Here is a 57,671-nt window from a genome sequence, read left to right as displayed (position 1 = left end):
CCGTACCCGAAATGACCGTGTACACTTGATTTTCGACCGCTCTCGCCTGGGCACAGTAACGAACCCGCAGGTAACCCTGGCGGTCTTCGGTACAAAACGGTGTGAAAATGATTTTGGCTCCCATATCAGTGGCGATCCTCGCAAGTTCAGGGAATTCGATATCATAACAAATTTGAATCGCAATCTTGCCGCAGTCTGTATCGAACACCTTTAATTCATCGCCGCGGCTGATGCCCCACCATCTACGCTCATTTGGCGTGATATGCAGCTTGTATTGCTTATCGATTGTTCCATCTCTGCGGAACAAGTAAGAAATATTGTAAATCTCATCGTCTTCTTCTTTTACCAAATGCGAGCCTCCGATGATGTTGACATTGTAGCGGACAGCCAGGTCGGTGAACAGCTCGATGTACTGCTCGGTATATTCAGTCACCCTGCGTACCGCGAGCGAGGGTGATTTTTCATCCATGAATGACATAAGCTGTGTCGTGAAAATTTCCGGGAACACGGCAAAATCAGAACCGGCATCTGATGCAACATCCGTAAAGTATTCAACCTGGTGAGCCAAATCTTCAAATGACTTGATTTGTCTCATCATATACTGGACAACGCATATCCGGACAGGATTGCTGGTCTTATAGAATCTTTTCGATTTTGGCTGATAGTCTACATTGTTCCATTCCATCAATGTCGCGTATTTATTCGACTGGAGATCATCCGGCAAATAGTTCGGGTTGATCCTCATCAGAGTGAAGTCGTTCCTCAGCTGGAATGAGAGAACCGGATCATAGATTTTATGGGAAGCGACCTGCCGGACATATTCTCTTGGTGACATTTCTTCCGCGTGCAAATGGTAATTTGGGATCCTCCCGCCGATAATGATACTTTTCAGATTCATTTGCCTTGCGAGATCCTTCCTTGCTTCATACAAACGGTAGCCAACTTTCATCCTCCTGAATTCAGGATGGGTCATGACTTCTATTCCATATAGGTTATATCCATCTGGGTTATGGTTCGTAATATAGCCTTCATCTGTGACATCATCCCAGCTGTGGCGGTCATCATATTCATCAAAGTTTATAATCAGACTCGAACAGGAGCCAACTACTTTCCCATCATATTCTGCAACGAATTGGCCTTCTGGAAATACGTCAAGATGGCTCTCAAGCTGGTCCCGCTTCCACGGATCCATTCCAGGAAAGCAGCTGTTCTGCATCTTGATGATCTCATCAATATCCTCTTGCTTCGTGTTGCGGATGATCATTCTTTTTTCAAATTTGGACAAATCCAATTCACTCATATAAATCTGCATCCTTTCTGTCATAAAAAAAATCGCTATTATTAGCATTTACTTACTATGTATGTAAAAAAACAAACTAGCCTCTAAATCATCATCATATTCCTATACCCTAAATCGATTGGTTATAACTCTTTATTTAGCTTCTCCCTTTGTATTGGGAAAAATTATTTCACATAATGTTAATTGAAATATTTTATTACATTCCTTAAGATGTAATGAGAGGTAAGTGTTTCTTTTATATAAAGTGTTTAAATAGAGATTATCTGGCTTAGGGGAGATTAGCTTGAAAGAGACGAAAAAAGATTCAAGGGAGTCATATTTATTTACGGCCTGGGCTGCGTCGATCATTGCCATGTTCGGCAGTCTGTATTTCTCAGAAATCCGGCAGTATGAGCCTTGTCTGCTGTGCTGGTATCAGCGAATCCTGATGTATCCTTTTGCCTTGATACTAGGAATAGCAGTTGTTAAAAAAGATTATAAGATTACCTTTTATACGATGATTATGGCAGCTGTCGGCGGGTTGATATCGCTGTACCATTATTCATTGCAAAAGGTGCCGTTCATGGCTGACAATGCTGTTACTTGCGGAAGGGTTCCTTGTACAGGCCAATATATCAACTGGCTTGGTTTTATTACCATCCCATTCCTGGCACTTACTGCATTCATCATTATTTTTTCATTAAGCCTGCTGGTCTGGAAGAAAACGAAGGAGGAAGCGTAACTTGAAAAAGGTCATTGTTTTTCTATTAATTATCATTGCATTATTCGCAGCATTATTTTTTCTGAATAAGGCGCAAAATGAGGAAAAGGCTGAGGGGAATCCTTACGGGAAAGACACACTTCATCCTGAAACCGTCAAACAGCTGGATGATCCGAACTATCAAAATATCATCCTGCCTGAAGAACTGGAGAAAAAAATTGAAAACGGCGAGGATGTTACCGTCTATTTCCACAGTCCGACATGCCCTCACTGCGTTCGCACCACTCCGATTGTTGCACCTTTGGCAAAGGATATGGATGTAGATCTGGTTCAATACAACCTTTTGGAGTTTGAACAAGGCTGGAATGATTACGGAATCGAATCGACTCCAACCATTGTACAGTACAAGGATGGAAAAGAAGTAAACAGGATCGTCGGCTATCAGGAAGAAGCGACTTTCGAAAATTGGTTCAATGAGAATACATTAGAATAATGAAAAAACGCCTGCAATTCGCAGGCGTTTTCATATGGATTTAGTTTTAATGCTCCCCAGTCAGCTTACAGTAGCAGTCTATTGGCAGCTTTCGTATAAGTACTGATATAATCTAGATGAACATGCTTGGAATCAGAAAATTGACTGTAATTAAACGGGAAACAAATTCCGTAGTCTGTCAATGTCTGGACATTTTTACGGAACATCGACTGATATTTTTCAGGAATATGGCCAGACTCCAAAATAGAGATCAATGTCTGCATGCTTGTGATAACATGGAAAGCTGCTCCAAGTGTACTGAATCTCTCGAACTGTTCGGGTCTCGTATGTAAAACTTCAAGCCTTTCGAATTCATGAATGTCTTCATCCGTAAAGTACAATGGAAAAATATCAGTGTAAAAATATCTTGCCAGTTCTACCACTTTCTCTTCTTGTCCGGGTGTAGACGCAAATACAATTTTCAATGATCGACCCACCTTTATACCCTTTGTAATCTATTCGTAATATATATACCTAGAATAACATATTCATTCCAATTAACTGGGTGGTAATTATGCCCATGCATGCGGTAAAAGTTGACAGACTCTTCTTCAATGCAAACAAGTTTTTTACCGTCAACTCAATAAAATTTAATAAAGTCAGGAGATCAATATGATACATACAAATAAAAAAGGCGAATGGTGTGAACTTGTCATTCCCGATGAATGGGAAAAGCATACTCTGGAAACACTTTTCAAGGATTTTTGGAAAGCTCCAAAAAAATCTGTTCATCTTTTGAGAATGGAAAAGAACGTCCTGATTAACGGAAATGTTCCCGATTGGACAATTCCCCTTAAAAAAAATGACCGCTTAAGCTTGAAGCTTTTTACTGTAGAAGAGCAGACTGTCCATCCTGAATACTTGGACGTTGATGTCCTTTATGAAGATGACCATCTGATTGTATTCAATAAACCGTCAGGAATGGATACCCATCCAAACGAGAGCGGCCAGGGTGGTACTCTGGCGAATGGTGCTGCGTTTCATTTGCAGTCAAATGGTGAAGTTACCCGGCCGCGTCATATACACAGGCTTGACCGTGAGACAACCGGTGCTGTACTTTTTGCGAAAAACCCGCTCATTACAGCCATTCTCGATAAAATGCTGGAAGAACGCGCAATCCAAAGAACATATTTAGCTTTGGCTGACGGAATCATCAGTCAGAAAAAAGGAACAATCAATAAACCAATCGGCCGGGACCGGCATCACCCAACGAAAAGAAGAGTCTCGGAGACAGGCCAGCACGCCATCACTCACTTCAAAGTATTAGATAAAATCAAACATAAAAACCTTACCTTGGTTCAATGCTCTCTTGACACCGGCAGGACCCACCAGATCCGGGTGCATTTCAGCGCGATTGGGCATCCGCTTGCTGGAGACTCCCTGTACGGCGGAAGCGATACATTTCACAGACAAGCTCTGCATGCAGTAAAAATGGAATTCACCCACCCGTTCACAAAGGAAAAAATAATATGCCACGCACCTTTTATCGACCAACCGCCGATATTTTTTAACATTGATCCTTATGAGATTTAAATTTTATTATGAAGTGCATAAATTTCCAGAACAAAAAGCGCAAGCGCCTCGTTCAGCCCCGACAAGCGCTGCCCGCCTATGACGCCACGTCCTGTCGCTGGCAGATCTAGCACATCGTGTGCCTCGGAGGGCCTGACATTGAAGTCGTTCTTTAACTTCATTTGCAGGACCGAACTCGAAAAGTATAGCCGACTGCTTAGAAACGCAGAAACTGGAGACTCCGACAAAGAAGCGCTTTTTGCTTCTGCCGGCGGAGTTGAAGTTTCGGAGTTTCTAGGAGGCGACACTAGACAATTCGAAAAGAGGAGGCGACTGCCCATCTCCGACAAGCGCTGGAGGGCCTGACAGTGAAGTCGTTCTTTGACTTCATTGGCAGGAACGAAGCGTCTCGAGGGGCTAGGCGCTGGAGCTGGATTAAGACAAACCCACATGTAGTTATCCAGACAAAAATGCTTTTATAATTTCCTATACAACAAAAAAAATCCTTCCGGATTCGGAAGGATTTCTTTATATTAGTCAGCTTTACGCATGCTCTTCAGTACAAGGCTGACGATGAATACCAATGCAATCGCACCAATCAATGCCGGGATAATCGCAAAGTCAGCAACTACAGGTCCCCAGTCTCCTAAGATTGCTTGTCCAATCCAAGCACCCACGAAACCAGCGATGATGTTACCGATGATGCCGCCAGGAATATCTCTTCCCAAGATCAATCCTGCTAACCACCCAATAATACCACCGATAATTAATGCCCAAAGAAAACTCATCATAATGTAATTCCTCCTTAAAAAGTAGATGTATTTTACAAGTAGTAATAGTGCTAAGGGGTTTTACACCCTTTTAAAGAGTTCAAACTGCAGCGAAGTAAAAACTAGCCTTTGCTGATTTTAGTTGCTTCCCGGGAGCTAACCAGCTTGCTCTAACATTATCTTACCTCAAATATCATGGTGTTAAACCAGGCTGTTCTGCAGTTGAACAAGCAGCAGTCTAAGATGTTGAATCGTGTTGCTTTCTGCTTGTACACCTACATTACCACCCAATGATTATTTTAAAACCTACCGGGATTTAATTATCCCTCTAACACCTGTCAGAACGCAGTTTTCTCTTTCCTTTTAATGTATCCATTTTCACAAATAAAAAAACGGACTGATTGGAATTCAGCCCATTATCTCCAAAAATATACATTGTATAGATTCGCTTGTACCAGCATCATCCTGCATTTAGCTCCTTTAAAAATCAATATGGTCTGGATCGGCACCAAAACGCTGGTCCTTATTGAGACCATTGATCTCCTCCAGTTCTTTTTGATCCAGCTTGAAATCAAATATATCTGCGTTTTCTTTTAACCTTGACGGTTTGACTGATTTAGGAATCGGGATAATATGATTTTGCATGTGCCATTTTAAAATAACCTGAGCCGGAGTCTTGGCGTGCTGTTCCGCAATCTTCCCCAGCACAGGATCATCAAGGAACCTTCCTCTGGACAATGGGGACCATGCCTCTACTTTGATGTCATTTTCCTGACAGAAATTCCGCAGGTCGGCTTGCGACAGCAAAGGATGGAGTTCGACTTGATTGATTACTGGCCTTTCATTGCAATGGCTTAGAAGATCCTCCAAATGGTGTATTTTAAAATTGCTGACACCAATTGCCTTCACCCTGCCTTCCCGATACAGTTGCTCGAGAGCACGCCATGTGTCCAGGTATTTGCCTTTAACAGGCCAGTGGACGAGATATAAATCTAGATAATCCAGCCCTAACCGATCCATGCTTTCATTAAAGGCTTTAAGCGTATTGTCATAACCCTGTTCAGAATTCCAGACCTTCGTTGTGATAAATAAATCTTCCCTCGGTATACTGCTGTTGCGGATAGCTCTTCCTACACCTTCTTCATTCTGGTAAAAAGAAGCTGTATCTATCAGCCGATATCCGAGATCCAGCGCTGTCTGGATTGTTTCCTCGATTTGTTCTCCTCCCTCGACCTTATAAACACCGAGGCCAAAAGCCGGTATTTTCACACCATTATGTAATGTATGAGTATCAAAAATGCTCACAATAATCCGCCTCCTTTTAGTCCATTTTATCCCTCGGCAAAGTTTAAGACAAATCAAAACGGCTGCCAAGCTGACAGCCGCCAAATCTATATAAACGGCTCAACAGCCGAAATTTTTTTGAATTAGTGTTTAAGTTCCCGGCAAAAATTTGTCCTAAACAGCCGGACAATACTTTTTTTAAAATGGGCTTATCTCCTTTTTCAGGACGCATAAAAAGCCCGGGAAAGACTCCCGGACTTCAGTAGTTTGAAATTATTGAACTCAATAGCAACAAAGTTTGAGAAAAGTGCCTTACTTAATATTATCAATTGCTCCGATCAACCTTTTTTCAATGTCTGCAGCAATAGCTTGCAGGTCATCATTTTCCACAAATTTAATCAATTCAGTTGGTTTTGGCAGGCCGACCTTGGTCGTATCGTTCTCTTTATATACTACAATTTTACAAGGGAGAAAATAGCTTACGATAGGATTCTTTTCAAGTACCCTTTTTGCTTCATGCGGATTGCATACTTCAAGGATGATATAGTCACCGTCAAGTTCCACACCTTTACCCGCGAGTGTCTCCTTCATATTCAGGGACCAAAGGACACCAAATTTCTCTTCTTTCAAGCTTGTCTCAAGGGCAGATACTGCTTCATTCATTGACTTGTCCACTTCAATTGTATGATGGAACATTTTCATCTCTCCTTTCGATTTTAAAAAATACCTCTCTTTTATAGCAGATAAACCACTATAGGTATTATAAGTATTGTGCCATAGAGAAAAACCGCCGTACACTATTTTGCATTCCGGCGGTCTGCGTCCATATAGTCTTTATAGAGGGACGGTGCTTAAGATCTCTCGTGAAGCTCGGTAATTTCGACAGTTGTCCTTTCTTCCAGCGGCCCGCGCAGGTGGACAGTCGCGGTGCGTCCATCTTCATTTAAATGATCAATCCACACAGATGCACCGTTATAAGTGACATCTATTTCCGCTGATGATGAGAGTATTTGTTTTACACGATTCAAATCCATGTTTGTTACCTCCGCAATCATTTTTTTCTCCCCTATTTTAGCTTGAAGTATTTCTTTTTATTCGCACATGAGAATTAAATGGGCTATCTGTCCCGGAAATGATAAAGTACGATAGAATAAAGATAAAGCCATAAAATCTGGAGGTCATTATGCCTGATTGGTCCTATCACCCATTATTTAAACCATGGCTGCCTATTTTGCCAGGGAACACAGGACGGGAATTCATTCATCGCGGGATGTCCCTCCTTTCACAGCTACCCGGTGGCAGGCCATTCATCGAATTTCTTGGGCATATGTCTCCCTCGCAAAAATTGTCGCGAAATCTTTTTGGACTTCATTTCGATAGCCCGGTTGGGTTAAGCGGGAAGATAGACCCGAGATTGTCAGGGATCAAAGCTTTCCCAAATCTTGGCTTTGGTTCAATTGAAGTTGGTCCGATTACCGAATTTATGAGAGAGCGAAACTCAGCAGCATATCTTTCAAAAACACAAGATGCCTTGATCCTGCCTGAACATGCCGAAACGATAGGTCTTAATGCAGCGAAAGAAAAATTAACAAATGCACGGACAGTGCCTATCCTGATTCGGCTCGAGCAATCGTTAATCATTGCTGAGCATTTAAAAGATGTTGGCGATGTCTTCATAATTGAGTTTGATTCAATTGAAAGCTTCGATGCTCTCACACATATAAAAATGGTTCTTGGAAACAAACCTGTCCTTTTAGCGATCAGGCATTCGATGGTAGCTGACAATATTTTGCAGCTTAAATCAGCAAGCCAATTTACGGACGGATTTATGATTGAAGAAGACCGTATTCTAAGGGACGGCAAACAGGTCTTGCCACTTCAGCAAACAGCTGGAATAAAACATGCTCTGAACCTTATAAAAAATGAAATTGATTTACCTGTTATCACTTCCGGAGGAGTTGCACAGCCTGCCGATGCGCTCGCCCTGTTTGAAGCCGGAGCAGAGCTAGTCTTCCTAACCGGAGGCTATGTCGCCTCAGGACCCGGTTTGCCAAAAAGAATCAACGAGGCGCTCATGGACGAACTGGGAAGCGGGCAAAAAGTCCTTCCAGGCTGGATTTGGTATTGGCTGTTTGGACTATTCATCCTGATAGGAGGAGCGGCGGTCTTATTCTTCAGTTTCACAAAGGTGATCCTCTTCTATGATGAAGCATTCATGCAAATGACCAGGCTTGAATTGATGGCCTATAACCCAAATCTTTATAAATTCATGTCACATGACCGGATGACCCTGGCCGGAACGATGATTTCAGGCGGTTACATCTATATGCAGCTGGCCAGGCATGGCGTCAAATACGGCATCCACTGGACACGAAAAGCTTTCAATATCGGGGCCATTACCGGATTCCTTGGAATCTTGCTGTTCCTGGGATTTGGTTATTTTGACTGGCTGCACGGATTCTTCTGGCTCATCCTGCTCCCTTTTTATATCGCAGGCTTTATAAAGACACGCTCAGCCAATCAGTCTCCTGCTTCAAAAAATCGCACTAACAATTCTTCCTGGAAAAAAGCAGTGTATGGCCAGCTTCTGCTTGTCATCCTTGGTTTCTCTTTTGTGCTCGGCGGAATTGTGATATCTACAATTGGAGCGACATCTGTCTTTGTCGATACCGACCTGAAATATATTTGCATGACACCAGACCAAATGAATGAATTGAACAAGAAACTGATCCCTGTCATCGCCCATGACCGTGCAGGCTTTGGCAGCGCACTATTCAGTGTTGGCCTTCTGGTTTTAACGCTCTCGCTGTGGGGTTTCCATGAAGGTTCTGCCTGGGTATGGAGGACATTCCTGTTTGGAGGAATTCCAGCGTTTGCAGCCGGGCTTTTCACACATTTCTATATTGGTTATATTAATTTTATCCACCTGCTGCCTGCTTACTTCGCACTAGCACTTTACATTGGAGGCTTGTTGCTGACGAGAGATTATTTTAAAAAAAGGTGACTTTAGAGACTGCAGACAAAACCTTTAATTGGTTCCTTGTCGGCAGTCTTTTTTCATCCACTGTAAGCTGATTCTTCGGGTAAGAACGGTACCCTTATAGGGAAGCATTCCATTGCATAAGGGTATCTTTCAGCTTGATCGGTACCCTCATAGTGAAGCATTCCATTGCATAAGGGTATCTTTCAGCTTAATAGGTACCCTTTGTAATAAACCCTCTCGCATAAGGGTACAATAAGCTCATGATCGTCACCCTATGAAAATAACTCCTCTAACCTTAATTATTTGATTTTCTTTAAATTCCCCCTTGTAAAACTCCTTAAAAACGAATATTATATTTATTGTGTTTAAAAATCGTTCGTATTTTGGAGGAACTCATGTTTAAATTAAAAGAGAACAACACGAATATAAAAACAGAAATGATGGCCGGCTTAACGACTTTTTTCACTATGGTTTATATCGTCGTGGTCAATCCTATTATTCTCGCTGATGCCGGTGTTCCCTTTGAACAAGTTTTCACAGCAACAATCATCGCTGCGGTGATTGGTACGCTTTGGATGGCCTTATTTGCTAATTATCCAATCGCAATCGCTCCGGGTATGGGGCTGAATGCTTACTTTGCCTATTCTGTTGTCGGCAATAACCAGAACATTTCATATGAGACTGCGTTCGCTGCTGTTTTCATCGCGGGTTTAATATTTGTTATCTTGTCTTTGACTCCTTTCCGCGAAAAATTAATTGAAGCCATCCCGGCCAACTTAAAGCATGGTATCACAGCAGGCATTGGCCTGTTCATTGCTTTTATCGGCTTGCGCCTGACAGGGATCATCACCGACCACCCGTCAAATCTTGTTGGACTAGGTGACCTGCATTCACCATCTGCGCTGCTTGCTTTAATGGGCCTGGCCATCACGCTTGTCTTAATGGTACTAAAGGTTAACGGCGCTCTTTTCCTGGGAATGGTCGTTACTGCATTGATCGCCTTCCTCACAGGCCAATTGGATTTCAAGGAAGGTTTTATGTCGATGCCATCCCTTCCTGAAGGCATGATTGTCTTGAATCCGTGGACAGCATTGATGGATGTTATACAGAACAGCTTATACGCTGTCGTCTTCTCTTTTATCCTGGTGACAATCTTTGATACTACCGGAACAATGATCGGTGTAGCCCACCAGGCTGGATTGATGAAAGGAAATACGATGCCGCGCGCAAGAGAAGCCCTGCTTTCTGACTCGATCGCCACTGCTGCGGGTGCCATGTTCGGAACAAGCCCGACGACGGCTTACATTGAATCATCTTCAGGGGTTGCTGCAGGAGGACGTACTGGTCTTACCTCGCTAACGGTGGCAGGACTGTTCATCGCCGCTGCTTTCTTCGGGCCGCTGGTAAGCGCGGTTTCCGGATTGTCAGCAATTACTGCTCCGGCATTGATCATTGTCGGAAGCCTGATGATGGGAAGCATCTCTCAAATAAGCTGGGATGAACTTGATGAAGCCTTCCCTGCTTTCCTGATCATCCTGAGCATGCCGCTTACATCAAGCATCGCAACCGGAATCGCCCTTGGATTCATTTCCTATCCTTTACTGAAAGTTGTAAAAGGACAATGGCGTGATGTTCACCCGCTGCTTTACGTTTTTGCAGTGCTGTTCTTTTACCAGCTCGCATTCCTGCCTCACTAACATATTGAAACCAGACAGAACTTGCCTATGGCAGGTTCTGTTTATTTTTTCTGCAAAAATAATACTTGTAGATCAGTTCCATTTAATGTGAATATTACGTTTTGCTCTGAGTTCTAATGCTTGTCTTTTTACATAGAAATAATGGGAGAAGGACAAGGCTGGTGATTTAGGATGACAGGAAAAGTTCTTGCTGTACTTGTCGGAAGCATATTGCTTGGAGTTGGGGTGAATGGTTTTCTCGTCCCACACCATCTCCTGGACGGCGGCATGATTGGCATTGGGTTGATCATTCACTATTTTTATGGGTTTCCCACGGGCCTTACGATGATCCTCCTGAGTATCCCTCTATACGTATTGGCTTGGATATTGGAACGGAAATACTTTTTTCATAGCTTGAATGGTTTATTGGTATCAAGCTTTTTCATCGATCTATTCGCTCCTGTTGAAAAAGGTATTCACATGGGCATCTTCTCAAGCGCAATCCTGGGAGGAGTATTGGTCGGATGCGGAATCGGCTTGATGCTCCGCTACGAAACGAGCACTGGCGGGACGGATTTATTAGCGCAATTGCTGCATAAATTTTTTCCGGTTAATGTCGGAATCTTGATTTTCCTAATAGATGGCATTGTAGTTTTATCAGGGTTGAAGATAATTGGAATGGAAAAATTCATTTTTTCGTTGCTTACGATTACCTGTGTGGGAGTAATGACCTCATTGTGTGTGATTAAAAGGGGTATTGTTCATTAATTATTTTTCGAGTCAAAATTAATGCAGAAAGCCAGCCAAGGTTTCCTTGGCTGGCTTTCTTAATAATCACCTTTTGTACTTTGCTTACTTTCTAGCTCTAGCGCTTGTCGAGGCTGACCAAGGCGCTGACTTTTTCTCCTCAAGCTTCTGCTTCAATTTTTTGATTCATATCTGTATAGGTAGATGAATCAATTTCTTTAGTGATTCTGCTTGTGAGGATACCCGAAGTCATCGAGCCGCTCACATTTACAGCGGTACGCCCCATATCAATCAATGGTTCGATGGAAATCAGCAACCCAGCAAGAGCAACCGGCAGGTTCAACGCTGAAAGAACTAGTAGCGCCGCAAATGTCGCGCCACCACCGACTCCGGCAACTCCGAATGAGCTGATGGCTACGATCGCGATCACGGTTGCGATGAATGAAGGCGTCAATGGGTCAACACCAACCGACGGTGCAATCATGACTGCCAGCATCGCAGGATAAATCCCGGCGCATCCGTTTTGCCCGATCGATAAGCCGAAGGAACCGGCAAAGTTCGCAATCCCTTCAGGTACTCCTAGAGAGCGCTGAGTTTTGATATTTAACGGCAATGCCCCGGCACTCGTTCTTGAAGTGAAAGCAAACGCGAGAACAGGAAATGCTTTTTTAACATACGTGACTGGATTTAAACCAGCAATCGTCAGTAATAACAAATGGATGATGAACATGATTGCAAGCGCAACATAAGAAGCTGCTACGAATTTACCTAGTTTTAAAATTGCGTCAAAATCACTTAAGGCAACCGTCTTTGTCATGATGGCAAGAACTCCATATGGAGTCAGGCGCAGGATCAGCGTGACCACCCTCATGATGACCGCGTAGAAAGCATCAACGATCTTCGCAAAAAGCTCTGCCTGATCCGGGGACTTTCTCCTGACACCAAGGTAAGCGATTCCTAGGAACGCAGCGAAAATTACAACTGAAATCGTCGAAGTTGGTCTTGCTCCTGTGAAGTCCAGGAATGGGTTAGCTGGCAGGAGGTCCAGAATTTGCTGCGGCATCGTACGCCCCTCGATTCCTCCATATGTTTCCTCGAGCTTTTCTGCACGTGCCTGTTCTGCCTCACCCTGCGTGATTTGTACCGCTTCAAGGTCGAAACCGACGGCAGTGGCAATCCCTACAGCAGCCGCTACAGCCGTTGTGCCAACCAGCAGGCCCAGAATCAATGTACTGATTTTACCGATGTTATTCGTCAGCTTCAGCTTTGTGAAAGCTGCCAAAATGGATATGAATACTAGCGGCATAACAATCATTTGCAGGAACTTTACATAACCGCTTCCGATAATCGAGAACCAGTCAGTACTTTTTGTAATAATTTCGGAACCCGCTCCGTAAATGAATTGCAGTGCGAAACCGAAGATGATCCCGATTCCGAGCGCAATAAATACTCTTTTAGAAAAAGAGACATGTTTCTTTTGCATGTAAAATAGAAAAGCAATAATGCCTAGCATAACTGCAATATTTAAAATAACAAGTCCAGTGGTCACTGTCTTTCCCCCCTAATTTATCTTTCTCGAATAATATAATTCATGTATTCTTATAAGTCAACTCGGATTTAAATTGTGATCCTCCTTCTCATAGGTTTATATATTATAATTTATGTTGGTCTGAATAGTTCCATGTCAGAGAAATTTTGTCTCGATAGAAAAAGAGGGTTCCGATGCATCATCGGAACCCTCCCCTGTCTTTCTACTGCTTCAAATTTTCAACCAGTTTTTCTATTTCGCTCCTGTTATTTTCAAATCCGATCAAAACCTTTTTATCCTTCATAAAAAAGAGCTTCGTGCTTGTAAAAATAAAAGCTGGTACAATCGCAGTACCCGTCTGCTCTTTAAGTTTTTTCTCCTGTTCAGGGTCACCCTGGACATTGATTTCTTCATAAGGTATATGATTCTGCGAAAGAAACTCCTTCGCGTCCCGGCAGTCTGTTCACATTGGCCGAGTGAATACAGTTAATGAGCTTTTGGTCATTTTTTACCTCCTTAAGTATTTTGTAAAATTAGTATAACGCCAAGCCATGAGGCGTAGCCAATTATCCGCTTTTAGCTGTCTGGTTTTAGCCGAAGAATGTATTAATGCCTTGACACTATTTTGTACATAAACCTTGAATTTTCATGGGAAAACTTTAGATTATACCGCCCAACACTTGAAAAATAGTATGGCAACAGTGAACTCTTTCAGTTGCCACTAGACATCCACTTTAAGGTAAAAAAAAAGCAACTATAATTCATTTTGTGTTAAAGTAAAAGTAATATATTTGAATAATTTATCTTTTTCGTTAAATTATCATTTGATTGGAGCAGGTGGCTCCTTGTCGACTGGAGATTTAGACTATGGATCAATTAACAGTTCTTGTATTGAATCTGATCTTCATCCTGTTTACTACATTTGTGTTCCAATACATTATCGTCAACAAATTCCCTAATTTATATAGGAAATACGCCAAGATCCTCATCGTAATACTGGGTGGAATTCAAATCCTGTTTTGTATGTATTTTACGGTGATTGGCAGTACTGATTTCATCTTCGACCTCCGATTGATCCCTGTCGTCATCGGGGGCTTGTATGGCGGTCCGGCCGTAAGCGTCATGCTTTTCATAACCGTTGTACTGGCAAGGATCCCTTTTGGAGGCAACGGGGTATGGATCAATTTTTTCAACATGCTCACAATCACCATTTTAACCGTATATCTATCCAGCAAGTTCAGGGCTTTCCCGCTTACCAGGAAATTATATACTGTTGTGACGGTCGCTCTAACCTATACGGTCCTCATTTTCCTGATGAAGGCGACAGTGTTTAAACATCCGTCCGATCTTCAATTCATGTTCTTTTACGGCCTGACCCTATCCGGAGGGATATTTACCGTCACTTATTTTATTGAAATCATGATGCAAAACCAGCTTTTACATAAAGCAGTAATCAAATCTGATAAGATAGAAGTCGTGTCACAATTAGCTGCCAGTGTCAGTCATGAGGTCCGTAATCCGCTTACAGTCACACGTGGTTTTTTACAAATGTTGAAAGATCCAAGCATAGATGAGAAAAAGAGGCTTTATTACTTGAATACAGCAATTGATGAACTCGACCGTGCAGAAACAATTATCAAGGATTACCTGAATTTCGCAAAACCACAATCGAATATGGCATCATCCATCTGTGTGAAAGAAGAAATCGAAAAAGCTCTTGAATTAATCCTGCCTTATGCCAATCACTTTTCTGTAAATATAAAAAAGGATTTGATGGCAGGAATGGATGTCTCAGGTGAAGCTGCCAAATTCCATCAATGTATCCTCAATATAATCAAGAATGGCATTGAAGCTATGCCAAATGGCGGCGACCTTGTGATCAGCTGCCGTGAAATGGCAAATAACCATGTATCCATAACCATCGAAGATACGGGATGCGGCATGTCTCCACAGCAATTAGCAAAAATCGGCGAGCCTTATTTTTCAACCAAGGCTGAAAAAGGCACAGGTCTCGGGATGATGGTCGTCAATAAAATCATTCAGGAAATGGGCGGCACAGTGGGGGTAAAAAGCAAACTGAACAAGGGCACTAAATTTAAGATCACCTTGCCGCTTTATGATATAGAAAAACGGGAGACGTAAAATTCTCCCGTTTTTTCATTCCTCTATTAAATTCAAAACTGGTACGTCCCTTTCAACTTCCGGTTCTGATTTAGAATAAATCCTCGCCATTTTGCTTTTCTCATCAACATGCTGGATAATGACTGGCGTCCCATCATACGTCACATGGATCATATCTGCTGACTCAACGATTTCTTTTGCTCGGCCTACATTCATTCCTGAGTTCCTCCTTCTTGGTAACAAACATAATTTATGCTTAATCATGTTCTGCTATCCAAAAAAGTGGCCTAAATATTAAATCTTGAAATTGAGCCGGATAACATTTGCTTTTCTTAAAGTATCATAGATAATCACGAAGATTGGACCGATAAAAATCCCGGCAAGCCCGAGCAGCTTAAGTCCGATATACATGCTGACCAGGGAGGCAAGCGGCGATATGCCAAGGTTTGTTGAGTAAATCTTTGGCTCGATCACCCTGCGGACAACAGTGATGACCAGGAACAGTATGATTAATCCGATTCCCAAAAAATGATTATCCTGCAAAATGGCAATGACAGCCCAGGGCACAAGAACAGACCCTGTTCCAAGGATCGGCAGGATATCGACGATGACAATCAATAATGACAGCAGTCCTGTATATTTAACCCCAAGAATGCTAAGCCCAGCCATGGCCATGATAAAGGTGACGGCACTTAGGATCACCTGGGCTTTTAAAAAGCCAATACCCGCCTTGTTTAACTGGCTTCCTACAAGGAAAACCTTCTGCCGGGTCTCTTCCCTCAAATGAGACTCCAGCTTCATTTTAAGATTAGGAAGTTCAAGACTGAACAAGAATAACGCAATTAGATAAACCAGAAATTCAATCATGAAGCCTGGTATGGCCGTCAGCAAATTGATTGTTCCGGCAATGAATTGCTGCAAAAAAGAATCAAGTGTATTAATATTTGTTTCAATCGTCGTCTCGATCTGGCCAGTGACTTCATCCGGGAAGTTTTTCGAATAAAATTCCCACTTGCCCATCATTGGAAGTATTGCCGTTCTGTAAATATCCCTGACGAATGTAGGAGTTCGCTCAGATAAGGATACCGCCTGATGGGCAATCATCGAGACGAGGTTATAACCTATCACTCCGAGGAAGACCACATAACCGATAAATACACCAATCACAGCCTGAAGACGCTTAAATGTAAATCTTTTGATAATCCATTGAACCATTCCTTCGAGCATGACTGCTGTTAACATAGCAAAAATGAGCGGAAGGCTATAAGGTACAAGGAAAAAAATAATTACAGCAATCACTGCAATCGATAGCCATTTTTTCCACATAATATTGATACTCCCTCTAAGGAAATTAAAACAACAGAGCTTTAAAAATACTATATACCATCTTTAGGCTCTCCGCTATTTTTTTCATTAGGTCTTTTGGGCAAAGCTCTATTCTCAAACTTTGTTACTATTGATTACAAATAGGATTGATTACCTATTTTCTTCGCCAAGTTGACTCTTTTGTGAGAAAAGAGCATGCAAACTCAATACCGACCAGCAAAGTGATGTTCTATTACGTTAAAATCGGTTTTAAAATTTTAACAACAATTTTTACGAAAACAGCCTTGGGCAAAAATAATGGATGACTTTTTCATCTGCAGGGTATAGAGGTTAAAAACAGTTAATAGGAGGTTCTATGACAGATCATATGGTGAAATTCCAGGCACTTGACAATGAATTTTTTCAACAGCCCACCCTTGAATTGGCTGTTTCGCTGCTTGGATGCACTTTAGTGAAAGAATCTGAAGAAGGAACAGCTGCAGGAATAATAGTGGAGACGGAAGCCTATATTGGACCGATGGATCAGGCGGCACACAGCTACAATAACCGCAGGACAAAAAGGACGGAGGTCATGTTCCACCAGGCAGGTCTTGCTTATACTTATGTCATGCATACCCATACACTTTTCAATGTTGTCAGTGGAGAAGAAGGGAATCCAGAAGCTGTGCTGATTCGGGCAGTGGAACCCCTGGAAGGCCTGGATCTAATGGTCAGGCGGCGAGGCATGCCGGAATCCACCAATCTTACCAATGGTCCCGGGAAGCTGACAAAAGCGTTGGGCATAAAGATGTCGGATTATGGGCATCCCTTAACGAAGAAACCACTTTTCCTCACACAAGGAATTGTGCCAGACAGCATTTCATCAGGCAAAAGAATCGGCATCGATAATTCCGGGGAAGCGAAAGACTACCCATGGCGTTTCTGGATCACCGGCAACCGCTATGTTTCCCGGCATCAGAATGCTGAAAAAATCATCGTGAACAAAGGGGGATCGAAATGAAGAAAAAAGCCATATTTCTGGACAGGGACGGGGTTCTTAATGAAGTACTGTCCCACCGGGTAAAGTTCGTCAACCGGCCGGAAGACCTTTACTTGCTTGAAGGGGCAGCTGAAGCTGTCGCAGAATTAAGCAAAGCCGGCTATGAGATTTTTGTTGTCACCAATCAAGGCGGCGTAGGCCTTGGTTTCCTGAAGGAAAAGCGCCTCCAAGAAATCCATGACCATATGGTAAAGATGATCAAGGAACATGGCGGGCACATCAAGGAGGTGGCCTACTGCCCGCATAAACCAAAGTCAGGCTGCGAATGCCGCAAACCAAATGCCGGAATGCTTATTGACCTTGCAAACAGGCATGATATCGAATTGACAGGAAGTGTAATGGTCGGGGATCACGAGCGCGATATTGAAGCCGGCAAAAAGGCAGGATGCAAAACGGTCTTCATTGGGACCGAAGAAACAGCTGCAGATGAGAAGGCACCTTCGCTACAGGCAGCCGTTCCGTTAATTTTAGATCTTTTGGAATAGGGCTTACAATTGTTAAAACGAAAACGCTGCGTATGAACTGCAGCGTTTTCGGACCTTGAAGGCAGACATTAACATTGTGTGACCCAAATCTTCCGTTCTCCTCCATTTCGGGCAGAAGTTGCTCCAGCTTGTTACCGAAATCTTCCGTTCTCCTCCATTTCGGGCAGAAGTTGCTCCAGCTTGTTACCGAAATTCTCCGTTTCCCTCCATTTCGGGCAGATGTTGCCCCAGCTTGTTACCGAAATTCTCCGTTCCCCCCCATTTCGGGCAGATGTTGCTCCTTCTTGGGATCACGGCAAGTGGCGATGTGCTTTTCTACGTAACCATACTGTTAGTCAATGATCGCCCCAGCTGTAATGCCCGGCGATTGATATCCAATAGAGAATGTTTTTCCGGGGAAAGCACCTTTTTCAAAGCACCCAATATGGAGTCATCGGACAGTATACCCGTTTCCGCAATGAAAACTCCAAGCAGGATCATGTTGGCGACCTTTGGATTGCCGAGCTCGTTCCCCTTGTCGGTTGCATTGATATTTAAAACTCTTATATCGGTCCTGGCTGATAGTTTTGAAATCAATGATGAATTCACAACTAATAATCCCCCGGCCCTGACCATAGGTTCAAATTTTTCATATGAAGGGTTATTCAGCACAATCGCTGTTGTCGGTCTTGAAACTAGTGGTGAGCCTACCTGTTCCTCGCTGACCACCACAGCACAGTTGGCTGTGCCGCCCCGCTGCTCAGGACCGTAAGAAGGCAGCCATGATACAAACTTTCCTTCATTCATCCCGGCATAGGCAATCAACTGGCCCATTGACATGACTCCCTGGCCGCCAAAGCCGGCTATCAAAATTTCTTCCATCATCTGTCAGCTCCCTTCGGTACATCCTTATACACACCTAGAGGATAGGCAGGCACCATGTTCTCCTTGATCCAATTTAGCGATTCATTTGGATCCAGGCCCCAGTTCGTCGGACAGCTGGAGAGGACCTCGACCATAGAAAAACCCATTCCCTGTTTCTGTGTTTCAAATGCTTTGCGAATCGCTTTCTTTGCTTTGATGATATTTGGCACATCATGCGTAGATACCCGTTCAATATAGGCTGTTCCATCCAGTGTTGACAGCATTTCGCTCACTCGGATCGGCAATCCCTGGATGCTTCCATCGCGCCCGAATGGAGTCGTCGCCGTTTTCTGGCCAACCAATGTAGTAGGTGCCATTTGCCCGCCTGTCATGCCATAAATCGCATTATTAACAAAAATGACGGTAATGTTTTCACCTCTTGCTGCGGCATGGACAGCCTCGGCAATCCCAATCGAAGCAAGGTCTCCATCTCCCTGGTAGGTAAAAACAAATCGGTCAGGAAGTACTCGCTTGATTCCTGTTGCGACAGCCGGGGCCCGCCCATGGGCTGCCTGGGTCATATCACAATTGAAATATTCATAGGACAGCACAGAGCATCCGACCGAAGCGACTCCTACTGTATCCTCCAGAATCCCCATTTCTTCAAGCACTTCGCCTACCATCCTGTGGATGATTCCGTGCGTACAGCCGGGACAATAATGGGTCTGGTTACCAGTCAATCCAGTTGTTTTCTCGAACACGGTTTTCATTGTCATACCTCGACACCCCCTGCCAGCTGTATGATTTGATCGTAAATTTCTTCCTGCGTAGGGACTACCCCGCCAGTACGGCCAAAAAATGAAACCGGAGCCCGGCCCTCGATGGCAAGTCTGACGTCCTCAATCATCTGCCCTGCGCTCATTTCTACAGATAGATAACCCTTCACCCTGTCACGGGTTTCAATGAATGGCTGCTCTGGGAATGGCCAGAGCGTAATCGGCCGAATCATCCCGATTTTCAAGCCGTCTTTCCGCGCTTTATTAATTGCATTCATGGCAATCCTTGCTGCTGTTCCGTAAGCAGTTACGATATAATCGGCATCTTCAATCTCAAACGTTTCGTATCTGACTTCATTTTTTTTAATCATGGCAAACTTTTTCTGTAAAAGTTCATTCCGCTTTTCAAGCGCATCGGCATTCAATTCAAGCGAGGAAATAATTCTAGGTTTGCCATCTCCGCGGGTACCGGTCGTAGCCCATTCCTTTTGTTCCGGCTCCCTTGCATTCAGCTCCTTGAACTCAACCGGTTCCATCATCTGTCCGAGCATGCCGTCCCCAAGCAGGATGACTGGCGTCCGATAGCGGTCGGCAATATCAAATGCCGCTTCTGTAAGGTCAATGATTTCCTGCAGCGTTGACGGAGCAAGGACAGGTGTATGGTAATCACCATGTCCTCCCCCTTTTGTCACCTGGAAATAGTCCGACTGCGCCGGCTGGATATTGCCAAGTCCCGGCCCTCCGCGTACGACATTCACAATCAGTGCCGGCAGTTCTGCCCCAACCAGGTATGAGATTCCTTCCTGCTTCAAACTGAATCCGGGACTTGATGACGATGTCATTACACGCACACCGGTTCCGGCCGCTCCATACACCATATTGATTGCTGCTACTTCACTTTCCGCCTGTAAAAATAACCCGCCAACCTCGGGCAGCCTTCTGGCCATATAGGCAACGAGCTCACTCTGCGGCGTGATCGGATAGCCGAAAAAATACTTGCAGCCCGCATGGACAGCAGCTTCCGCGATAACCTCGTTACCCTTCATAAGTACTTTCCCCATTGTCAAATCTCCTTTGCTATACAGATTTCCTTACCTTTTCTGGCTTATAGACAGTGATTACCGAATCCGGACACATTTGCGCGCACTTGCCGCAGCTGATGCAATTTTCCTGGTCTGTCACAACCGCTGGCCGGTAGCCTTTTTCATTCAAGTAATCAGCAAGATAAATCACATTTGTCGGACAAGCATCCACGCAAAGCTTGCATGATTTACAAGTCTCTTCATTAAAAACAACTCTCTGCTCCACCGCTTTTGCCTCCTTTACATTTCCCATGGCAATTTTAAATACCTCGATATCACTTTTACTTGGGACTCCGTTTCAATTCCAGCACTTTCAGCTGTTAAATGCTGCGGTAATATCGTGTACAGCAAAGGAATTCCCAGTGTATCGGATAGCTTCTTACTTAATGTCAATCCTCTTTCCACATCCTGAAGTGTCGTCTCAGATCCTACATTTGAGTTATTGATGATTCCTGTGATCTTTAGCCGGGAGGCACTTTCGATTTTACGCAAGGTCTCAACCGCCCCCTCAAGAGTACTGACATATGGACGGTTTGCATTTAAAATAAACAGCACTTCAGGCTCCATTTCATTCCAATCGTTGTAAAATTGCCCTAATGCCGTCGCCCCATCTTTGTCTCCCCCAGCATCGACGATCAGCTTATATGCAGTGTCGTATATCACCCTGCCCATATCGCCAGGAACAATCGGCAAATCAGCAGCTGCAAGCCTTTCAGCTGGGGCGATAAGTTCAATTCCATGTTGGTCAAAAATAGCTCGAGCGTCCCTCGCACGGTAATATGGATTAACAATGTCCAGATCAGCAACTGCCGTCCTGGCCATTGTTTTCCTTGCCTCCAGAGCAAGGTTAATTGATATCTCTGTTTTACCGCTGCCAAAATGGCCGGTAATGATGGTGATAGTCCGCACCTTTCTTCACCGGTCCCCACCTCCCTTATTGAAAGCGTTTTCATTTTATGCCATCTTCATTATATAAATTTCCGCTAAGCTTCTCTTTGATAAAAGTCACGTTTTTAGTAAAAAAGTGTTTGAAATCAACTTAAAAAAGGAGTTCCAAGAAAGAACTCCTTTTCAAGTATTATATAGCGAAGCTAAGGATCACTTTCTGCGGCATGTCCTGTTCTTCATAAACATCTTTTCTCAATCTCTCGCAAGAAGGCATTTCATACGAAAAATCTTCCACTGCTTCAGGGATCAGTCCATCTGCTTTCAGCGCATTAAAAACTTTTTGCATTGCGTCATCTGTGTCCAGACAATCTTCAGAACCTTCATATTTAAAACAATCAACGCATGTTTCCACGATATTCGCATCAATCTGTTCCTGTATAAAAACTAATTTTGCGCCAGCCATCTTCTCAACTTCACGATTTTCCAATTCAATAATCGTTGTTACGTTCATTATTGGCACCTCCATTTGGATTACACTATCATTATAGTAAGTTAACATCCAAACAGGGGTGTTTTGCCATTTAGTTCATTTATTATTCACATATTCTCGTCAAAAATTTGTCAAAAACTCCTTAACAAAGGGATTCTCTATACCCATACACGGATTTATCCATTTCAGGATTTTTTTAGTTTAACGCGGCGATTTCAGCCAAATCCTAAGGTGTGATGATCCTACTGGCCGATCGCAGTCTTTGCCATTGCCAGTTAACATTACTGCTTCCAGTTTCCTGTGTATTCTAGCGTGGTGAATTCCGCAAATTTCCGCCATAATTCCGCGACTTGGAAAATCGCAAACATATATACCAACTAACTTCCAGTACCCTAATAATCAGAAAAAAACAAATAGATAAACTTTAGGAATTGCAATTGACCTTGCCATGAATCGCATGATACTATCTCTAGTATTATTTAAATCTATAATCTTTCCTTGTATATGTTCGAGAATATGGCTCGGACGTTTCTACCATGCTACCGTAAAAGGCGTGACTACAAGGGGCTTTGATATTTGCTATTTTTTCTAGCAACTATTTGTCCTTTGTGGTACTCCGGCAGCATGAACTGCCGGAGTTTTTTTGTTTTCTAGGCTCTGTTTTACAAGGCTGTTGATTTTCGTTCCAGGCGCTTCGCTTTCCGCGGGGCTGGCGCTGAGCCTCCTCGTCGCTTTGCTCCTGCGGGGTCTCACCTGACCAGCTAAGCCCGCAGGAGTCTTCGCGCCTTCCACTGCAATCAACAGGAGTAAAAAACAATATTGGGCTTTAACAGAGCCATTTTCTTAACTAAACAATCAGGAGGACAGCATAAATGAAAAACTTTTTCCAGTTCGCAGAACGAAATACAAATTATAGGCAAGAAACACTGGCCGGAATTACGACGTTCTTGTCGATGGCCTACATTCTTGTGGTCAATCCTTTAATCCTTAGCCAGGCAGGCATGGATAAAGGAGCTGTTTTTACAGCTACAGCACTCTCAGCGATTATCGGCTCACTGCTGATCGGCCTGCTGGCTAATTTCCCGATTGGAATCGCGCCAAGCATGGGCTTGAATTCATTTTTCACTTTCACCGTCAGCATTGGCATGGGCGTCCAATGGGAAGTCGCGCTTACTGGTGTCTTCATCGCAGGTGTCCTGTTCGTCATCCTCAGCCTTTTAAAGATTCGCGAAAAGATCATCAATGTTATCCCCCAGGATCTCAAGCATGCAATCGCTGCGGGCATCGGCTTCTTCGTCGCCTTCATCGGTTTGAAAAATGCGGGGATCGTCGTTGGCAGCGAAGCGACCTTTGTCTCAATCGGCGACCTGACATCTGGGCCTGTCCTGCTTGCCCTGTTCGGCTTCATCGTCAGCGTGATCATGATGGTGCGAGGCATCAGCGGCGGCATCTTTTACGGAATGGTGATTGCTACGATCATTGGCATATTCACTGGCTTGATTGAGAAGCCAGAAGCAATCGTCGGGTCGGTACCTGACATTTCACCCACCTTTGGTGTCGTCTTCAACCATCTGGGAGATATTTTCTCTCCTGATGTTCTTGCCGTCATTTTCACGTTCTTGTTTGTTGCTTTCTTTGATACTGCTGGAGCACTTATTGCGGTCGCCAGCCAGGCTGGTCTGATGAAGGATAATAAAATTCCCAATGCAGGTCGTGCACTTCTTGCAGACGCAGGTTCTGCAGTTGCCGGTGCAGTACTGGGGACATCCACAACAGCGTCGTTCGTTGAGTCATCGGCAGGCATCGCAGTCGGCGGACGGACAGGTTTCACTTCCGTGATCATTGCGGCGTGCTTCGGCGTGGCAATGCTCTTCTCTCCGATCCTGTCTGTTATCACACCGGAAGTTACGGCTCCGGCACTCATCATCGTCGGTGCATTGATGGCAACTGAAATCAGTAAAATCAACTGGAATAACCTTGCTGTGATTATCCCGTCTTTCGTGACTATCATCATGATGCCGCTCACCTCCAGCGTTGCAACAGGGATTGCCCTCGGCTTCATTCTTTACCCATTGATGATGGCTGGCATGGGTAAGCTGAGAGAAGTCCATCCGATTATGTATGTACTTGGTTTCTTGTTTATAGGGTATTTTATTTATATTTAAAAAGCTTCTAGTCCGCAGTTTCTGTTGCGGACTTTTTTTATTTCTTTGTAATATCCTCCACGCAAAATTCACGATTGTGTTTTAAGTGTGAAATGTGCAAAAAATTCAAAATAATCATAGGTGATTCCCCTCACTTCTTCTTTCATTCTCGTAAATAGTAACTGAATTTCCACAGCAATAGACTTACCCCAGATGGTAAAAATACTTAAGCACTTAATTTTTTTTTGCAACACTAAAAACCCATAGGAGTATTGGCACTAACATGGATGGAGGTGTACATTCTTTCAGTTTTTTTCTATTCCAAATCAATATTTTGGCGGTATATCCGCCAGCAGAGAGGTGAGAGCTTTGAAGCTATTTGGAAAAAAAGCATTAATCATGTTTGCCGGCGCAGTGCTGGCTTTCACTGGTGGCTGCGGTATTCAGGAAGGTTCAACTGCACCCCAGCCAAAAGTAAATGGGCAAAGTGAGCAGTTGAATGTTTTTTCAGTCGTACAGCAAGCTGCTGATGCTTATCTGAAAAAACCTGCAGAGTCTATGGCTGCAGATGAAATTTTCGAAAAAATGATTTTGAATTACGACCCGTCTTACTTCATTGTCGATGTCCGCGATACCGCTGCATTTGCTGCCGGACATATCGAAGGTTCTGTTAATATTCCTTATAATATGACAGCTAATCCAAACCAAATCGCTAATCTGCCAAAGGACAAAAAGATCCTTGTCATTTGTTACAGCGGCCATACTGCAAGCCAGACAGCAGCACTATGGAATATGCTTGGCTATGATGCAATCTCAATGGTAAATGGCATGGGAGGCTGGACTAGCGACGTGAATTTAGGGACACCGCTTCCGCAGAAACCATTTGATTTCCCAGTGGAAACAACAGAAACAATAGCTGGAAACTATGATCTCCCAGCTCAGGACAGCAAACAATACACTGAAGAAACCGCAGCTCTTTTAGGAAGAGCTGATGACTATCTGAAAGCAGGAATTCCACCGATCATGAAACCCTCGGATATCCAGGAATCCATTAAGAATACGTCGACTGGATTCATGCTGGTTGACCTGAGGCCAGCCAAGGAGTATGCAGCAGGCCATTTACCTGGGGCCATCAATATAGCCTTTGAATCACTGGCAGAACTTGAACAGTTAAAGAAATTGTCTACAGAAAATAAGATCGTCCTCATTGACCATGATGGCACTATGTCCAGTAAAGCAGCAAGGATTCTCAACATGCTTGGATATGAAGCCTATGCCATGAAAGATGGCATGAGAGTATGGACATCCAATGCAGAGATCAATGGTATTATGCCGATTTCCAACAATAAGGCTAAGAATTATCCAGTAAAACAGCTGAATACAAAACTCGAGACAGAAACTGGTGCCGCCAGCTGCGGTTAACAGCTTGTGAGAGAAAGGAGTATGAAGAGATGACAAATTTATCGCGCCGTACCTTTTTAAAAGCTTCTGCAACCGTAGTCGCTGCAGGATCCTTACCTGCTTATTTCAGCTTCAGCGAGTTCAAGAAAGCTGCAACCGAAGAAAGCGTGAAGAAGATCCCAACCTTCTGCCATGGCTGCACAAGTTACTGCGGAATCATTGCCCATGTTAAGAACGAACGGGTCTGGAAGGTCGAAGGACACCCTATCCACTTGAAGTCAAGCGGCAGGATCTGCGCCCGCGGACATGGAATGGCAGCTTATCTTTACTCTAAGGACAGGGTGACTGGCCCAATGAAGCGGGTTGGTGAAGGAAAATTCGAACCAATCAGCTGGAACCAGGCATTCAAGGAAATCGGCGAAAAGCTCGACAGCATCGTTAAACAGTATACCGGTAACTCTGTGTTATGGCTTGAGCACGGCACCCATCGGAAATCATATGTCGACCGCTTATTTGACACCATCGGCTCGCCTAACTTCACGACACAGTATTCCACTTGCTTCAACGCTAAAACAAATGCATGGCTGCAAATGACCGGTACCTCCCTTAACGGTGACCATAAAAATGCTAAATACATGATATTTGAAGGAAGAAACTTCGCCGGCGGAATCATCCCGAATGGCATGAACCACATCACCCATGCAAAGGAAAAGGGTGCCAAATTGATCGTCATCGATCCAAGGTATTCAGAGATTGCGAAAATCGCAGATGAATGGATTCCGATCCGGCCTGGAACGGATCTTGCTTTCAGGCTGGCAATGGCCAATATATTAATCTCAGAAAATCTATACAATAAGAGCTTTGTCCAAAAATTCGTGGATGGCTTCAGCGAATTCAAACGGATGAACAAGGAATATACACCGGAATGGGCTGAACCGATTACGGGGATCAGAGCCGATAAAATAAGGGAAATTGCCAGAGACTTTGCTAAAAATGCACCGCAGGCCTTTATTGAACCAGGCTGGCACGGGCTTCATTCCCATTATGTAAACAGCACACAAACGGCTCAAATGGGGATCATCCTCAATGCACTTGTCGGCAACCTCTACGAAAAAGGCGGTTTAATGCCATCTGCCAGCCTTCAGCTTGGGCATCTCTACTTGCCAGCAATCGAAAATATGCCTGAAAAAGGCCCTCGTATCGACGGAGCTGGAGTGACCGGAAAGTACCGAACAGTGGAACCAACCAGGGGAATCGCTCATATTACGCCACAGCTTGTACAACAAGGGCTTGCAAAAGCCGTATTCATTTGTAACTATAACCCTCTCAGGACTGCACCGGACCCAGAGGAGCAAAAAAAAATCAAGGATGCAGAGCTGGTGGTTTCCATTAACATCGACTGGAATGAAACAAGCTACTATGCGGCTGATTACATCCTGCCTGAGCATTATTATCTGGAAAGATTGGAGCATCCTCAGGCTGTATCCGGCCATATTTCGCACGACAGTCCCCAGCTTGCCCTTCGCCAGCCTGTTGTCAAGCCGATGTATGACACGAGAAACACGCTTGATATGCTGAAGGGGATTGCCGATGCAATGGGACATAAGGATTTGTATCCTTTTACAATTGAAGAAGAAGTAGAAGCAGCAATTGCTCCGCTCGGCATCACATTCGACCAGCTGAAAAAAGCAGGGACATTGGAATTCCCGGCAACCGTCAAGCCTGGATTTCCGATAAAAAAAGGCAAACCAGCACTGCCTACGCTAACCGGTAAGATCCAATTTTCTGCGGACCTGTTCAAGATTGACGGAAAACTTGGAATTCCCGTCTGGGTCCCTCCGCTTGTTGAGCCGGATCCAAACAAAGACCATGAATTCCGCTTGATTCACGGAAAGCAGCCATGGCATTCCCATGCCATGACAAAAATATCGAGCAGCTGATGAAGCTTACCGAGAAGTATCAGGGAACCTATATGTGGCTCAACGCTTCAAGAGCCAGGAAGCTTGGCATCAAGACCGGAGATACTGTGACACTCCAATCCAAAATCGCCAAGAAAAAGGTGCAGGTAAAAGTAACGGAGCTTCTTCACCCGGAAGCAGCCTGGCTCCCTTCCACTTATGGCGGATTCTCACCTAAGAACAGGACGGCGAACGGAGTCGGCGTGAACTTTAATGATTTTATCCCAATCATGGTAGACCCTCTATCAGGCTCGACAATGGCCCAAGAGGTTGTTGTGACCGTGTCAAAGGAGGGCAACTAGGATGGCAAAATACGGCCTTTTGGTATTTCCGGAACGCTGTACGGGCTGCAACGCGTGCAACATTGCCTGTGCATCGCATAATCAGCTCAGTATGGATGTTTCCTATAACCGACTTGAATTTTTGGAGACTGGAACTTACCCGAATGTAAAAATGGAAATTATACCAGTACAGTGCCAGCATTGCGACAACGCTCCATGTGTTTCTGTCTGCCCAACCCAGGCAACTTACAAACGAGAGGATGGAATCGTCGAAATTGACGCTGACAAATGTATCGGCTGCAAATATTGCATGGCTGCCTGCCCTTATGAAGCAAGACAGCTGAATGAAAATCGCGTGCCTGAAAAATGCAGATGGTGTCCTGAGATGCTTGAAAAAGGCGAACAGCCTGCCTGCTCGGCGACCTGCATGAACGAGGTCAGGCTGTTCGGAGACCTGGAGGATCCAAACAGCCAGCTGAATCAGGAGCTGGCAAAACATGATGTCTATCAATTGCTTGAAGCTAAAGGCACGAAGCCAAGTATCTTCTATGTAAAAAATAACCGGAGGTGAATCTCGTGAAAATCAATAAATGGAGTATTCTGTCAGCATCCTTCATTCTCTTCGGCCTGGCAGGAGGAGCCAATATTTTTATCCATGGTGAACATGCCATGGGAACCACAAATAAGATTCCATGGGGAATTCTGATAGCCGGGTATGAATACTTTGTCGGGATCAGTACGGGACTGCTGCTGGTTGCAGCATTAGGCTATGTATTTCACATGAAAGCTATTATCCCAATCGGCAAATCATTGCTGATGTTTGCCATTTTTTCCCTGGTCAGCGGTTTTGCGATTTTATTGGTGGAGTTAGGCAATCCGCTTAACTTCATCCATTATTTCCTGACACCGAACTTTACATCGCCAATCTGGTGGATGGCACCCTTATACGGAATTTATTTAATGCTGCTGGTTTCCTTGACAGTGTTTGTCGTTCGCGGCAATCGGTCTTTGATCAGGCCTTTTGCCATCATGACCGCTGCTTCTGCCTTAGTCGCTCTGGTTTGTATCGGGTTTCTGTTTGGTTTCATCATTGCACGTCCGTACTGGAACGGCCCGATATCACCGCTTTATTTCATTTTGACTTCCGTTTTTTCAGGAATCGCTATGGCTTCAATCATCGCCTATCTCCATGAAAGACAGAAAAAGAGTGAGAACCTTGAAACAGTTAAGTTCCTCAGGACACTTAGCTTGTCAATGATGGGAGTCATGGTCATCATCTACATCGGCAAGACCTTCGTCGGGCTCTACGGACACGTGCCGGGAAAATATGAATCACTGCTCGCTTTGCTGACAGGACCTTTAAGTTTTAACTATTGGGTACTGGAAATATCGCTGGCCATTGTCATACCTTTTGTGCTGATCGTGTCAGCCCAAAAGGTTTCATCCATAAAACTCGGGCTTGCCGGTCTGCTGTCCCTGACAGGAATTTTCTTCATGCGTTTCAATATGGTAATAGCCGGCCAGATTACTCCATTGAAAGTCGTCAAAAATCCAGCTGAAGGAACCGCCTTCAATCTTTTCAGTATAACTTGGTCTGAATGGTCCCTGATAGTGGGCGGAGTCGGCATCATGGCATTGCTGTATCTGCAGCGTGAATTATTGGAGCGGATCATCAACCACAAACCAGCAACAGAGCTGAAAAGGCATGGGGATATAACCTCGTAGAAAAGAAAAGCTCCAGCGCTGGAGCTGGACAAACGGAAAGGGGCTGATCACTTGTTCACCATGACAGAAGAAAAGCGGCGACTGTCCAATGCGCTTTTGCTGCTGGCTGAATTTTATAAGCCGCCGACCATTGAACTCTATCAGGCTTTGAAAAGTGGAATAGCTTTTGAAGAGCTGAGACCATTTGTAAAAATGGAAGAAACCTATGAAAATGCTTTTTCTTCCTTTGAAAATATGAAGCAGACCTATATTCATTGTTTTCTCGGTCCTTCCGAGCCTTTCGCACCGCCGATTGAATCACTCTACAAACAATGGACCGATGATCCCACTGCAGCTGTTTCATTTGCAAGACAGACAGGATTTTTCTACGGAGACCCTGCACTGCATATCCAATACCTGTTCCGGCAATTCAAGCTTGAGTTTCCTGAAGAATATCGGGCAATGCCGGACCATTTGACCCTGCTGCTTGAGTTTCTCGCTTTCTTGCTCGAACATGGGACATCGGACCAGATTCAATCATTTATCTCTGACCATTTCGATTGGCTTGACGATTTCATCCTTGAATTGAAAAAGTCGGATACAAGCTTGTTCTATATATCTATTACACAAATAGTGAACCAGCTTGTCCATTCCTCTGCACTTGGCTACAGGAGTGAACAGCTTGGTAAAGAAAGGAGTGAATAGTTTCATGGTTAAGAAAACTATGCTGGCAGGTTTGGTATTTACCGTCGGAATAGCCATGGCCGGTTGCGGTACTGGCGGAGATTCAGCCAAAACGTTCTCGAATGCAGCTGCAGATTTTAACCAGAAGGCAGACCTTTCAATCTATAAGGCTGGCGATGAAGCTGAACCCGAGAAAAAAGCCGTGCCACTGAAAGAGAACCTATCTTACGTTGGAACTGAATATATGATGAGATTAAAAGCTTCCGCTGGAGAGGTAAGTCCCACGAGGAAAGCTTACGAGCAATATCCATCGGAATGGGACTTTGTCATCGTCGATTCCCGTCCTGAAGCCGTTTTCCATGAAGGACATATCAATGGAGCAATCAATATCCCCGATTCACAGTTCGACCAGTTCGCTTCCCTGCTTCCAGAGGATAAAAACAAGCTTCTTATATTTTACTGCGGTGGAGTCACCTGTGAATTGAGCAGCAGTTCAGCTGAAAAAGCAATGAAGCTAGGCTATAAAAATATTAAAGTTTACCAGGAAGGACTGCCAGAATGGAAAAAAGCAGGCAATTACCTGGCTGTTACCGCTCCGTATATTAAGGGGCTGATCATGGATGCCAATGTATCAAGGGATGATAAGCCGCCTTTCGTCATCCTTGACGCCAGACCGTATAAGGTGTATTTTGAGTCACATATCCCCAATGCGGTCTTTGCAGATGATACACTATTCGCGCAAAAGTACCAGGGAACAGCACCTGCAGATAAAACAACTGAAGTGATCGTCTATTGCGGCGGATTCGGCTGCCATAAAAGCCATGCTGTCGCGGAAGAACTTCTGAAAAATGGCTATTCGAATGTCAAAGTCTATTCTGGTGGACTTCCTGACTGGTCTGCCCAATCCTTGCCAACATTCGGCACTGCCAATTCTGGCGGAAGCTTCGATGTAGCCGAAGGCCAGGTTAACCGAGGAATCAACCCAGAGGAATTCATGAACAAAATCAGTGCCGGGGCCTTCATCCTTGACGTCCGTTCGAAGGATGAAACCAGGGCCGGTGTTCTCAAGGGATCTCTGAATATCCCTGACAGTGTGATTCTGGCCGACCCGGCCGCTATCGTAAGAAAGCTTCCAAAAGATAAGAATGCTGTCATCGTCGTTCACTGTGCATCTGGCGCCAGGGCAGCTGGTGTTGTAAATAAAATTGCTGATCTGGGATATGCCAATACCTTCTATTTGAATAACGCCATACAGATTTCTGCAGACGGTAAAGCGTCCTTTTAAAAAGGCAAGACCCCGGTGAAATTCATACCCCGGGGTCTTTAGCGTTAAATTGCCTCTAATTCTTTCACAATTTCTTCGCAGATCCGATGCGTTTCCAGGGAATCCTTCGATGAAATTAAAGGTAATGCATTTCCGCCGACTGCCTGCAGGAAATCAAAAACAATCTGCTCGAAGCCGCGCTTGTGTAGCGTCGGGTCCCAGTCACTACCCCCAAGCTTTGTTTCAGTCCTGGTTTCCTGAACGTATAAATCAGACACATTCAAGGCTGTCCGTTTCTCATTTGATTGAAATATCTCCACTTTTTCCTCAACAACTCCGCTGTCCCGATTCATGATCCCGATTGCGATTCCCTCTTCCGCATGCAGCTGAATAACAACAAGATGCAAAAACGCACCATTTTTCTTTCCAGTCACGTTGACTTGCTTGATAGGGTATGGGAATAAGGATCTCAGTGTATCAACAACATGGATGAAGTCATCCAGAATGAAATGGCGGATTTCTCCAGGCAGACCCTTTCTGTTTTTCTGCATGATCACCATATTCGGTTCCTTCAACTCTGCCAGCTGTTTATATACCGGAGCATATCTTCTGTTAAAGCCAGTCATCAATATCAAACCTTTTTCCTCAGCTAGCTCTGTTAATTCCCTGGCTTTTTCATATTCATAGGAAATTGGCTTGTCCACATACACATGGATACCGGCCTGGAGCAGTTGTTTTACAATGTCATAATGTGATTCGGTTGCACTATGTACAAAAGCACCTTTAATCCCACCTTCTATCAGCTCATTCAGACTAAAATGAATATGGGGAAATCTGAACTTTGCAGCGAGGCTATTCAGTTTGTCACGATCACGCGTGAATAGATGGAACTCAATATCTCCCTTCTCCGCAAAAACAGGCAGATAGGCTTTTTGCGCGATATCCCCTAAACCAATGACGCCAACCTTCAACATATGTATTCCCCCTGTAGGTTTGTTATTTCCAGTGTACACAGGAACCTGGCCATAAAAAAGAAATCAGCCTTCGCGCAGGCTGATTCCTTTTTACTTACTATTCATTAATCCAGGCAAGCCCGATTGTTCCCTGCCCTGTATGGGTACCAGCCACTGGACTGAAAGTGGTTGTTGTAAATGATATTTCCGGGAAACGTTGTTGAAGTTCTGCACGCCAAGTCTCAGCCAAGTCCTTCACATTCCCATGAATGACACTGGCTTCCTTAATGTTGCCTGAAGCTTCTTCAAGAATTTGAAACAGTCGTTCTTTAACCTTTTTTTCCGTCCTGATTTTATCAAAAAGGACTACCTTGCCATCATCGAACCTGACAATCAGCTTTAATTTTATCAAACTGCCGATAATCACCTGTGTCGTAGATAGACGGCCACCTTTGTGAAGCTGCTCAAGGCTTCCTGGTGCCATATATAAATTGGCCTTGTCAGGAAGCGTTCTTAAATAGGAAACAATCTCCGAATACGACTTTCCTTGCTTTTGAAGTTCAACGCCTTTTTCAACCATGCGCCCTAATGGGTAGGAACCTATTTTAGAGTCAATGACATCGACTTTGAAATCTACCATGCTTGAAGCTGCGACAGACGATTGGAAAGTTCCTGTCAGAGCACTCGAAGCGTGAATCGCAATCGCATGCTTATACTGCTCCTTTAGCTTCTGGTACAGTTCCACAAATTCCCCGATCGCAGGCTGCGATGTTTTCGGGAGGACCTTTGAGGCCGCCAGCTTTGGATAGAAATCCTCGGCAGTGATATCTACCCCTTCCAAATAAGATTCCTCACCAAAAATAATACTTAAAGGCACAACGTATATATGGTTATTTTTTATGAATTCTTCAGTAAGTCCTGATGTACTGTCGGTTACCCATGCAATGTCATTTAATGTAGTCATGATTTCTCCTGTTCTTGTCAAAAATATCGATGAATATGCTTACATTTCCCATGATATATGAAGAAGCCTTATAAGACTATTAGTAATTTTTAAGAATACGATTTATTTGTTAAAAACAATGAAAAAGTTAATAACATGGACACATGTTTTTCATCCAGATTTGAGGGAACAATGATAACAAACCTGACGGGAGGAAAGTGACTCATGGACCCTTATATCTACGGTTTATATTCCCTCGTATACTTGTTTTTATTCCTATGGGGATTAAAATTGTCCATAAAGTATGGATTTTTTTCACTGATGAATGTTCTTTTGCTCGTAACATTCGGCCTGGTGTATGACAACCTCGTGCTTGCAATGGGGAGCATAATTGGAAAAGGCCCCTTTTTAGAAGGCTTGAATGTTATGCGCTATTGGTTTCACGCATTCTTTACCCCATTGTTGATTTTATTTTCCTGGGAAGCTATCAGGGAGACAGGGATCCGCTGGCTTAAGGGACGCACAGGACTTATCCTGGCAGGTATCTTTACTCTGGCCATGATTATTGCAGAGCTTGTCCAAAATACCATCGGACTTAATCTTGAGCCCGCCAGGAATTATGGAGTACTAAGCTATGAATCCACCGGAGCACATGGCCCCCCAATTATGATTATTGGTGTTACCATTGCGTTACTGTTTGCAGGGATTGCCCTTTGGAAAAAGCAGAAGTGGAAATGGATGGCTCCCGGTGTCATTTTGATGGGTATAGGCAGTGCTGTGAAGATTCCAATTGAGAGTGATGCGGCCACGAACGGATTCGAACTAATTTTATTGATATCATTATGGGCAACTAAAGCTTTTCTTGAAAAAAATTCAGACCAGGCCATAAGATAAGGCCTGATCTGTATTAAAATGGCTGTTTTCGTAAAGATTGTTGTTAAAATCCTAAAGCCGATTTTAACGTAATATAAGCCATTTTGCAGGCCGGTATTAAGTTTGCATGAACTTTTCTCACAAAAGAGCCTACTTTTAGAATAAAAATAGGTCATTCAATCCTATTTTAGAGCCAATAGCAACAAAGTTTGGGAAAAGAGCCTTTAAAATAAACCCTTCACTTCCTGTGCTGATAACTGCTTTCCCGCAGAAACAACTTTTTCATCAATGACCAAAGCCGGAATACCTTTCACCTTATACTTTTCGATTTCCTTATTGTCTTCCACCCTTTCAACTACCGCAGCAACCCCAGCTTCATTCACAGCAACATTGATACTATCCACAAGACTTTTGCACTTATCGCATCCAGGACCTAACACTTTGATGATCATTTCCTCATTCTCCTTTCACATTTTGCACCCTTATATCTTGAATGTACCCCCATTTTGAAAATAAAAGTCATTTTTCGTATGGCTTTTTTACTCACAACTGATTAGGACTACCGACATAGCTGGAATTCCTGCTTACTTTAGACAAGTTTGAAGGTAGTGGACTCAAAGCTGTCATGATTCCTTTGTTTTTAAGACAACACATTAAATGCATGACCACAGCTGTCTTTTAAAAAACTATTTCCTCGGGAAGCCAATAACTTTTTACCAATAAAAAAATATGAGAAAATAACAATGCAATTGAATTAAAAAGGAGGCGCATGATATGCCACAAAATCTCCAAGATACAACAACGTTACATAATGGTGTGAAGATGCCATGGTTTGGCCTTGGTGTGTTCAAGGTCCAGGAAGGATCTGAAGTTGTAGAGTCTGTTAAAGCGGCGCTTAGAAATGGTTACAAGAGCATCGACACTGCAGCAGTATACAGGAATGAGGAAGGCGTTGGACAGGCTGTCAAGGAAGCTGGTGTTCCACGTGAGGAACTGTTTATCACGACGAAGGTCTGGAATTCTGACCAGGGTTATGAATCCACGCTCCAGGCATTTGAGACAAGCATGGAAAAGCTTGGGCTCGATTACCTCGACCTTTATCTGATCCACTGGCCAGTTGCCGGCAAATACAAAGAAACATGGAAGGCACTCGAAAAGCTTTATAAAGATGGAAAAGTCCGAGCAATCGGCGTGAGCAATTTCCACGTTCACCACCTAAAAGATTTGATGGCTGATTCTGAAATCAAACCAATGGTCAACCAGGTTGAATACCATCCACACTTAGCGCAGACGGAGCTGCATGAGTTCTGTAAAGCCGAGGGCATCCAGATGGAAGCTTGGTCTCCTTTGAAGCACGGAGAGCTTTTATCAGAACCAACAATTGTTGAAATCGCCGAAAAGCATAAGAAATCACCAGCCCAATTGATCCTGCGCTGGGATTTACAAAACGAAGTGGTCACAATACCGAAATCGGTCAAGGAACATCGTATTATCGAAAATGCAGATATCTTTGATTTTGAGCTTTCAGCCGAAGATATGGACCGCCTGAATAGCTTAAATAAGAATGAGCGTGTCGGCCCGGATCCGGATAATTTCAATTTTTAATCAGGCTGTTTTCGTAAAGATTGTTGTTAAAATCCTTAAGCCGAGTTGAACGTAATATAAAGCCATTTTTAGGATCGGTATTAAGTTTGCGTGCTCTTTTCTCACAAAAGAGTCTACTTTACGAAAAAAAAATAGGTCAATCACTCCTATTTTGGGATCAATAGCAACAAAGTTTGAGAAAAGGTCCTTTAATTAAGATAACTCATTAGGCGCAGATGATTCTGCGTCTTTTTTTGCTCAAAAAACTAACACCAAATATTTATACCTAAATATAGTATCAGGTGCTAAAAATCACATCTTTTTATAATTGTCCATGTTAAACTGCAAAAGAATAAATTCAGAAAGGGGTTTTTAGCATGGATTTCCCAAAGCTTAAAATTGGCCATATGGCTCCAAGTGTTCCGATTATGCAGGGTGGAATGGGGGTAGGTATCTCGCTAAGCGGATTGGCCTCGGCGGTTGCAAACGCTGGAGGTATTGGCATCATATCTGGAACAGGGATTCCGGTAGAAGAAATGGTACAGCATATCAGAAAAGCCAGGGAGCTGACTCAGGGCAATGGGTACATTGGTGTAAACGTTTTGTTTGCCATGAACGATTTTGCTGAGAAAATGAAAGCCGCGTTGGATGAAAAAGTTGATTTCATTATTTCTGGAGCAGGAATATCAAGAGATATGTATTCTTGGGGCAAGCAAGCGGGCATTCCGGTCATTTCAATTGTATCCTCTGCAAAGTTAGCTAAAATCTCGGAACGACTGGGTGCTGCTGCTGTGGTAGTTGAAGGATATGAGGCAGGAGGACATCTTGGAACTGACAAGCCTCTTTTTGAGATACTTCCTGATATTGTTGAGTCTGTGTCCATCCCGGTAATCGCTGCTGGAGGAATCCTGACTGGTGCTGATATCGCGAAGGCTTTTTCCCTTGGAGCTTCTGGCGTCCAAATAGGCACAAGGTTTGTGGCCAGTGATGAATGTGACGCTCCGCAAAGTTTCAAGGAAAAATACGTTTCAGCCACCGAAAAAGACACACTGCTTGTGAAAACAACAGTTGGACTGCACGGGCGCGCCATTGCCAATCATTTCACCAAGCTCATCACCACCTCAGATAAACTCAGGATCAAAAAATGCCGTGATTGCCTGAAAAATTGCTCCTACCGTTTTTGCACACTGGACTCCCTGCTCACCTCCGTTTCCGGCGATGTAGAAAATGGCCTGGTATTCGCTGGCGCCAGGGTAAGTGAAATTAAAGACATATTACCAGTCCGGACAATCATTGAAAACTTAAGAATGGAATACAACGCAGCAGCTCAAAACTTGGCTTAAATAAAAACCAGACAACCTAACCCACGGTTGTCTGGTTTTCTTCACAGCCTTATTAAAAACTCCTGGTCCGACCGCTGATCTTTTGTATGCACCCGTTCATAAAACTGGATTTCTTTTTCATTCATTAAAATGACAGTCGAACTTCTCGTCCCGTACCCTTCACTTTTAATGAAGATGGGTGATAACAAGCGCTCCCACTCCAGGGAAACCCCGGTAGATGGCAACAGATGGTCCGGAGCGGGATCGGCATTTTCCAAATGGGCAAATAACCGGTCAACCAAGTCAGGATGCCCTTCTGAAATAATGCTGGCAAGTCCCGCCTTCCCCCATTTCACCTTTGGCCAGTCCGTATTAAGCAAGTGGTTGCTGACCCCATGGACGCCAGCTTCCACTTTTTGCAGCGGGCCTCCACGATTGGAAAAGTAATAGAGCTCATCCAAATCCCCTGCCAGAAAATTATAACCAGGATATTCTTGACGGCGATTGGCCAACTCCTGTAAATAAGATTGGGTATTGATTGTCCCTTTCAGAAAATCAGCAACAAGTTCACCTCTTGTTCTTTTCCCGACGGTGGTTTCACTTGGGTCTCGATAATTAGTGAGAGCTGCAAACCTGCCTGATGTCGTAACCCCCATCCAGGTTCCCATTTTTTCAAGATCCCGGCCGGCGAGCACTTCGGTCGCATCATCCCAAAAATAAGCCGGCGCAGTTTCCCGGGCATATGCTTCATCTCTATTGGCAGCAACAATCAGCTTATACTCTGGATGTGCTTTATAGGCAAATAAAACCAAACACATTCATCATCACAGCTTTCCTTTCAATTTACTCTATTATAACCTAAAGCAAAAAAAGAGAAGGACCATGTCCCCCTCTTTTCCTCATTTTTATAAAAGCATACCTGCCATTGCGGCACTCAATAATGATGCAAGCATACCTGCTATAACAGCTCGTACACCCATGCGAGCGATGTCTCCGCGACGATTTGGAGCAAGGCTTCCAAGACCGCCAAGCAAGATTCCCATTGAAGATACGTTTGCGAATCCACATAGAGCAAAGCTGATGATTGCAACTGTTTTTGCAGATAATTGATCAATTTGCGGTGCAAATGAAGAGTAAGCTACAAATTCATTCAAGATTAACTTTTGGCCAATGAACCCGCCGGCTTTGACAGCCTCATCCCAAGGTACGCCGATTGCGAAAGCAAGTGGTGCGAATACAAAGCCTAGAATTGCTTCAAGCGTTAAGTTTTCTGCTCCGAAGAATCCTCCGAAGAATCCTAGTATTCCATTGATCAAGGCAATCAATGCGATGAAAGCAAGCAACATTGCACCGATATTCAAGGCTAATTGTAGACCCGTGCTTGCTCCCTTAGCAGCAGCATCAATCACGTTAACTGAATCTGTATCTTTTTCCATCTTCAGTTCATCAGATGTCTCAGATTTTTCTGTTTCCGGAATCATGATTTTAGCCATGATCAAACCCGCCGGAGCAGCCATGAAGCTTGCTGCAAGCAAGTATTCTAACGGAACACCCAATAAGGAATAACCAATCAATACGGAACCTGCAACAGAAGCCAGGCCCCCAACCATGATAGCAAAAAGCTCTGACTGAGTCATTTTCGCGATGTAAGGCTTAACAACAAGTGGTGCTTCTGTCTGGCCTACGAAAATGTTAGCTGCAGCTGATAGTGATTCAGCCTTGCTCGTTCCCAGCAATTTAGAAAGCGCTCCACCCAGGATCTTGATGATTACTTGCATGACTCCCAGGTAGTAAAGAACTGAAATCAATGATGAGAAGAAAATAACAACTGTTAATACTTGAAATGCGAATACGAAGCCAATATTTTCGGCCTGGAACAATCCTCCGAACAGGAATTGCACACCAGCGTCCGTATAGTTGACGATTTCATTGACACCAAGTGAAAGCTTTTTCAATAAGAGTTTACCTGTTTCCCATTTCAATACTAAGAACGCGAAAATGAATTGGATTGCCAACCCGCCAAGGATTGTCCTAAAATTGATTGATTTTTTGTTATTCGAGAAAATAAATGCTATTCCCAAAACGACTGCAATCCCCATCAAACCCCATAAGATATTCATTGTTGACCCACCTCTTGTTGTGATATTTGCGGAAATGTTGTTAACGTTTACAAATGCTATGAAAAAAATTTCAATAAAACGTTTACATTTGTTTATTCATTACTTTCTATAGCAAATATATCAGAAGTTAAGAACTTTTGTAAATAAGTTTTTGAACAAATGTAAAATGAAATTTATCCCTTTTCATCTTTTCGACAAAAATACCCGCAAGGCGCCGAACCTACCGGGTATTTGTTTTTACCTTATGGCTTCCCTATTCCCTTAACTCTTACTTATCCAATAAAAATTTGGCAGTAAATTGGTCCGTTACAAGCACATTTGTATACTTCCCTTTTAAAGCCCCATAAATACCCTCGATTTTATGAGCTCCGCCTGCAACTAATATTGAATACTTCTTCTTCTTTAACTCTTCAAGTTCAATGCCTAAAGTTCTCGCATCAAGGTTCTCGTTGCAAACCTTTCCATCTTTATCAAAAAATCGTGAACAAATATCCCCGACAGCTTTTGAATAAATGACTTGCAAATCTTCTTCGGTAAAGTATCCTAACTGGAACAATAAAGATTCAGACTTGATCGGACCAATTGTATAGACCGCTATGTTCGATTGTTTCCCCATTTCCAGGATCTTTTTTATATGCCTGTCAGCCTCCATTGCCTGTTTGACCACGACATGGTCTACGATGGCCGGAAGCGGGAGATGATGCGGTGCGCTGTTGAAGGCCTTGCCGAATAAATACAATATTTCATTCGCATACGTATTTGTTTCGGAGTGACTGACTCCTCCCTTCAACTGGACGACCTTTACATTCTTGCACGGTTTCTGCTTCAATTCCAAGGCAACATGATAAAGCGTCGTTCCCCAGGTGACACCGATAATATCATCATGATCAACCACTTCATTCAAAAAAGCTGCAGCTTTCTCCCCGAGATATGTTTTGATCACACTGTCTTCATATTGTGGAATATGAGTGACGATTGCCTTTTTTAACCCAAACTTTTGTTCAAGCTGTGCTGACAAATTTTCTACATCCTCAGTAGGGTCCATGATTCTGATATCGACGATACCCTCCTGCTTTGCGATCTGCAGGAACCTTGATACTGTAGGCCTAGAAACTCCCAACTCCCTGGCAATATCATTCTGGTTATAATCAAGTAAATAATAAAGCTTTGCTGCCTCAATTATTTTTAATAATTTTTCTTTTTCCATTCGTGATCACCCTTGGAAATGACTTAAACTCAATACCCTTATTCTAGCAAAAAAACCGAATGAAAACATTTACATTTTAAAAAAGAACAAAATGTTCATAAATAACCAAAGGTTTACATATGTTCATCTTCGTTAGAACACTTAGAAGCTCATTTAGAACGGAGAAAGAGGAAAAGGATTGGCGCTAACCCAATCCTTCCAGAAAGATTATTTAATAATTGCTATCACTGATTGAGCGTACTTCCTAGCCAGTGAAATCTTTTCTTCTTCGTTTAATAAATGAAAAGGACGATCATTCTTGAAGACAACCTGGCTGACGAAAATTCCCCCAAGGTGCCTTGCAACAAGACCTGCATCAACTACTTGGCCCTTATTCTCGAAATGCAGTGCCAGACCCTTCTCAAGACTCGAAAAAATCATATTAGGCAAATCGACTTCTTCATCCAAATTCCCCATCAAGCTTTCTGATATAAGCATTTTGACCAGAGGTGCATTTCTGGACAAAGTACCTAATCTATTTTCAATAATTTTTATCAAAAAAGCTTCAGTATCCTCAGTTTGTGCCATTCTGTTAATATGCGAATCAAATTGTCTTTCCAGAATATTCTTGATGACTGTTACAAACAGGTTTTGCTTATTGGTGAATTTCCGGAACAATGTTACTTCAGCCACTTCTGCTTCCTTTGCAATCTCTTGTGTTGTAGCCTGCAGTCCTTTTTTCACAAAAACCTTCATTGCTGCATTCAAGATTTGTTCCGTTTTGTCCCTCATACTGCCACCCCTAGTTTTCTGGTAATTCATTCTCCCCTACATGTCTTATTTTCACAAAACGATCTAGAATAATCAAGATGGCAGGCATAACTACAATTGTACTGAACAGTGCCAGGGATATATTTATTAATGTCATCATGCCGAAGTTGCTCAAGATGACAAAATCGGAAATCAGCAGCGCGCTGAACCCGCCGATTGTGGTAAAGGCAGATGCGAGGATGGCCTTCCCTGTTTTCCGATTCGTGACCATGATGGCTTCCATGCTGTTTCTGCCTTTTTTCCGTTCTTCATAAAAACGCTCCATGATCAGGATGGTGAACTCTGTGCCAATTCCGATGATCAATGCTCCCAGTGTGGCAGTCAACGGGGTATATTTGATATCAAGTAAATACATGGCTCCGCCTGACCATCCGACTATCAGGGCGATTGGCAGCAATGGTATAAATGCTTTGACAGGATGGCGGTATACTAACAGCAAGCCAAAGAATACAAGCCCCATCCCGAGCAATGTCATTTTATACCTGCCAGTAGTCAATGCGATAACCATCTCAACATCCAGCACTGCTTTTCCGGTAACCGTTGTATCAACTCCTTTTGATTCTTCCGCCTTAAAATAATCGTTTAAGTCATCAATGAACCCCTTAAGCTCCTCTGCCTCTAGGTGCTCTATACTCAGGGTGATGACACCTTTTGTTCTCTCTTCATTAATTAACAGCTTTTTCTGGGCTTCTGGCATCTCAGCCAAATATTTCTCTATCTCTTGATTCCCAGGAAATTTCCCTTCATTCATCTGTCGAAGTGCAGTTGTGACTGAACGTGTATCAATAACGGTTTCTGGAAATTCACTTTTAACTGTTCCGGTGATCCCATCTACCCACTCCAATATCTCAGCGGATGACACATCGTCAGCTTCATAAACAACCGAAATTTGATCGGTACTGCCGAGAATCTCTCTTAACTTATGAATATCCTTTAACTCCTGTGTATCCTGCGGCATGAACTTTTCAACATCCGTTTCGACCCCAGCTTGCAAATCAGCCCAAATACCAAAACCAGCTGTTATGAAGGCAATTAAAACAATGAACCACTTCAGTGAAATCAGTTTATTTGTAAACCCATTAAAGAGCCTGTCTCCCTTCGTATTTTTTAATTTTACTTGTTTCTTTTTATTCCTTTCTTTTTTGAAGGAATGATCTCTGGAGAATAAAATCGGAATCAATATAAAAACTCCTGCTATAAAACTGATGATCATTCCTACTGTCAGCATCTTGCCAAAGTCCTGGATCATTGGTACAGGAGATGTGTATAAAGCAATAAAGCCTAGCCCTGTAGCAATTAAGGCTGTCAAAACTGCAGGCACCATTTTCATTAATGTTTGATGTAGGGCCTTCTTTGGTTGGTTATTCATGGTCATTCTCCCCTTCTGCCATTTCCTCTGAATACCTGTTTTGGAACTGAATCGCATAATCAATGCCAAGACCTATGAGAATCGGGAACACAGCCATAGAGACCATTGTAATTGGAATCTGAATCCACCCCATCAAGCCTACCGTACCAATGACTGCTATTAAAATGATGCCTAAGGGAAGTAAGCGCCAACTTACATTAAAGGTGAAAAATAAGATGATGACCATGAACAAAATAGATAGCATCATCATTTTCTGCATACTTTCCTTCATCGATGAGCGGATTGCATCATCCAAAACTGGTTTGCCCGAAACCATAGTGGCTGTTGATTCTATTTTATTTTCATTTAGATATGATTTTACCGTTTTTGAGACTTCACTTTTTGCATCGTCGGAAACATGTCCATTAAATTTCACGATCATGATCATAGTATGGTCATCTATGACGACTTCATTAAAAATATCTCGCCTTTTGCCTTGATCATCATAAATCATGTATTCAAGTGTTTCCTGCTTACCTGGCAATCCAGGATGCAATGTATCAGAGTAATCATTCATACTGGTTAAATTCCCGCTGATTTCAACCAGGTTTGTGCCTATTTCAATCAGACCTTTGCTGAGCTCCCCCAATTCCTCAGATTGCTCTGTCTTTTCTTTTTGCAAGCTTTCTAACTGTCCTTGCTTTTTTAATAATCCACTTTCCATCCCTTTTAGCCCCTTGATTGCCTGATCTGAAACATTCGGCAAAACTGCTGATTTCTCGGCTCCCTGCAGCATTTTTTCAGAAAGCTGGATCAGCTGGGTGCTCATTTCATTTATCTGTTCTGCCTGCTGTTTCTCATGGGGATCGTTTGTATCGTATTTTGAGGCTAATGCTCCTAGTTTCAATCCAGCTTCCTTTGTATAAGTTCCAAACTGGGAATAACCATCAACGAGGTTGGTTGTTCCTTCCTTTAGCTTCTTCTGGCCATCAATCATTTTGCTTACTCCCTGACTAAGTTCCGCCATTTGCCCTTCAATATTTGGCAGCTGACTATCTCCGGAAGTATTGGCTTGCATCTGTTCCCCAACCTCTACTAATTTCCCTCCCATTTCATTCAGTCCATCTGATATTCCCGCTATACCCTCTTTATATTTAATAGCTTGCTTGGACGACATTTCTTCCACCAATACAACAGGACTCATGACACTATAAACTTCTTCATGTGTATTAAGGAGCGTCTCAAGCCTTTTCAAATGCTCCAGCCTTTCGACAGTAAGCACGTTATGATCATCTGTTGCTTCATATACGATGATGATGGATTCTCCTCCGAACTCTTCCTCAAGCTGTTGGTTACTTTTATAAACCACTGATTCAGTGCTTACCAGTGTCTCATTCCCAGTAGCCATTTGAACGTTACTTGCCCCTGCAGCTAAAAGCACAGCAGACATTATCGTTAATAACATTATTTTAACTGGGTGTTTTGACATCAATGAACCAAGTATATTCAGCATAGTCCTTCCTCCCTGAAATAATGATTGTAAGTAATTACTAACATAAAGTATAATCTGCCTCCCCCATTATGTAAAGAATAAATTTAAAAAGGAGCCATCCCATATTGGAATGACCCCCCACATAATTATTAAAGCTTGCGTTTAGGAATTTTTCCAATTCCCAGTTCTTTCGCTTCTTGATTCAAGGCTTTAATTAGACTTAATCCCATTAATGCCATAATGATGGAGAATGGCAATGCGGCTACGATCATTGTATTTTGCAATGCCTGCAGCCCGCCAGAGTACAGCAATACTAAAGAAATTGCCGCCAACATGATTCCCCATGTGAATTTAATCCTGTTTCCTGGTGTCAGCGATCCATTGGTGGTCATCATCCCTAAAACAAATGTGCCAGAGTCTGCTGAAGTGATAAAGAATGTACCGATAAGAATCATTGCCAGGATGGACAATAATGAACTTAATGGATAATTGGCAAACACGCCAAAGAGCGCTTCTTCGGTCGCGAGTTCAGAAATATTCGCAACCCCTTCGTGCTCAAGCATGATTGCTGAACCTCCAAAAGCAGAAAACCATAGGAAGCCAATTAAAGAAGGTACTAGCAGTACACCAAATACAAACTCTCTGATCGTACGGCCTTTAGAAACTCGAGCTATAAAAATCCCTACAAATGGTGCCCAGGCAATCCACCATGCCCAATAGAAAATGGTCCAGCCGTTGATCCACGAACGGACTTCTTCATTTAAAGGAGCAATCCTGAAACTCATTGCCGGCAAACTTTGAAGGTATGTACCAATTGTGTTGGTAAAAAGGTTCAGGATAAATTGGGTAGGTCCCAAAAACAGCATAGCCGCGAGCAATACCGCAGCAAGTATCATGTTTACATTACTTAAAATCTTGATACCTTTTCCAAGTCCTGTCCAGGCAGAGATCATGAACAATACTGTTACGATCAGAACAATAAACAATTGAGTTACGAAACCAGTAGGGATTCCAAATAGGTAAGAAAGCCCACCGTTAATTTGTACAGCTCCAAATCCCAAAGTTGTTGCCACACCGACTACAGTCGCGACAACCGAAATCACGTCAATTACTTTTCCTGCTGCTCCATTCGTCTTGTCGCCTAAAATCGGGCTGAGAGTAGCACTAATCAACCCTGGCTTTCCATGCCGGAAATTGAAATAAGCAAGAACTAATGCAACAATTCCATAAATGGCCCAGGCATGGATACCCCAGTGGAAAAACGTGAACCTCATTGAATCACGGATAGCCTGGTCAGATCCAGCCTCCACTCCGGTTGGTGTTGAGACCATATAATGGCTTATTGGTTCAGCAGTGCCCCAGAATACCAGCCCAATCCCCATACCGGCGCTAAAAAGCATCGCATACCAAGTCAGGGTAGTAAACTCTGGACGGTCATCCTGCCGGCCAAGCCTGATCTTTCCCAGAGGACTGATCAAGAAATACAGACAAACAATTACAATTGCAGATACAAGAATTAAATAATACCAGCCAAAAGAATCAGTAATGAATCCCTGGATATTGGCTGTAACTGATTCAAGTTTATCTGGAACAAACACACCGAAAAGAACCATTAGTAACAAAATTCCTGTCGATATGAAAAAAACAGATGAATCCTTTTTCATCAAAAAACTCCCTTCGTTAAACTTTGCACCTTAATACCCTAACACAAATTAGTGTTTTTTTAAAAGATTGTACTCATAACAGAGATAGTATTACCGAATTTGTCAAAAAAAATGAATGTCTAAAATCCTTTTTTTACTGGAACTCACTTTCATGTTCAACTACTAAATTCCTCAATATTCTTCCCAAAGACTCAAGTTTTTCGACTGTAATATCAACACTGCATAATCGTTACCTTATTACCAGTCGATTTCCAATATTATTCTATTAGTCTATTGAATCATTGTCGAACTTTGGTTAAAATTGTAAGAGATGCCCAGCCTGAAGGAGAAATGTTAGGAGACGATATTTTGAATAAAAAGTTGCTTATTAGAACACTATCCATTGGAGGCATTTTCCTGGCGACCTACCTGGGAGCGGAAAATTTACGATCGATTAAAAATCCAACGGCAGAAACACAAGCTGCAGTTGCACCAAAAATCACCCGAACTGAAGCTCATTCCATAACAAAGACCATTGAAGATAAAAAAATTTTTGGGGATTTCTTCAGTACAGAGGAGAAAGAAATGATTGAAGGGGTTCCGCACATCAGTCAGCTCCCCGAATTACAACGAGGCTGTGAAGTAACCAGCTTAACGATGCTTTTGCAGTATGAAGGAATCGCAGCCGATAAAATGAACCTGGCTGAACAGATACATAAAATACCTTTCCGCGACACAAGTTATGTTCGCAGCAATCCTTATGATGGCTTCGTAGGCGATATCTATACCTTCAGCAAGTCGGGATATGGCGTTTACCACCGTCCTGTAGCAAAACTTGCAGAGAATTACCTGCCTGGAAAAGTCAAGGACATTACTGGCCAATCCGTAAATTCAGTTTATGAACTGATTGACACTGGATCGCCAGTGTGGGTCATTACGAATTCAAGCTTTGCGCCGCTTCCCGAATCGGAATTTACTGTTTGGGAGACAAATACCGGAAATGTGAAGATTACTTACAAAGAACACAGTGTTTTGATTGTCGGCTATGACGAGGAGTACATTTACATAAACGACCCCCTTGCCAGCGAGGGTTATAAGGCCGTCCCACGGACACCATTCGAGAATGCCTGGGTCCAGATGGGCAGCCAGGCGATCGGAATTGAAAAATAATAGATTGTTAATATAGGAGTTTCTATCCAGCGTGAGACGATGAAAAAATAGAAAAATCGGCAGGAGCTCTATCCTGCCGACTTTTTATTAAGCATACATCTTGTTTTCTTCCTGTTTGAAAAAACTTTTCATCGCGTGGAATACATCAGCTTTCTGCTTGAGGATATAGTAACGGAAGTTATCGTCTTTAATGTTTTTATACGCGGACATTAGGGTCGAGTGGCGATTATACTGATTGACTTCTCCATAACCAAACATATTGGAGACCTTCATCAGCTCTTCTACTAATTTTACACAGCGGGCATTGTCGGAGGTCAGGTTATCACCATCTGAAAAATGGAATGGGTAGATGTTAAACTTGCTTGGATTGTATTTCAGATCAATAAGTTCCAGTGCTTTCCGGTAAGCGGATGAACAAATGGTACCTCCGCTTTCTCCTTTTGAGAAAAAATCTTCCTCGGAGACTACCTTTGCTTCTGTATGATGAGCAATAAATTCGATTTCGACTGTTTCATACTTGGAGCGAAGGAAGCGCGTCATCCAGAAGAAGAAGCTCCTCGCCATATATTTTTCCCACAGTCCCATACTGCCGCTCGTATCCATCATGGCAAGAACAACAGCCTTTGAATCGGGCTTCATGACCTCATTCCACGTCTTGAATTTAAGATCTTCCTTGTAGATTGGGTGGAAGGATGGTTTGCCTGTCATGGCATTCCGTTTGTAAGCTGACATCATGGTCCGCTTTTTGTCAATGTTACCCATCAATCCAGTCTTCCTGATATCGTTGAATTCAATATTTTCAACAAGATGCTCCTGTTCTTCCTTCTTTTTGAGGTTCGGAAGCTCCAGCTCTTTAAATAACGCTTCTTCTATTTCCATCATTGATACTTCTGCTTCGTAATAGTCTTCACCGGCCTGGTCTCCTGCGCCTTGCCCTTTCCCCGGACCTTGCTGCTGCCCGGAGCCATCACGCGCGACGACATCACCTACTTTACTGTCTCCATCCCCCTGGCCGACATGCTTATTTTTATCATAGTTATAACGGATTTTGTACTCATCCAGTGACCTTATAGGAATCTTTACGACATCCCTGCCGTTGGACATGATAATATTCTCTTCAGTAATCAAATCAGGCAAATTGCTCTTAATTGCTTCCTGCACCTTTTCCTGATGGCGCTGTTGGTCATCATGTCCTTTGCGGTGGAGGGACCAATCTTCCTGGGAAATCACAAACTGGTGACTGCTTTCATCGGTCATTTTCAACCCCTCCTTTGAAATTTTCATTTTGACAGTAACACAATTCAGCATACCTTCATACAATATCCCGATGGACTTTTCCCTTATGAGAATTGTAATTACTCTATCTTATGCAAGAAGACAAAATAATTTACAAATAATTTTGACAATTAACCTTTTCTCCTACGGGTGGACAAGCCCATTTTAAAGAAGCAACGGCTTAACTTCAGGATTTAAGATGCCGAATCACGCATTGCCATAAGGGATATAACCCTTAAAAGAAGTGCACAAAAAAATAACCTCTGCATGGTCAGCAAAGGTTATTCCTTTTCATTCTCTTTATCAAATTGGATTGGATCCGGTACTTTATCATACTCTTCTTTCAATACTTCGCCTGTACGGCGGTGTTCCATTTGCTTTCCAAGATTTTCGATTTCTTCCTCATTTCGAGCCATGGAACTATTTTTAGGGACATAGTCTTTTGGCAATTCTTTTTTACTCATGTTGATCACCTCTTGCCTGTACTATTCCCGCTATCAGGATTTTATAAACTAAAAGGACCCGCAATCTGCAGGCCCTCACAATCTATCTATTCAACAGGCTTCCGACATACCGCAGCAATTCATTCGCTGAGGTAGAGTTGTATCCATGCTCATCGATCAATCTTGCGACGACATTATTGATTTTCTTCAGCTGCGTCTCATCAGGAGTCTTTGTTGAAGTCGTAATCTTGACGACATCCTTCAAATCAGCAAACAGCTTTTTCTGGATTGCTTCACGCAAGCGGTCATGCGAATTGTAATCAAACCTCTTGCCTTTTCTCGCGTAGGCAGAAATCCTGATTAAAATCTCTTCGCGGAAGGCTTTCTTGGCGTTTTCGGAAATGCCGATCTGTTCTTCGATAGAGCGCATCAGCTTCTCATCAGGATTGATTTCCTCACCAGTCAGCTGATCACGCATCTTCGCCTTATTACAATAAGCTTCAACATTATCAAGGTAATTATCCATAAGGGTTTTAGCTGACTCTTCATAAGAGTAAACGAATGCCTTTTGTACTTCTTTCTTGGCGATATCGTCATACTCCTTCCGGGCAAGAGATATATAGTTCAGGTAGCGCTCCCTTGTTTCAGCCGTAATCGATGGATGCTGGTCAAGACCTTCCTTAAGTGATCTCAGGACGTCTAAAGCATTAATTGTTTTGACTTCTTTCCTGATGATTGTAGAAGAAATACGGTTGATGACATAACGAGGGTCAATTCCGCTCATTCCCTCATCCTGATGCTCTTTTTTCAATTCCTCAACATCAGCTCTGTTGTACCCTTCGACACTTTCTCCATCATAAAGCCTCATCTTCTTGATCAGGTCGATGTCGCCCTTTTTTGGATCCTTAAGGCGCGTAAGAATCGTGAACATCGCAGCCACCCTCAGAGTATGTGGCGCGATATGGACATCATTTACATCACTTTCTCTGATCATCTTGTCATAGATCTTCTCTTCTTCGGTCACTTTTAAGTTATATGGAATCGGCATCACAATGATACGTGAATGCAAGGCTTCATTCTTCTTGTTGGAAATGAAAGAACGGTATTCCGTTTCATTCGTATGCGCGACAATCAATTCATCCGCGCTAATCAATGCGAATCTTCCCGCTTTAAAATTGCCTTCCTGCGTCAGGCTCAGCAAGTGCCAGAGGAATTTCTCATCACACTTAAGCATTTCCTGGAACTCCATCATCCCGCGGTTCGCCTTATTTAATTCCCCATCAAAACGGTAGGCTCGCGGATCGGACTCAGATCCATATTCCGCGATGGTCGAGAAGTCAATGCTACCGGTCAAATCCGCAATATCCTGGGATTTGGGATCAGATGGACTGAATGTGCCGATTCCCGTCCGCTTATCCTCGGAGAAGAAGATTCGCTCTACGATGACATCTTCAATCCTGCCGCCATACTCTTGTTCAAGCCTCATCATATTAAGCGGTGAGAGATTGCCTTCAATTCTGATGCCATACTCATCATAAAAATCCTTGCGCAAATGATGCGGAATCATATGCAGCGGGTCTTCATGCATAGGGCAGCCTTTGATTGCATATATTGCTCCCCTGTCTGTATGCGAATACGCCTCAAGCCCCCTTTTCAGCATGGTGACGAGTGTTGATTTACCTCCACTTACAGGTCCCATCAACAGTAAAATCCTCTTTCTGACATCAAGCCTTTTCGCAGCCGGATGAAAATACTCCTCGACAAGCCTTTCCAGCGCCTCTTCAAGGCCGAATAACTGTGAATTGAAGAAGGAATAGCGCTTCTTGCCTTTCTCTTTTTCAATTCCTGCATCCTTGATCATATTATATACACGCGAATGTGCCGATTGAGCTACCCACGGCTGTTCCTTAACAATTTCAAGATACTCCCTGAACGTCCCTTCCCATTTAAGCTTCTCTTCACCCTGGCGATACATCTCAATCTTTTTTAAAATATCCATATGGACCTCCCCATCTAGCGTTATCAAGAGACGATTAATAAATTCTATGCAGCAAACAATTTGAACATGCGTAAACGTTCTGCAAGGAGGATTGTCCTTTTTTACCTCCTAAAGGAAAAAATAAGCCCATCCTTCACAGTTGCAGCATAATAGGATATAATGATTTCTATATGAACAAAACGATAAAAAGGGAGGCTTACATACATGAAACTAATCCTAATTATAGGCGTAAGTATTGCATTTCTAGCTGCTATTTTCACAGGCGGTTACGATGATAAGCCGGGAGTCAACAAAAAATAAAAAGCTGCCGATTGGCAGCTTTTTTACTTTTCTATGATTATTTTTTATTCAAATTCTGTTTTTCCACAAACTCCTTCATGTACATCCTTGATTTTCGCCCAAGCATTTTTGCCATCTGTTCCGTCCAGGTGTCCTCACGTTTTCCTGCGGTTCTTTCCCGGTAGTATTCTGAAGTAGTGGTATTATAGTCGCGGAGCTGCTTTTCAAACACACCCCTGTCCTGTTGGTACTCATTTTCCATATACACATGCTCGAGAGGCAGACGCGGCTTTACGTCCGTGTCCTGGTCAGGATATCCTACTGCCATGCCAAACAGCGGGATAACATGTTCTGGTGTCTTCAGAACCTCCTTTACTGCCTCGAGATCGTTCCGTATTCCTCCTATATAGCAAATCCCCAGTCCCATGGATTCGGCCGCAATGGCGGCATTCTGGGCTGCCAGAGCCGCATCGATCAAGGCAACCATGAATTTCTCTGTACTCTCAATCGAATCATCAAGATCTGACTCTTCCATCTCTGATATGACCTTATGTCGATGAAGATCTGCACAAAATACAAAAAAATGGCCACTATTCGCCACATAAGCCTGATTACCAGCCAACTCTGCAAGCTTGGTCTTTTTATCCTGATCTGTTATACCGATTATTGAATACGCCTGTATAAAGCTCGAAGTTGATGCTGCCTGAGCACTTTTCACGATTGCTTCAATTTGTTCTCGATCCAGCGGTGTATCCGTAAAACGCCTGATCGAACGATGCTGTAAGAGAGTCTCGATTACCTGGTTCATTTAAATAACAACTCCTTCTGGAATATATATAGCCTGGATAAGTAACATTTTAATTCACTGCAAAGTACCAGTCGTCTTCAAAATCCCAGCTGGCACTTAGGCATGCCAAAAAGGAGACCTGGTCAGGCCTCCTAGTATTTACGCAAGTCTCGATAATCCTGCTGCCTAAGCGCTTCATAAATCAAAATAGCGGCTGTGTTAGACAGATTTAATGAACGGATATTTTCATTCATAGGCAGCCTCAGGCATGTCTCCATATTGTTTTCGATCACATCTTTAGGAAGTCCTGTCGTCTCTCTGCCAAAAATAAAAAAGAAATCCTTTTCGGCTGCACTATAATCAAAATCGGAATGCGCCTTTTTGCCAAATTTGGTCACATAAAAGAATTCTCCGCCCTCGTTCTGTTGATAAAAATCCTCAAGCGAATCATAATAGTGAATCTTCACATGCTCCCAGTAATCCAAACCCGCCCTCTTCAACATCTTGTCATCCGTTGAAAATCCCAACGGCCTGATTAAGTGAAGCTCGGTATCGGTACCAGCACATGTGCGAGCAATATTGCCAGTGTTTGCTGGTATGAGCGGCTGGTATAATACTACATGCAATGCCATGACTTTCACCTCTGTTAAAAACTAAAGCTATTATACCACTTCACTCCTTCTCAGCAAAAGAAATGGCGCCGTACTATTGTCATTAAGCCATCAAATATCGTCGTAATCATCCGTAATCGTAAAAAACTTGTATTTAATATTCGGGGTATAAGCGGTCGAATCCTCATAAGCCCAATATCGCATCCTGCTGTTATACGTATGAGCATTGACTAGCGGCATGCCATCCGCATCGTGTCCCGTAACAATTGTAGTATGGTCGAAACGTCCATCTCCCTCAAAATCATAGCAGATGACATCACCAAGCTTTAGTTTTTCAGCACTGTTTACTTCTCTCCCCCTTAAGCCCAGCTTGGACCCTGGGATGTACCAGCGCATCGCATTGGCTACCGACCAGCTGAAGCTCCAATTATCATTCTGCATCCACCAGCCATTGCTGCGGTTTGGATACCCGCGCATCGGTCCTCCGCCCTGATGCAGGCATTGTGAGATATAGTTGGTACAATCAACCTCGAACTTCTTATATGCAGGGTTGTAGTCATTCCACCATCTTTCTGCATACTGGACGGCCTTCAGCCTGTCGTATCTGAAGCCCTTCCTCTCCTGGTCTCCCTCCTGCTGCGCAAAAGCAGGCAACGCTTCATCGCTGCCGTTAGACTCCCTGATCTCATTCAGCTTTTCATCCTTTACCAGAACACCCTTGTAAAATTCCGCCTGCCTCTTCTCCACTTCCTCCTCCATGTAAAATAGACCCCGCTGCTTAATCAAATACTGAAAATGAACCTCATATAAAATCGAGGCATTCTCCTTATTTTCAAATTTCTCTTCAACCCTGCCATTTGCCTTTGCTTTTACAATTTCAGCAGATCTGCTGGCAAAACTCTGCTTTTTCTGCTCTATACTGGGGCACTCGTGCAATTGATTTCTCGGCATGGAAACACATTGAAGGACACGCTGTTCCAACAGTTCCTGCAGTTGCTCACGCATGTTCATCTCTCCCTTCACCATTCATATTTATGAAGTGTTCCAGGATTTCACGCATAAAAAAAGATGGATTTTCTAAAAATCCATCCTTCTCACAAAGTTATATTCGACTCTGAGTTGCCCTTGAAAAATTCCATTCCCTTGCTGATCTCATTTAATACTTCCTCATCCTTCTCTACAACAGAAGCATGTTTCAATGCGTCCAAAGCGTCACGGCCGCCGATTTTGCCAAGGGCCCATGCTGCTGTTCCCCTGAGCACAGGCCTAGGGTCATCCTTCAACACCATAATCAGCTCTGGTATTGCAGTATCATCCTTATAATGCGCAAGAGCAATGATCGCATTGCGCTGAATAGGCTTCTTGCCCCTCCACGAACCGGATACATGCCCGAACTTTTCTTTAAAATCACGGTTGCTCATGGTCAGTAGAGGTTTCAGGAGCGGCTTCGCAATCTCAGGATCAGGTTCCATTTCTTGATGAAAGTGAAAATCCTTCCCTTTATTCTCGGGACAAACTGTCTGGCAAGTATCACAGCCATATAAGCGGTTACCAAGCTTTTCACGGAACTCGTCTGCCAAAAAGCCCTTAGTCTGAGTCACGAAGGCAATGCATTTTTGCGCATCTAACTGGCCGCCCTGCACGAGAGCTCCTGTCGGACAGATTTCCACACATTTATTGCAGCTGCCACAACGATCCTCCATCGGCGTATCGGGTTCAAATGGAAGATTTGTGATCATCTCACCCAAATAAACATATGATCCAAACTCTGGTGTGATGATGGAACAGTTCTTTCCACTCCAGCCTATCCCCGCCCGTTCGGCAACAGCCCTGTCCACAAGTTCGCCCGTATCGACCATCGACTTAAACCTCGCATCAGGTACCCTCGATACAATGTATTCCTCCAGTTTTTTCAGCCTGTCCCTTAGGACCACGTGGTAATCCGTCCCCCAGGATGCACGGCAGAAGACTCCACGCCGCTCTCCCTTCTTGCTGACAACTTTCGTCTTCATCTTTGAAGGATAAGCTAGTGCAATCGAGATGATTGTCTTAGGACGGTCAAAAATCAGGGAAGGCTCAGTTCTCTTCTCAATATCCTTTTCCTCGAACCCGGATTGATATTGTAATTCCTGCTGCCTGTATAACCTGACCTTCATCTCTTCAAAAGCTGAAGGAGCTGCAAAACCAATTTTATCGATGCCAATCGTTTTGCTGTATTCAATAATATCTTTTTTCAGGCTAGCTGTATCCATTGATGTTTCCTCCTTTCAATTTTGTTATCTATATTGAATTCCTAAATTTAAAAGCAAATTACTTTTATGATAAACTATTTTAAAGCCAATTTGGAGGTGGAATCAATGGAAATTCAAGTTTCCAGTGCATTATGTGATCTTATTCCCGGATTCTCAGTCGGGATTATCGAGTATAAAGAAATACAGGTAGGCGAGTCTCCGCAAATGTTAAAAGGCAGATTGCAGCTTTTCCAGGAGTCAATTTACTTCGACCTTCTGGAAAAAAACGTAACGGATCTTGAAGGCATAAAAGAGTGGCGGTCAATATTCAAAACTACAGGGAAGGACCCAAACCGGTACAGACACTCAGCAGAAGCTCTCTACCGCCGGATCGCAAAGCAGAATTACCTTCAACCCATACATAGTGCGATAGATTTAAATAATTTCTTCTCGCTTGAATATCAAATCCCAATTGGCGTTTATGACAGTGATAAGCTAGTGGGGGATGTAACCATTAAAATTGGAGAAGAAAACGAAGAGTACACTGGTTTAAATGGCAGAGCCAATAACCTGGCAAACCTAATTATCTCTGCTGATGAACAAGGACCATTCGGCAGCCCATTTGTCGATTCAGAAAGGACTGCCGTAACAGAAAAAACTACTAATGCACTGCAGATTGTTTATCTAAGGCCATCATCTTCACCTGAAGGGAAGCAAAAAATGACCGAGTCACTTATGAACATGTTTACCCAAATCCATGGCGGAGCTGGCACATATAAAATTTCGGGATGCTAAGGCATCCTTTTTCTTCTCGCGGAAGATTTAAAGAAATGAAAAGAAAAGGCTTTGCTATCATTCCTTGTAATTTTCAAGTAGGTATGAGCATTCTTAAGCGGAGAAATTCCGGCTATTGTATATGGCGAAAGCTTATGAAGCGGAATAAGCGGAGGTATTCCGGTTAACTGCTATAAATAAGACAAAATACAACGATTTGGATGAAATAAACGGAAAAGTTCCTCTTATTTTTAAGAAAATAAGGGTCATTTCCAATTTAAGCGGATATTTTCCGTTTATTTTTCAAACACTGTGAAACCAACTTTCAGTTTTTAACAAAGACAAAGAAAAGAAAAAACGCAGTATATCGTTTTCTGGAAACGACATACTGCGTTAGTCACGTATGTATGGAGCGGGTGAAGGGAATCGAACCCTCATCATCAGCTTGGAAGGCTGAGGTTTTACCACTAAACTACACCCGCATACATATCTTTATGAAATAAAGAAAACAGGAAATCCTGTTTATAATAAAAGTGGTACCGGTGGTCGGGGTCGAACCGACACTCCAGAAGGAACACGATTTTGAGTCGTGCGCGTCTGCCAATTCCGCCACACCGGCATATTAAAATGTCTTGCTTTCTTGCTGCCACTAATGAGTTAGTGGAGGCGGCAACCGGATTTGAACCGGTGAATAAAGGTTTTGCAGACCTTTGCCTTACCACTTGGCTATGCCGCCATATATTTTTGGAGCGGAAGACGGGATTCGAACCCGCGACCCCAACCTTGGCAAGGTTGTATTCTACCACTGAACTACTTCCGCAAAAAATGGCTGGGCTAGCTGGATTCGAACCAACGCATGTCGCAGTCAAAGTGCGATGCCTTACCGCTTGGCTATAGCCCAATATATTGTATGCTCTTATTATTACATTTGTGAATTATAATGGGGCGACTGATGGGAATCGAACCCACGAATGCCTGAACCACAATCAGGTGCGTTAACCACTTCGCCACAATCGCCATTATAAAATTGGCAGGGGTAGTAGGAATCGAACCCACACCAAAGGTTTTGGAGACCTTCGTTCTACCTTTAAACTATACCCCTATATTAAGTGGTGGAGGGGGACGGATTCGAACCGCCGAACCCTGAGGGAGCGGATTTACAGTCCGCCGCGTTTAGCCACTTCGCTACCCCTCCACTATAACATCTTTTTTGATGTTAAAAAACCCATTTTATCAATTCCCTGAATAGCCAGGTATTGTATATATGGTGGCTCAGGACGGAATCGAACCGCCGACACAAGGATTTTCAGTCCTTTGCTCTACCGACTGAGCTACTGAGCCACTATAACTTTGCCACTTTTAATAAAAATGGCGGTCCCGACCGGGATCGAACCGGCGATCTCCTGCGTGACAGGCAGGCATGTTAACCGCTACACCACGGGACCAGATTGCGGGGGCAGGATTTGAACCTGCGACCTTCGGGTTATGAGCCCGACGAGCTACCGGACTGCTCCACCCCGCGACGGTAATAATTGAAGATTATTTTTACTTCGTAAAAAATCATGGTGGAGGATGACGGGATCGAACCGCCGACCCTCTGCTTGTAAGGCAGATGCTCTCCCAGCTGAGCTAATCCTCCGTAATATGTTCGCTGATACTTTTCAAAGGATAATTTTTTCGCTTAGGCGAAAAAATTCTGGTGACCCCTACGGGATTCGAACCCGTGTTACCGCCGTGAAAGGGCGGTGTCTTAACCGCTTGACCAAGGGGCCAGATATAAAGTTTCTATGGCGGAGAGCAAGGGATTCGAACCCTTGAGACAGCGTTGACCGTCTACACGATTTCCAATCGTGCTCCTTCGACCTCTCGGACAGCTCTCCAAATTGGCTCCGCAGGTAGGATTCGAACCTACGACCGCTCGGTTAACAGCCGAGTGCTCTACCACTGAGCTACTGCGGAATAATGATTATTTCTCCGACTTGGATACGCGATCCACATCTTTGAAGATTGGATGAAAATGCATCCTGCCTGGCGGCGTCCTACTCTCACAGGGGGAAACCCCCAACTACCATCGGCGCTGAGAAGCTTAACTTCCGTGTTCGGTATGGGAACGGGTGTGACCTTCTCGCCATCGCCACCAGACATTTTTTTAAAGACAATATCTATTATACTGTCTTTTATGCATTTTGCAAGAGAAAATTTAAGAAAGTTTTTCACTTAATGAAAAGCTTTTATTCCCTCAAAACTAGATAATGTGTAAGAAGAATTCAAGAGAAACGAGTAATCTAT

General features: G+C 43.4%; 54 protein-coding genes, 15 tRNA genes, 1 rRNA gene, 1 pseudogene and 1 riboswitch (1 of these 72 running past the window's edge). Of the genes and pseudogenes, 22 read left to right on the top strand and 49 right to left on the bottom strand.

All coding sequences use genetic code 11. The features are described from left to right. Window positions 1-1,300, bottom strand: the 5' portion of a protein-coding gene (locus J7E37_RS20330; RefSeq protein WP_214781694.1) for a bifunctional GNAT family N-acetyltransferase/carbon-nitrogen hydrolase family protein. The gene continues 239 nt to the left of window position 1, outside the view; only the first 1,300 of its 1,539 coding nucleotides appear in the window; it begins with the start codon at window positions 1,298-1,300; the stop codon falls past the left edge of the window. Between the two features lie 283 nt (window positions 1,301-1,583). Here J7E37_RS20330 and J7E37_RS20325 point away from each other — a divergent pair, with 283 nt between their 5' ends. Next, window positions 1,584-2,021, top strand: coding sequence for a disulfide oxidoreductase (locus tag J7E37_RS20325; protein WP_214781692.1), 438 nt, complete (start codon window positions 1,584-1,586; stop codon window positions 2,019-2,021). Between the two features lies 1 nt (window position 2,022). After that, window positions 2,023-2,493, top strand: a complete 471-nt coding sequence (locus J7E37_RS20320; protein ID WP_214781690.1) for a thioredoxin family protein — start codon at window positions 2,023-2,025, stop codon at window positions 2,491-2,493. Window positions 2,494-2,558: 65 nt separating this feature from the next. On the opposite strand, the gene J7E37_RS20315 is transcribed toward J7E37_RS20320, so the two are convergent. Beyond that, on the bottom strand, window positions 2,559-2,957 hold the full coding sequence (locus J7E37_RS20315; RefSeq protein ID WP_214781688.1) for a YhcU family protein: 399 nt from the start codon (window positions 2,955-2,957) through the stop codon (window positions 2,559-2,561). A 187-nt stretch (window positions 2,958-3,144) separates the two neighbouring features. Here J7E37_RS20315 and J7E37_RS20310 point away from each other — a divergent pair, with 187 nt between their 5' ends. Beyond that, entirely contained in the window at window positions 3,145-4,065 is a 921-nt protein-coding gene (locus J7E37_RS20310; RefSeq protein WP_214781686.1) for an RluA family pseudouridine synthase, read from the top strand. A gap of 512 nt (window positions 4,066-4,577) precedes the next feature. On the opposite strand, the gene J7E37_RS20305 is transcribed toward J7E37_RS20310, so the two are convergent. The 4 genes from J7E37_RS20305 to J7E37_RS20290 form a co-directional block, all read right to left on the bottom strand. Beyond that, window positions 4,578-4,835: a GlsB/YeaQ/YmgE family stress response membrane protein gene (locus J7E37_RS20305; RefSeq protein ID WP_251009788.1), complete on the bottom strand. Its 258-nt coding sequence runs from the start codon at window positions 4,833-4,835 to the stop codon at window positions 4,578-4,580. 459 nt (window positions 4,836-5,294) lie between these two features. Then, on the bottom strand, window positions 5,295-6,122 hold the full coding sequence (locus tag J7E37_RS20300) for an aldo/keto reductase (RefSeq protein WP_483297227.1): 828 nt from the start codon (window positions 6,120-6,122) through the stop codon (window positions 5,295-5,297). A gap of 288 nt (window positions 6,123-6,410) precedes the next feature. Beyond that, window positions 6,411-6,794, bottom strand: coding sequence for a DUF302 domain-containing protein (locus tag J7E37_RS20295; protein WP_214781680.1), 384 nt, complete (start codon window positions 6,792-6,794; stop codon window positions 6,411-6,413). Between the two features lie 155 nt (window positions 6,795-6,949). Next, window positions 6,950-7,132 carry an H-type small acid-soluble spore protein gene (locus tag J7E37_RS20290; protein ID WP_214735779.1) on the bottom strand — a complete coding sequence of 61 codons (183 nt, stop codon included), beginning with the start codon at window positions 7,130-7,132 and terminating at the stop codon, window positions 6,950-6,952. Window positions 7,133-7,281: 149 nt separating this feature from the next. Here J7E37_RS20290 and J7E37_RS20285 point away from each other — a divergent pair, with 149 nt between their 5' ends. From J7E37_RS20285 to J7E37_RS20275, 3 genes are all read left to right on the top strand, one after another. After that, on the top strand, window positions 7,282-9,102 hold the full coding sequence (locus J7E37_RS20285) for a dihydroorotate dehydrogenase (protein ID WP_214781678.1): 1,821 nt from the start codon (window positions 7,282-7,284) through the stop codon (window positions 9,100-9,102). 374 nt (window positions 9,103-9,476) lie between these two features. Continuing rightward, window positions 9,477-10,778 (top strand): NCS2 family permease, encoded by a 1,302-nt coding sequence (locus J7E37_RS20280; RefSeq protein ID WP_214781676.1) that lies wholly within the window; start codon window positions 9,477-9,479, stop codon window positions 10,776-10,778. A 171-nt stretch (window positions 10,779-10,949) separates the two neighbouring features. Beyond that, window positions 10,950-11,525: a YitT family protein gene (locus J7E37_RS20275; protein ID WP_214781674.1), complete on the top strand. Its 576-nt coding sequence runs from the start codon at window positions 10,950-10,952 to the stop codon at window positions 11,523-11,525. A 139-nt stretch (window positions 11,526-11,664) separates the two neighbouring features. Here the strand turns inward: J7E37_RS20275 and J7E37_RS20270 are convergent, their stop codons facing one another. Both J7E37_RS20270 and J7E37_RS22550 read right to left on the bottom strand, forming a co-directional pair. Next, complete coding sequence (locus J7E37_RS20270; protein WP_251009793.1) at window positions 11,665-13,017, bottom strand: L-cystine transporter; 1,353 nt, start codon at window positions 13,015-13,017, stop codon at window positions 11,665-11,667. Between the two features lie 238 nt (window positions 13,018-13,255). After that, a pseudogene (locus J7E37_RS22550) lies at window positions 13,256-13,480 on the bottom strand (glutaredoxin family protein); the annotation flags it as partial. Between the two features lie 419 nt (window positions 13,481-13,899). Between J7E37_RS22550 and J7E37_RS20260 the strand changes: the two are divergent. Further along, window positions 13,900-15,174: a sensor histidine kinase gene (locus J7E37_RS20260; RefSeq protein ID WP_214781670.1), complete on the top strand. Its 1,275-nt coding sequence runs from the start codon at window positions 13,900-13,902 to the stop codon at window positions 15,172-15,174. A gap of 15 nt (window positions 15,175-15,189) precedes the next feature. Here the strand turns inward: J7E37_RS20260 and J7E37_RS20255 are convergent, their stop codons facing one another. Beyond that, entirely contained in the window at window positions 15,190-15,369 is a 180-nt protein-coding gene (locus J7E37_RS20255) for an H-type small acid-soluble spore protein (RefSeq protein WP_214781669.1), read from the bottom strand. Between the two features lie 78 nt (window positions 15,370-15,447). Then, entirely contained in the window at window positions 15,448-16,479 is a 1,032-nt protein-coding gene (ytvI, locus tag J7E37_RS20250; protein WP_214781667.1) for a sporulation integral membrane protein YtvI, read from the bottom strand. A gap of 355 nt (window positions 16,480-16,834) precedes the next feature. Here ytvI and J7E37_RS20245 point away from each other — a divergent pair, with 355 nt between their 5' ends. Then, window positions 16,835-17,479 (top strand): DNA-3-methyladenine glycosylase, encoded by a 645-nt coding sequence (locus J7E37_RS20245; protein WP_251009787.1) that lies wholly within the window; start codon window positions 16,835-16,837, stop codon window positions 17,477-17,479. Then, window positions 17,476-18,003 carry a D-glycero-alpha-D-manno-heptose-1,7-bisphosphate 7-phosphatase gene (locus J7E37_RS20240; protein ID WP_214781665.1) on the top strand — a complete coding sequence of 176 codons (528 nt, stop codon included), beginning with the start codon at window positions 17,476-17,478 and terminating at the stop codon, window positions 18,001-18,003. The genes J7E37_RS20245 and J7E37_RS20240 overlap by 4 nt, the downstream gene beginning before the upstream one ends. A gap of 315 nt (window positions 18,004-18,318) precedes the next feature. Here the strand turns inward: J7E37_RS20240 and J7E37_RS20235 are convergent, their stop codons facing one another. The 6 genes from J7E37_RS20235 to J7E37_RS20210 all read right to left on the bottom strand — a co-directional run bounded on the left by J7E37_RS20235 (window position 18,319) and on the right by J7E37_RS20210 (window position 22,103). Then, a complete protein-coding gene (locus J7E37_RS20235) occupies window positions 18,319-18,867 on the bottom strand; it encodes a 2-oxoacid:ferredoxin oxidoreductase subunit gamma family protein (protein WP_215026669.1) in 549 nt (182 codons plus the stop codon). Then, entirely contained in the window at window positions 18,864-19,622 is a 759-nt protein-coding gene (locus tag J7E37_RS20230) for a thiamine pyrophosphate-dependent enzyme (protein ID WP_251009786.1), read from the bottom strand. The genes J7E37_RS20235 and J7E37_RS20230 overlap by 4 nt, the downstream gene beginning before the upstream one ends. Continuing rightward, window positions 19,619-20,683: a 3-methyl-2-oxobutanoate dehydrogenase subunit VorB gene (locus tag J7E37_RS20225; protein ID WP_215026666.1), complete on the bottom strand. Its 1,065-nt coding sequence runs from the start codon at window positions 20,681-20,683 to the stop codon at window positions 19,619-19,621. The genes J7E37_RS20230 and J7E37_RS20225 overlap by 4 nt, the downstream gene beginning before the upstream one ends. Before the next feature lie 16 nt (window positions 20,684-20,699). Beyond that, entirely contained in the window at window positions 20,700-20,930 is a 231-nt protein-coding gene (locus J7E37_RS20220; protein WP_353050052.1) for a 4Fe-4S binding protein, read from the bottom strand. A 14-nt stretch (window positions 20,931-20,944) separates the two neighbouring features. Then, entirely contained in the window at window positions 20,945-21,613 is a 669-nt protein-coding gene (locus tag J7E37_RS20215) for a nucleotide-binding protein (protein ID WP_215026663.1), read from the bottom strand. Window positions 21,614-21,782: 169 nt separating this feature from the next. Continuing rightward, window positions 21,783-22,103: a hypothetical protein gene (locus tag J7E37_RS20210; protein ID WP_192473513.1), complete on the bottom strand. Its 321-nt coding sequence runs from the start codon at window positions 22,101-22,103 to the stop codon at window positions 21,783-21,785. A gap of 457 nt (window positions 22,104-22,560) precedes the next feature. Then, a riboswitch (purine riboswitch) is annotated at window positions 22,561-22,662 on the top strand. Window positions 22,663-22,954: 292 nt separating this feature from the next. On the opposite strand from J7E37_RS20210, the gene J7E37_RS20205 reads away from it, so the two are divergent. The 8 genes from J7E37_RS20205 (at window position 22,955) to J7E37_RS20175 (ending at window position 31,539) form a co-directional block, all read left to right on the top strand. After that, on the top strand, window positions 22,955-24,247 hold the full coding sequence (locus J7E37_RS20205; protein WP_214781655.1) for an NCS2 family permease: 1,293 nt from the start codon (window positions 22,955-22,957) through the stop codon (window positions 24,245-24,247). A 348-nt stretch (window positions 24,248-24,595) separates the two neighbouring features. Then, a complete protein-coding gene (locus tag J7E37_RS20200; RefSeq protein ID WP_215026660.1) occupies window positions 24,596-25,648 on the top strand; it encodes a rhodanese-like domain-containing protein in 1,053 nt (350 codons plus the stop codon). A gap of 29 nt (window positions 25,649-25,677) precedes the next feature. Beyond that, window positions 25,678-27,567, top strand: coding sequence for a molybdopterin-dependent oxidoreductase (locus tag J7E37_RS20195; RefSeq protein WP_285290387.1), 1,890 nt, complete (start codon window positions 25,678-25,680; stop codon window positions 27,565-27,567). Next, window positions 27,528-27,887 carry a molybdopterin dinucleotide binding domain-containing protein gene (locus J7E37_RS22370; RefSeq protein ID WP_285290386.1) on the top strand — a complete coding sequence of 120 codons (360 nt, stop codon included), beginning with the start codon at window positions 27,528-27,530 and terminating at the stop codon, window positions 27,885-27,887. The genes J7E37_RS20195 and J7E37_RS22370 overlap by 40 nt, the downstream gene beginning before the upstream one ends. 1 nt (window position 27,888) lies before the next feature. Next, a complete protein-coding gene (locus tag J7E37_RS20190) occupies window positions 27,889-28,437 on the top strand; it encodes a 4Fe-4S dicluster domain-containing protein (RefSeq protein ID WP_215026657.1) in 549 nt (182 codons plus the stop codon). Window positions 28,438-28,442: 5 nt separating this feature from the next. Further along, the gene (gene nrfD, locus J7E37_RS20185) at window positions 28,443-29,591 is read left to right on the top strand and encodes an NrfD/PsrC family molybdoenzyme membrane anchor subunit (RefSeq protein ID WP_215026654.1); all 1,149 of its coding nucleotides are present in this window, start codon (window positions 28,443-28,445) and stop codon (window positions 29,589-29,591) included. 60 nt (window positions 29,592-29,651) lie between these two features. Then, window positions 29,652-30,275: a molecular chaperone TorD family protein gene (locus tag J7E37_RS20180; RefSeq protein ID WP_251009790.1), complete on the top strand. Its 624-nt coding sequence runs from the start codon at window positions 29,652-29,654 to the stop codon at window positions 30,273-30,275. Window positions 30,276-30,279: 4 nt separating this feature from the next. Next, the gene (locus J7E37_RS20175; protein ID WP_215026647.1) at window positions 30,280-31,539 is read left to right on the top strand and encodes a rhodanese-like domain-containing protein; all 1,260 of its coding nucleotides are present in this window, start codon (window positions 30,280-30,282) and stop codon (window positions 31,537-31,539) included. A gap of 44 nt (window positions 31,540-31,583) precedes the next feature. Here J7E37_RS20175 and J7E37_RS20170 read toward each other — a convergent pair whose 3' ends face one another. Continuing rightward, on the bottom strand, window positions 31,584-32,492 hold the full coding sequence (locus J7E37_RS20170) for a Gfo/Idh/MocA family protein (RefSeq protein ID WP_251009785.1): 909 nt from the start codon (window positions 32,490-32,492) through the stop codon (window positions 31,584-31,586). A 97-nt stretch (window positions 32,493-32,589) separates the two neighbouring features. Next, window positions 32,590-33,435 carry a DegV family protein gene (locus tag J7E37_RS20165; protein WP_215026644.1) on the bottom strand — a complete coding sequence of 282 codons (846 nt, stop codon included), beginning with the start codon at window positions 33,433-33,435 and terminating at the stop codon, window positions 32,590-32,592. 270 nt (window positions 33,436-33,705) lie between these two features. On the opposite strand from J7E37_RS20165, the gene J7E37_RS20160 reads away from it, so the two are divergent. Next, window positions 33,706-34,308, top strand: coding sequence for a hypothetical protein (locus J7E37_RS20160; RefSeq protein WP_251009784.1), 603 nt, complete (start codon window positions 33,706-33,708; stop codon window positions 34,306-34,308). A 203-nt stretch (window positions 34,309-34,511) separates the two neighbouring features. Here the strand turns inward: J7E37_RS20160 and J7E37_RS20155 are convergent, their stop codons facing one another. Beyond that, window positions 34,512-34,739, bottom strand: coding sequence for a thioredoxin family protein (locus J7E37_RS20155; RefSeq protein WP_214781638.1), 228 nt, complete (start codon window positions 34,737-34,739; stop codon window positions 34,512-34,514). 322 nt (window positions 34,740-35,061) lie between these two features. Between J7E37_RS20155 and J7E37_RS20150 the strand changes: the two genes are divergently transcribed. Continuing rightward, window positions 35,062-35,892, top strand: coding sequence for an aldo/keto reductase (locus J7E37_RS20150; RefSeq protein WP_215026638.1), 831 nt, complete (start codon window positions 35,062-35,064; stop codon window positions 35,890-35,892). Between the two features lie 356 nt (window positions 35,893-36,248). Further along, window positions 36,249-37,214: an NAD(P)H-dependent flavin oxidoreductase gene (locus J7E37_RS20145; protein ID WP_214781632.1), complete on the top strand. Its 966-nt coding sequence runs from the start codon at window positions 36,249-36,251 to the stop codon at window positions 37,212-37,214. Window positions 37,215-37,255: 41 nt separating this feature from the next. On the opposite strand, the gene J7E37_RS20140 is transcribed toward J7E37_RS20145, so the two are convergent. The 7 genes from J7E37_RS20140 to J7E37_RS20110 form a co-directional block, all read right to left on the bottom strand. After that, complete coding sequence (locus J7E37_RS20140; protein WP_214781630.1) at window positions 37,256-38,011, bottom strand: NRDE family protein; 756 nt, start codon at window positions 38,009-38,011, stop codon at window positions 37,256-37,258. 87 nt (window positions 38,012-38,098) lie between these two features. Continuing rightward, window positions 38,099-39,313, bottom strand: a complete 1,215-nt coding sequence (locus tag J7E37_RS20135) for a NupC/NupG family nucleoside CNT transporter (protein WP_214781628.1) — start codon at window positions 39,311-39,313, stop codon at window positions 38,099-38,101. A gap of 268 nt (window positions 39,314-39,581) precedes the next feature. Further along, complete coding sequence (locus J7E37_RS20130) at window positions 39,582-40,520, bottom strand: DNA-binding transcriptional repressor DeoR (RefSeq protein ID WP_214781626.1); 939 nt, start codon at window positions 40,518-40,520, stop codon at window positions 39,582-39,584. A gap of 207 nt (window positions 40,521-40,727) precedes the next feature. Further along, complete coding sequence (locus J7E37_RS20125) at window positions 40,728-41,291, bottom strand: TetR/AcrR family transcriptional regulator (RefSeq protein WP_214781624.1); 564 nt, start codon at window positions 41,289-41,291, stop codon at window positions 40,728-40,730. Between the two features lie 10 nt (window positions 41,292-41,301). Further along, window positions 41,302-42,699, bottom strand: coding sequence for an efflux RND transporter permease subunit (locus tag J7E37_RS20120; protein ID WP_251009783.1), 1,398 nt, complete (start codon window positions 42,697-42,699; stop codon window positions 41,302-41,304). Beyond that, complete coding sequence (locus J7E37_RS20115) at window positions 42,692-44,191, bottom strand: MMPL family transporter (RefSeq protein WP_251009782.1); 1,500 nt, start codon at window positions 44,189-44,191, stop codon at window positions 42,692-42,694. The genes J7E37_RS20120 and J7E37_RS20115 overlap by 8 nt, the downstream gene beginning before the upstream one ends. Before the next feature lie 128 nt (window positions 44,192-44,319). Next, window positions 44,320-45,834, bottom strand: a complete 1,515-nt coding sequence (locus tag J7E37_RS20110) for a glycine betaine uptake BCCT transporter (protein WP_214781620.1) — start codon at window positions 45,832-45,834, stop codon at window positions 44,320-44,322. A gap of 348 nt (window positions 45,835-46,182) precedes the next feature. Here J7E37_RS20110 and J7E37_RS20105 point away from each other — a divergent pair, with 348 nt between their 5' ends. Further along, window positions 46,183-46,983 (top strand): C39 family peptidase, encoded by an 801-nt coding sequence (locus J7E37_RS20105; RefSeq protein ID WP_214781618.1) that lies wholly within the window; start codon window positions 46,183-46,185, stop codon window positions 46,981-46,983. An 87-nt stretch (window positions 46,984-47,070) separates the two neighbouring features. On the opposite strand, the gene yhbH is transcribed toward J7E37_RS20105, so the two are convergent. From yhbH to queG, 7 genes are all read right to left on the bottom strand, one after another. Continuing rightward, window positions 47,071-48,240, bottom strand: coding sequence for a sporulation protein YhbH (gene yhbH, locus J7E37_RS20100; RefSeq protein WP_214781616.1), 1,170 nt, complete (start codon window positions 48,238-48,240; stop codon window positions 47,071-47,073). A 299-nt stretch (window positions 48,241-48,539) separates the two neighbouring features. After that, window positions 48,540-48,722: a hypothetical protein gene (locus tag J7E37_RS20095; RefSeq protein WP_214781614.1), complete on the bottom strand. Its 183-nt coding sequence runs from the start codon at window positions 48,720-48,722 to the stop codon at window positions 48,540-48,542. An 82-nt stretch (window positions 48,723-48,804) separates the two neighbouring features. Next, the gene (locus tag J7E37_RS20090; RefSeq protein WP_214736151.1) at window positions 48,805-50,700 is read right to left on the bottom strand and encodes a PrkA family serine protein kinase; all 1,896 of its coding nucleotides are present in this window, start codon (window positions 50,698-50,700) and stop codon (window positions 48,805-48,807) included. A gap of 337 nt (window positions 50,701-51,037) precedes the next feature. Next, window positions 51,038-51,787 carry an oxygen-insensitive NADPH nitroreductase gene (nfsA, locus tag J7E37_RS20085; RefSeq protein WP_215026632.1) on the bottom strand — a complete coding sequence of 250 codons (750 nt, stop codon included), beginning with the start codon at window positions 51,785-51,787 and terminating at the stop codon, window positions 51,038-51,040. Window positions 51,788-51,918: 131 nt separating this feature from the next. Further along, window positions 51,919-52,398, bottom strand: coding sequence for a tRNA (uridine(34)/cytosine(34)/5-carboxymethylaminomethyluridine(34)-2'-O)-methyltransferase TrmL (gene trmL, locus J7E37_RS20080; RefSeq protein ID WP_214781599.1), 480 nt, complete (start codon window positions 52,396-52,398; stop codon window positions 51,919-51,921). 90 nt (window positions 52,399-52,488) lie between these two features. Beyond that, window positions 52,489-53,382 (bottom strand): amidase domain-containing protein, encoded by an 894-nt coding sequence (locus J7E37_RS20075; RefSeq protein ID WP_214781597.1) that lies wholly within the window; start codon window positions 53,380-53,382, stop codon window positions 52,489-52,491. Between the two features lie 89 nt (window positions 53,383-53,471). Continuing rightward, entirely contained in the window at window positions 53,472-54,629 is a 1,158-nt protein-coding gene (queG, locus tag J7E37_RS20070) for a tRNA epoxyqueuosine(34) reductase QueG (protein ID WP_214781595.1), read from the bottom strand. A gap of 105 nt (window positions 54,630-54,734) precedes the next feature. Here queG and J7E37_RS20065 point away from each other — a divergent pair, with 105 nt between their 5' ends. Continuing rightward, on the top strand, window positions 54,735-55,403 hold the full coding sequence (locus tag J7E37_RS20065; protein ID WP_214781593.1) for a B3/B4 domain-containing protein: 669 nt from the start codon (window positions 54,735-54,737) through the stop codon (window positions 55,401-55,403). 387 nt (window positions 55,404-55,790) lie between these two features. On the opposite strand, the gene J7E37_RS20060 is transcribed toward J7E37_RS20065, so the two are convergent. From J7E37_RS20060 to rrf, 16 genes are all read right to left on the bottom strand, one after another. Continuing rightward, window positions 55,791-55,864: transfer RNA gene (locus tag J7E37_RS20060), tRNA-Gly, on the bottom strand. A gap of 52 nt (window positions 55,865-55,916) precedes the next feature. Next, a tRNA-Leu gene (locus J7E37_RS20055) sits at window positions 55,917-56,001 on the bottom strand. Between the two features lie 42 nt (window positions 56,002-56,043). Continuing rightward, window positions 56,044-56,118: transfer RNA gene (locus tag J7E37_RS20050), tRNA-Cys, on the bottom strand. 9 nt (window positions 56,119-56,127) lie between these two features. Next, window positions 56,128-56,202, bottom strand: a tRNA-Gly gene (locus tag J7E37_RS20045). 6 nt (window positions 56,203-56,208) lie between these two features. Beyond that, window positions 56,209-56,283, bottom strand: a tRNA-Gln gene (locus tag J7E37_RS20040). A gap of 40 nt (window positions 56,284-56,323) precedes the next feature. Continuing rightward, a tRNA-His gene (locus J7E37_RS20035) sits at window positions 56,324-56,399 on the bottom strand. Window positions 56,400-56,410: 11 nt separating this feature from the next. Beyond that, window positions 56,411-56,484: transfer RNA gene (locus J7E37_RS20030), tRNA-Trp, on the bottom strand. 8 nt (window positions 56,485-56,492) lie between these two features. Beyond that, window positions 56,493-56,577: transfer RNA gene (locus J7E37_RS20025), tRNA-Tyr, on the bottom strand. A 70-nt stretch (window positions 56,578-56,647) separates the two neighbouring features. Beyond that, window positions 56,648-56,723, bottom strand: a tRNA-Phe gene (locus J7E37_RS20020). 28 nt (window positions 56,724-56,751) lie between these two features. After that, window positions 56,752-56,827: transfer RNA gene (locus tag J7E37_RS20015), tRNA-Asp, on the bottom strand. Window positions 56,828-56,830: 3 nt separating this feature from the next. Further along, window positions 56,831-56,904: transfer RNA gene (locus tag J7E37_RS20010), tRNA-Met, on the bottom strand. A 41-nt stretch (window positions 56,905-56,945) separates the two neighbouring features. Next, window positions 56,946-57,021: transfer RNA gene (locus tag J7E37_RS20005), tRNA-Val, on the bottom strand. A gap of 58 nt (window positions 57,022-57,079) precedes the next feature. Then, window positions 57,080-57,154 (bottom strand) — tRNA-Glu (locus J7E37_RS20000). Between the two features lie 16 nt (window positions 57,155-57,170). Then, a tRNA-Ser gene (locus J7E37_RS19995) sits at window positions 57,171-57,262 on the bottom strand. A gap of 4 nt (window positions 57,263-57,266) precedes the next feature. Beyond that, window positions 57,267-57,341: transfer RNA gene (locus J7E37_RS19990), tRNA-Asn, on the bottom strand. A gap of 67 nt (window positions 57,342-57,408) precedes the next feature. After that, window positions 57,409-57,524, bottom strand: a 5S ribosomal RNA gene (gene rrf, locus J7E37_RS19985). Window positions 57,525-57,671: the final 147 nt, after the last annotated feature.

It is taken from the genome of Bacillus sp. ISL-39 (genome assembly GCF_018613295.1).
Lineage (GTDB): Bacteria > Bacillota > Bacilli > Bacillales > Cytobacillaceae > Mesobacillus.
This window is presented reverse-complemented; position numbering and strand designations above follow the sequence as displayed.

Coding starts and splice junctions, on each gene's coding strand:
- J7E37_RS20310 (WP_214781686.1), top strand. CDS start 3,145: ATGATACATACAAATAAAAAAGGCGAATGGTGTGAACTTGTCATTCCC.
- J7E37_RS20305 (WP_251009788.1), bottom strand. CDS start 4,835: ATGATGAGTTTTCTTTGGGCATTAATTATCGGTGGTATTATTGGGTGG.
- J7E37_RS20295 (WP_214781680.1), bottom strand. CDS start 6,794: ATGTTCCATCATACAATTGAAGTGGACAAGTCAATGAATGAAGCAGTA.
- J7E37_RS20290 (WP_214735779.1), bottom strand. CDS start 7,132: ATGGATTTGAATCGTGTAAAACAAATACTCTCATCATCAGCGGAAATA.
- J7E37_RS20285 (WP_214781678.1), top strand. CDS start 7,282: ATGCCTGATTGGTCCTATCACCCATTATTTAAACCATGGCTGCCTATT.
- J7E37_RS20280 (WP_214781676.1), top strand. CDS start 9,477: ATGTTTAAATTAAAAGAGAACAACACGAATATAAAAACAGAAATGATG.
- J7E37_RS20275 (WP_214781674.1), top strand. CDS start 10,950: ATGACAGGAAAAGTTCTTGCTGTACTTGTCGGAAGCATATTGCTTGGA.
- J7E37_RS20270 (WP_251009793.1), bottom strand. CDS start 13,017: ATGCTAGGCATTATTGCTTTTCTATTTTACATGCAAAAGAAACATGTC.
- J7E37_RS20260 (WP_214781670.1), top strand. CDS start 13,900: ATGGATCAATTAACAGTTCTTGTATTGAATCTGATCTTCATCCTGTTT.
- J7E37_RS20255 (WP_214781669.1), bottom strand. CDS start 15,369: ATGAATGTAGGCCGAGCAAAAGAAATCGTTGAGTCAGCAGATATGATC.
- ytvI (WP_214781667.1), bottom strand. CDS start 16,479: ATGTGGAAAAAATGGCTATCGATTGCAGTGATTGCTGTAATTATTTTT.
- J7E37_RS20245 (WP_251009787.1), top strand. CDS start 16,835: ATGACAGATCATATGGTGAAATTCCAGGCACTTGACAATGAATTTTTT.
- J7E37_RS20240 (WP_214781665.1), top strand. CDS start 17,476: ATGAAGAAAAAAGCCATATTTCTGGACAGGGACGGGGTTCTTAATGAA.
- J7E37_RS20235 (WP_215026669.1), bottom strand. CDS start 18,867: ATGATGGAAGAAATTTTGATAGCCGGCTTTGGCGGCCAGGGAGTCATG.
- J7E37_RS20230 (WP_251009786.1), bottom strand. CDS start 19,622: ATGACAATGAAAACCGTGTTCGAGAAAACAACTGGATTGACTGGTAAC.
- J7E37_RS20225 (WP_215026666.1), bottom strand. CDS start 20,683: ATGGGGAAAGTACTTATGAAGGGTAACGAGGTTATCGCGGAAGCTGCT.
- J7E37_RS20210 (WP_192473513.1), bottom strand. CDS start 22,103: ATGAACGTAACAACGATTATTGAATTGGAAAATCGTGAAGTTGAGAAG.
- J7E37_RS20205 (WP_214781655.1), top strand. CDS start 22,955: ATGAAAAACTTTTTCCAGTTCGCAGAACGAAATACAAATTATAGGCAA.
- J7E37_RS20195 (WP_285290387.1), top strand. CDS start 25,678: ATGACAAATTTATCGCGCCGTACCTTTTTAAAAGCTTCTGCAACCGTA.
- J7E37_RS22370 (WP_285290386.1), top strand. CDS start 27,528: ATGGCATTCCCATGCCATGACAAAAATATCGAGCAGCTGATGAAGCTT.
- J7E37_RS20190 (WP_215026657.1), top strand. CDS start 27,889: ATGGCAAAATACGGCCTTTTGGTATTTCCGGAACGCTGTACGGGCTGC.
- J7E37_RS20180 (WP_251009790.1), top strand. CDS start 29,652: ATGACAGAAGAAAAGCGGCGACTGTCCAATGCGCTTTTGCTGCTGGCT.
- J7E37_RS20175 (WP_215026647.1), top strand. CDS start 30,280: ATGGTTAAGAAAACTATGCTGGCAGGTTTGGTATTTACCGTCGGAATA.
- J7E37_RS20170 (WP_251009785.1), bottom strand. CDS start 32,492: ATGTTGAAGGTTGGCGTCATTGGTTTAGGGGATATCGCGCAAAAAGCC.
- J7E37_RS20165 (WP_215026644.1), bottom strand. CDS start 33,435: ATGACTACATTAAATGACATTGCATGGGTAACCGACAGTACATCAGGA.
- J7E37_RS20155 (WP_214781638.1), bottom strand. CDS start 34,739: ATGATCATCAAAGTGTTAGGTCCTGGATGCGATAAGTGCAAAAGTCTT.
- J7E37_RS20150 (WP_215026638.1), top strand. CDS start 35,062: ATGCCACAAAATCTCCAAGATACAACAACGTTACATAATGGTGTGAAG.
- J7E37_RS20145 (WP_214781632.1), top strand. CDS start 36,249: ATGGATTTCCCAAAGCTTAAAATTGGCCATATGGCTCCAAGTGTTCCG.
- J7E37_RS20140 (WP_214781630.1), bottom strand. CDS start 38,011: ATGTGTTTGGTTTTATTTGCCTATAAAGCACATCCAGAGTATAAGCTG.
- J7E37_RS20135 (WP_214781628.1), bottom strand. CDS start 39,313: ATGAATATCTTATGGGGTTTGATGGGGATTGCAGTCGTTTTGGGAATA.
- J7E37_RS20130 (WP_214781626.1), bottom strand. CDS start 40,520: ATGGAAAAAGAAAAATTATTAAAAATAATTGAGGCAGCAAAGCTTTAT.
- J7E37_RS20125 (WP_214781624.1), bottom strand. CDS start 41,291: ATGAGGGACAAAACGGAACAAATCTTGAATGCAGCAATGAAGGTTTTT.
- J7E37_RS20120 (WP_251009783.1), bottom strand. CDS start 42,699: ATGAATAACCAACCAAAGAAGGCCCTACATCAAACATTAATGAAAATG.
- J7E37_RS20115 (WP_251009782.1), bottom strand. CDS start 44,191: ATGCTGAATATACTTGGTTCATTGATGTCAAAACACCCAGTTAAAATA.
- J7E37_RS20110 (WP_214781620.1), bottom strand. CDS start 45,834: ATGAAAAAGGATTCATCTGTTTTTTTCATATCGACAGGAATTTTGTTA.
- yhbH (WP_214781616.1), bottom strand. CDS start 48,240: ATGACCGATGAAAGCAGTCACCAGTTTGTGATTTCCCAGGAAGATTGG.
- J7E37_RS20095 (WP_214781614.1), bottom strand. CDS start 48,722: ATGAGTAAAAAAGAATTGCCAAAAGACTATGTCCCTAAAAATAGTTCC.
- J7E37_RS20090 (WP_214736151.1), bottom strand. CDS start 50,700: ATGGATATTTTAAAAAAGATTGAGATGTATCGCCAGGGTGAAGAGAAG.
- nfsA (WP_215026632.1), bottom strand. CDS start 51,787: ATGAACCAGGTAATCGAGACTCTCTTACAGCATCGTTCGATCAGGCGT.
- trmL (WP_214781599.1), bottom strand. CDS start 52,398: ATGGCATTGCATGTAGTATTATACCAGCCGCTCATACCAGCAAACACT.
- J7E37_RS20075 (WP_214781597.1), bottom strand. CDS start 53,382: ATGCGTGAGCAACTGCAGGAACTGTTGGAACAGCGTGTCCTTCAATGT.
- queG (WP_214781595.1), bottom strand. CDS start 54,629: ATGGATACAGCTAGCCTGAAAAAAGATATTATTGAATACAGCAAAACG.
- J7E37_RS20065 (WP_214781593.1), top strand. CDS start 54,735: ATGGAAATTCAAGTTTCCAGTGCATTATGTGATCTTATTCCCGGATTC.